54 protein-coding genes (2 of these 54 running past the window's edge) are annotated in these 56,146 nt (G+C 71.8%); 20 read left to right on the plus strand and 34 right to left on the minus strand.

Annotated features, from left to right (window positions below; all coding sequences use genetic code 11):
* Positions 1-372: the start of a hypothetical protein gene (locus tag CLT68_RS04610; RefSeq protein WP_099849078.1), read on the minus strand. 498 nt of this gene lie to the left of the window's left edge; only the first 372 of its 870 coding nucleotides appear in the window; the start codon lies at positions 370-372; the stop codon falls past the left edge of the window.
* A gap of 94 nt (positions 373-466) precedes the next feature.
* Here CLT68_RS04610 and CLT68_RS04615 point away from each other — a divergent pair, with 94 nt between their 5' ends.
* Positions 467-1,633, plus strand: a complete 1,167-nt coding sequence (locus tag CLT68_RS04615; protein ID WP_088950497.1) for a homogentisate 1,2-dioxygenase — start codon at positions 467-469, stop codon at positions 1,631-1,633.
* Positions 1,634-1,769: 136 nt separating this feature from the next.
* On the opposite strand, the gene CLT68_RS04620 is transcribed toward CLT68_RS04615, so the two are convergent.
* From CLT68_RS04620 to CLT68_RS04635, 4 genes are read right to left on the minus strand one after another with little or no spacing between them, the layout of a single operon-like run.
* Positions 1,770-2,798, minus strand: coding sequence for a tetratricopeptide repeat protein (locus tag CLT68_RS04620; RefSeq protein WP_099849079.1), 1,029 nt, complete (start codon positions 2,796-2,798; stop codon positions 1,770-1,772).
* A 10-nt stretch (positions 2,799-2,808) separates the two neighbouring features.
* The gene (gene ispF, locus CLT68_RS04625) at positions 2,809-3,294 is read right to left on the minus strand and encodes a 2-C-methyl-D-erythritol 2,4-cyclodiphosphate synthase (protein WP_099849081.1); all 486 of its coding nucleotides are present in this window, start codon (positions 3,292-3,294) and stop codon (positions 2,809-2,811) included.
* Between the two features lie 13 nt (positions 3,295-3,307).
* Positions 3,308-4,003 carry a 2-C-methyl-D-erythritol 4-phosphate cytidylyltransferase gene (gene ispD, locus CLT68_RS04630; RefSeq protein WP_099849083.1) on the minus strand — a complete coding sequence of 232 codons (696 nt, stop codon included), beginning with the start codon at positions 4,001-4,003 and terminating at the stop codon, positions 3,308-3,310.
* Between the two features lie 56 nt (positions 4,004-4,059).
* Positions 4,060-4,545 (minus strand): CarD family transcriptional regulator, encoded by a 486-nt coding sequence (locus CLT68_RS04635; RefSeq protein ID WP_088950500.1) that lies wholly within the window; start codon positions 4,543-4,545, stop codon positions 4,060-4,062.
* Between the two features lie 328 nt (positions 4,546-4,873).
* Here CLT68_RS04635 and CLT68_RS04640 point away from each other — a divergent pair, with 328 nt between their 5' ends.
* The gene (locus CLT68_RS04640) at positions 4,874-5,560 is read left to right on the plus strand and encodes a hypothetical protein (RefSeq protein WP_099849085.1); all 687 of its coding nucleotides are present in this window, start codon (positions 4,874-4,876) and stop codon (positions 5,558-5,560) included.
* Positions 5,561-5,640: 80 nt separating this feature from the next.
* Here CLT68_RS04640 and CLT68_RS04645 read toward each other — a convergent pair whose 3' ends face one another.
* The 4 genes from CLT68_RS04645 to CLT68_RS04660 form a co-directional block, all read right to left on the minus strand.
* Positions 5,641-6,285, minus strand: a complete 645-nt coding sequence (locus CLT68_RS04645; protein ID WP_099849087.1) for a hypothetical protein — start codon at positions 6,283-6,285, stop codon at positions 5,641-5,643.
* Between the two features lie 32 nt (positions 6,286-6,317).
* The gene (locus CLT68_RS04650) at positions 6,318-7,376 is read right to left on the minus strand and encodes a type III polyketide synthase (RefSeq protein ID WP_486482074.1); all 1,059 of its coding nucleotides are present in this window, start codon (positions 7,374-7,376) and stop codon (positions 6,318-6,320) included.
* Between the two features lie 82 nt (positions 7,377-7,458).
* Positions 7,459-8,625, minus strand: coding sequence for an acyl-CoA dehydrogenase family protein (locus CLT68_RS04655; RefSeq protein ID WP_099849089.1), 1,167 nt, complete (start codon positions 8,623-8,625; stop codon positions 7,459-7,461).
* A gap of 42 nt (positions 8,626-8,667) precedes the next feature.
* Entirely contained in the window at positions 8,668-9,441 is a 774-nt protein-coding gene (locus CLT68_RS04660; protein WP_099849091.1) for a class I SAM-dependent methyltransferase, read from the minus strand.
* 46 nt (positions 9,442-9,487) lie between these two features.
* Here CLT68_RS04660 and CLT68_RS04665 point away from each other — a divergent pair, with 46 nt between their 5' ends.
* The 4 genes from CLT68_RS04665 (at position 9,488) to disA (ending at position 14,105) form a co-directional block, all read left to right on the plus strand.
* Positions 9,488-10,327 carry a UbiA family prenyltransferase gene (locus CLT68_RS04665; protein WP_088950505.1) on the plus strand — a complete coding sequence of 280 codons (840 nt, stop codon included), beginning with the start codon at positions 9,488-9,490 and terminating at the stop codon, positions 10,325-10,327.
* Between the two features lie 140 nt (positions 10,328-10,467).
* Entirely contained in the window at positions 10,468-11,247 is a 780-nt protein-coding gene (locus CLT68_RS04670) for a hypothetical protein (protein WP_099849092.1), read from the plus strand.
* 84 nt (positions 11,248-11,331) lie between these two features.
* On the plus strand, positions 11,332-12,789 hold the full coding sequence (gene radA / locus CLT68_RS04675; protein ID WP_099849094.1) for a DNA repair protein RadA: 1,458 nt from the start codon (positions 11,332-11,334) through the stop codon (positions 12,787-12,789).
* Between the two features lie 131 nt (positions 12,790-12,920).
* A complete protein-coding gene (gene disA / locus CLT68_RS04680; RefSeq protein WP_088952067.1) occupies positions 12,921-14,105 on the plus strand; it encodes a DNA integrity scanning diadenylate cyclase DisA in 1,185 nt (394 codons plus the stop codon).
* Positions 14,106-14,112: 7 nt separating this feature from the next.
* Here disA and CLT68_RS04685 read toward each other — a convergent pair whose 3' ends face one another.
* The 3 genes from CLT68_RS04685 to CLT68_RS04695 form a co-directional block, all read right to left on the minus strand.
* On the minus strand, positions 14,113-14,826 hold the full coding sequence (locus tag CLT68_RS04685) for a hypothetical protein (RefSeq protein ID WP_099849096.1): 714 nt from the start codon (positions 14,824-14,826) through the stop codon (positions 14,113-14,115).
* Between the two features lie 118 nt (positions 14,827-14,944).
* Positions 14,945-15,529 carry a peptide deformylase gene (locus tag CLT68_RS04690; protein WP_099849097.1) on the minus strand — a complete coding sequence of 195 codons (585 nt, stop codon included), beginning with the start codon at positions 15,527-15,529 and terminating at the stop codon, positions 14,945-14,947.
* Positions 15,526-16,038, minus strand: coding sequence for a glycine cleavage system transcriptional repressor (locus tag CLT68_RS04695; protein WP_088950510.1), 513 nt, complete (start codon positions 16,036-16,038; stop codon positions 15,526-15,528). The genes CLT68_RS04690 and CLT68_RS04695 overlap by 4 nt, the downstream gene beginning before the upstream one ends.
* Positions 16,039-16,134: 96 nt before the next feature.
* Between CLT68_RS04695 and CLT68_RS04700 the strand changes: the two genes are divergently transcribed.
* The gene (locus tag CLT68_RS04700) at positions 16,135-17,046 is read left to right on the plus strand and encodes an A/G-specific adenine glycosylase (RefSeq protein ID WP_099849098.1); all 912 of its coding nucleotides are present in this window, start codon (positions 16,135-16,137) and stop codon (positions 17,044-17,046) included.
* Between the two features lie 354 nt (positions 17,047-17,400).
* Here the strand turns inward: CLT68_RS04700 and CLT68_RS04705 are convergent, their stop codons facing one another.
* The 3 genes from CLT68_RS04705 to lysS all read right to left on the minus strand — a co-directional run bounded on the left by CLT68_RS04705 (position 17,401) and on the right by lysS (position 22,434).
* Positions 17,401-19,950, minus strand: a complete 2,550-nt coding sequence (locus CLT68_RS04705) for an ATP-dependent Clp protease ATP-binding subunit (protein WP_088950512.1) — start codon at positions 19,948-19,950, stop codon at positions 17,401-17,403.
* A gap of 518 nt (positions 19,951-20,468) precedes the next feature.
* Entirely contained in the window at positions 20,469-20,813 is a 345-nt protein-coding gene (locus CLT68_RS04710) for a histone-like nucleoid-structuring protein Lsr2 (protein WP_088952068.1), read from the minus strand.
* Between the two features lie 112 nt (positions 20,814-20,925).
* A complete protein-coding gene (lysS, locus tag CLT68_RS04715) occupies positions 20,926-22,434 on the minus strand; it encodes a lysine--tRNA ligase (protein WP_099849100.1) in 1,509 nt (502 codons plus the stop codon).
* Between the two features lie 88 nt (positions 22,435-22,522).
* On the opposite strand from lysS, the gene CLT68_RS04720 reads away from it, so the two are divergent.
* Positions 22,523-23,263, plus strand: a complete 741-nt coding sequence (locus CLT68_RS04720; RefSeq protein WP_099849101.1) for a class I SAM-dependent methyltransferase — start codon at positions 22,523-22,525, stop codon at positions 23,261-23,263.
* Between the two features lie 33 nt (positions 23,264-23,296).
* Here the strand turns inward: CLT68_RS04720 and CLT68_RS04725 are convergent, their stop codons facing one another.
* Positions 23,297-24,055: a type III pantothenate kinase gene (locus tag CLT68_RS04725; protein ID WP_088950515.1), complete on the minus strand. Its 759-nt coding sequence runs from the start codon at positions 24,053-24,055 to the stop codon at positions 23,297-23,299.
* Between the two features lie 118 nt (positions 24,056-24,173).
* On the opposite strand from CLT68_RS04725, the gene CLT68_RS04730 reads away from it, so the two are divergent.
* Positions 24,174-25,265, plus strand: coding sequence for a hypothetical protein (locus CLT68_RS04730; protein WP_141911562.1), 1,092 nt, complete (start codon positions 24,174-24,176; stop codon positions 25,263-25,265).
* 17 nt (positions 25,266-25,282) lie between these two features.
* On the opposite strand, the gene nadC is transcribed toward CLT68_RS04730, so the two are convergent.
* From nadC to CLT68_RS04760, 6 genes are all read right to left on the minus strand, one after another.
* Positions 25,283-26,179, minus strand: a complete 897-nt coding sequence (gene nadC, locus CLT68_RS04735; RefSeq protein WP_099849103.1) for a carboxylating nicotinate-nucleotide diphosphorylase — start codon at positions 26,177-26,179, stop codon at positions 25,283-25,285.
* Positions 26,176-27,870, minus strand: coding sequence for an L-aspartate oxidase (locus tag CLT68_RS04740; protein ID WP_099849105.1), 1,695 nt, complete (start codon positions 27,868-27,870; stop codon positions 26,176-26,178). The genes nadC and CLT68_RS04740 overlap by 4 nt, the downstream gene beginning before the upstream one ends.
* A 108-nt stretch (positions 27,871-27,978) precedes the next feature.
* The gene (locus tag CLT68_RS04745) at positions 27,979-28,872 is read right to left on the minus strand and encodes a septum formation family protein (protein WP_099849106.1); all 894 of its coding nucleotides are present in this window, start codon (positions 28,870-28,872) and stop codon (positions 27,979-27,981) included.
* Positions 28,873-28,970: 98 nt separating this feature from the next.
* Positions 28,971-29,399, minus strand: a complete 429-nt coding sequence (gene panD / locus CLT68_RS04750) for an aspartate 1-decarboxylase (RefSeq protein ID WP_099849108.1) — start codon at positions 29,397-29,399, stop codon at positions 28,971-28,973.
* 42 nt (positions 29,400-29,441) lie between these two features.
* Complete coding sequence (gene panC, locus CLT68_RS04755) at positions 29,442-30,290, minus strand: pantoate--beta-alanine ligase (protein ID WP_099849109.1); 849 nt, start codon at positions 30,288-30,290, stop codon at positions 29,442-29,444.
* Positions 30,291-30,345: 55 nt separating this feature from the next.
* Positions 30,346-31,320: a DUF2520 domain-containing protein gene (locus tag CLT68_RS04760; RefSeq protein ID WP_099849111.1), complete on the minus strand. Its 975-nt coding sequence runs from the start codon at positions 31,318-31,320 to the stop codon at positions 30,346-30,348.
* Between the two features lie 254 nt (positions 31,321-31,574).
* Here CLT68_RS04760 and CLT68_RS04770 point away from each other — a divergent pair, with 254 nt between their 5' ends.
* Entirely contained in the window at positions 31,575-32,879 is a 1,305-nt protein-coding gene (locus tag CLT68_RS04770) for an SAM-dependent methyltransferase (protein WP_486482075.1), read from the plus strand.
* Entirely contained in the window at positions 32,876-34,063 is a 1,188-nt protein-coding gene (locus CLT68_RS04775) for an NADH-quinone oxidoreductase subunit D (RefSeq protein WP_172862124.1), read from the plus strand. The genes CLT68_RS04770 and CLT68_RS04775 overlap by 4 nt, the downstream gene beginning before the upstream one ends.
* An 18-nt stretch (positions 34,064-34,081) precedes the next feature.
* Here CLT68_RS04775 and CLT68_RS04780 read toward each other — a convergent pair whose 3' ends face one another.
* The 4 genes from CLT68_RS04780 to CLT68_RS04795 form a co-directional block, all read right to left on the minus strand.
* On the minus strand, positions 34,082-35,638 hold the full coding sequence (locus CLT68_RS04780; protein ID WP_143743130.1) for a hypothetical protein: 1,557 nt from the start codon (positions 35,636-35,638) through the stop codon (positions 34,082-34,084).
* A 108-nt stretch (positions 35,639-35,746) separates the two neighbouring features.
* Positions 35,747-36,751 carry a glycine betaine ABC transporter substrate-binding protein gene (locus CLT68_RS04785; protein WP_088950525.1) on the minus strand — a complete coding sequence of 335 codons (1,005 nt, stop codon included), beginning with the start codon at positions 36,749-36,751 and terminating at the stop codon, positions 35,747-35,749.
* Between the two features lie 200 nt (positions 36,752-36,951).
* On the minus strand, positions 36,952-37,692 hold the full coding sequence (locus CLT68_RS04790) for an ABC transporter permease (protein WP_088950526.1): 741 nt from the start codon (positions 37,690-37,692) through the stop codon (positions 36,952-36,954).
* Positions 37,689-38,375, minus strand: coding sequence for an ABC transporter permease (locus tag CLT68_RS04795; protein WP_099849114.1), 687 nt, complete (start codon positions 38,373-38,375; stop codon positions 37,689-37,691). Before CLT68_RS04795 ends, CLT68_RS04790 begins: the two co-directional genes overlap by 4 nt.
* 2 nt (positions 38,376-38,377) lie before the next feature.
* On the opposite strand from CLT68_RS04795, the gene CLT68_RS04800 reads away from it, so the two are divergent.
* Complete coding sequence (locus CLT68_RS04800; RefSeq protein ID WP_099849116.1) at positions 38,378-39,382, plus strand: ABC transporter ATP-binding protein; 1,005 nt, start codon at positions 38,378-38,380, stop codon at positions 39,380-39,382.
* A 102-nt stretch (positions 39,383-39,484) separates the two neighbouring features.
* On the opposite strand, the gene CLT68_RS04805 is transcribed toward CLT68_RS04800, so the two are convergent.
* The 7 genes from CLT68_RS04805 to folP all read right to left on the minus strand — a co-directional run bounded on the left by CLT68_RS04805 (position 39,485) and on the right by folP (position 44,087).
* Positions 39,485-39,976, minus strand: coding sequence for a hypothetical protein (locus CLT68_RS04805; protein WP_088950529.1), 492 nt, complete (start codon positions 39,974-39,976; stop codon positions 39,485-39,487).
* Positions 39,977-40,041: 65 nt separating this feature from the next.
* Complete coding sequence (locus CLT68_RS04810; RefSeq protein WP_099856794.1) at positions 40,042-40,350, minus strand: hypothetical protein; 309 nt, start codon at positions 40,348-40,350, stop codon at positions 40,042-40,044.
* A 53-nt stretch (positions 40,351-40,403) separates the two neighbouring features.
* Positions 40,404-41,618 (minus strand): ABC transporter permease, encoded by a 1,215-nt coding sequence (locus tag CLT68_RS04815; RefSeq protein ID WP_099849118.1) that lies wholly within the window; start codon positions 41,616-41,618, stop codon positions 40,404-40,406.
* A 118-nt stretch (positions 41,619-41,736) separates the two neighbouring features.
* Complete coding sequence (locus tag CLT68_RS04820) at positions 41,737-42,276, minus strand: DUF3180 domain-containing protein (protein ID WP_099849119.1); 540 nt, start codon at positions 42,274-42,276, stop codon at positions 41,737-41,739.
* A gap of 19 nt (positions 42,277-42,295) precedes the next feature.
* The gene (gene folK, locus CLT68_RS04825) at positions 42,296-42,823 is read right to left on the minus strand and encodes a 2-amino-4-hydroxy-6-hydroxymethyldihydropteridine diphosphokinase (protein WP_088950532.1); all 528 of its coding nucleotides are present in this window, start codon (positions 42,821-42,823) and stop codon (positions 42,296-42,298) included.
* Positions 42,820-43,188, minus strand: coding sequence for a dihydroneopterin aldolase (gene folB, locus CLT68_RS04830; RefSeq protein ID WP_099849121.1), 369 nt, complete (start codon positions 43,186-43,188; stop codon positions 42,820-42,822). The genes folK and folB overlap by 4 nt, the downstream gene beginning before the upstream one ends.
* The gene (folP, locus tag CLT68_RS04835) at positions 43,185-44,087 is read right to left on the minus strand and encodes a dihydropteroate synthase (RefSeq protein WP_099849122.1); all 903 of its coding nucleotides are present in this window, start codon (positions 44,085-44,087) and stop codon (positions 43,185-43,187) included. The genes folB and folP overlap by 4 nt, the downstream gene beginning before the upstream one ends.
* Before the next feature lie 356 nt (positions 44,088-44,443).
* Here folP and CLT68_RS04840 point away from each other — a divergent pair, with 356 nt between their 5' ends.
* The 7 genes from CLT68_RS04840 (at position 44,444) to CLT68_RS04870 (ending at position 52,899) form a co-directional block, all read left to right on the plus strand.
* Complete coding sequence (locus CLT68_RS04840) at positions 44,444-44,758, plus strand: hypothetical protein (RefSeq protein ID WP_074315118.1); 315 nt, start codon at positions 44,444-44,446, stop codon at positions 44,756-44,758.
* A 13-nt stretch (positions 44,759-44,771) separates the two neighbouring features.
* Positions 44,772-45,134, plus strand: a complete 363-nt coding sequence (locus CLT68_RS04845) for a hypothetical protein (RefSeq protein WP_007466101.1) — start codon at positions 44,772-44,774, stop codon at positions 45,132-45,134.
* A gap of 70 nt (positions 45,135-45,204) precedes the next feature.
* Positions 45,205-48,618 (plus strand): ATP-binding protein, encoded by a 3,414-nt coding sequence (locus CLT68_RS04850; RefSeq protein ID WP_099849124.1) that lies wholly within the window; start codon positions 45,205-45,207, stop codon positions 48,616-48,618.
* Position 48,619: 1 nt separating this feature from the next.
* The gene (locus tag CLT68_RS04855) at positions 48,620-50,575 is read left to right on the plus strand and encodes an MFS transporter (RefSeq protein WP_099849125.1); all 1,956 of its coding nucleotides are present in this window, start codon (positions 48,620-48,622) and stop codon (positions 50,573-50,575) included.
* Positions 50,572-51,129, plus strand: a complete 558-nt coding sequence (locus CLT68_RS04860; RefSeq protein WP_099849127.1) for a hypothetical protein — start codon at positions 50,572-50,574, stop codon at positions 51,127-51,129. Before CLT68_RS04855 ends, CLT68_RS04860 begins: the two co-directional genes overlap by 4 nt.
* On the plus strand, positions 51,126-52,286 hold the full coding sequence (locus CLT68_RS04865; protein ID WP_099849128.1) for a M23 family metallopeptidase: 1,161 nt from the start codon (positions 51,126-51,128) through the stop codon (positions 52,284-52,286). The genes CLT68_RS04860 and CLT68_RS04865 overlap by 4 nt, the downstream gene beginning before the upstream one ends.
* 13 nt (positions 52,287-52,299) lie before the next feature.
* Positions 52,300-52,899, plus strand: coding sequence for a hypothetical protein (locus CLT68_RS04870; RefSeq protein ID WP_099856796.1), 600 nt, complete (start codon positions 52,300-52,302; stop codon positions 52,897-52,899).
* A 3-nt stretch (positions 52,900-52,902) separates the two neighbouring features.
* Here the strand turns inward: CLT68_RS04870 and CLT68_RS04875 are convergent, their stop codons facing one another.
* Positions 52,903-53,466, minus strand: a complete 564-nt coding sequence (locus CLT68_RS04875; RefSeq protein ID WP_099849130.1) for an Rv0361 family membrane protein — start codon at positions 53,464-53,466, stop codon at positions 52,903-52,905.
* A gap of 195 nt (positions 53,467-53,661) precedes the next feature.
* On the opposite strand from CLT68_RS04875, the gene CLT68_RS04880 reads away from it, so the two are divergent.
* Positions 53,662-56,146: the 5' portion of an FtsK/SpoIIIE domain-containing protein gene (locus tag CLT68_RS04880; protein ID WP_099849132.1), read on the plus strand. The gene runs 77 nt beyond the window's last position; the window shows 2,485 of its 2,562 coding nt (coding positions 1-2,485); the start codon lies at positions 53,662-53,664; its stop codon lies off the right edge, out of view.

A 56,146-nucleotide genomic window follows, 5' to 3' on the forward strand; every position in this document is an offset into this window, starting at 1 on the left:
CGCATCGGTCAGCCGCAGCAGCTCGGCGATGCCGGGCAGGGGGTCCTCGCCGCGTTTGGCGACAGCCACCTCGACCTGGCGGGCGGTGACGCCGTCCGGGGCGAGAAACGAGAGCGCGTACGGCAGGTTCCCGATCCCGGTGTCACCGATCAGCCCGATCACCAAGCCCTCACCCGGGTCGACGAGACCAGTCAGCTCGCCTGCCGAGACTGTCGAGGCGGGGATCAGCAGCGGGCCGACCAGGTCGGCGTACCAGGCTGCGCGGTGCCGGCGGTGGGCGGTCAGCGCGTCGGGCAGCGTGGCGCTGCCCGGGGGGAAGACGGCGGCGTCGTCCACCAGGCCGTCGAGGAGTGCGGGCACCTGCGTTGACACGGAACAAGAATGTACGGGACGCTACGAGGAACGGACAACAGCGTCCGATTATCGGACGCTGTTGATCGGTGAACGGAACATATCGGGAGGCGAGATGCCGTATTACCGCAGCGTCGGCGATGTGCCGCGCAAGCGCCACACCCAGTTCCGCCAGCCCGACGGCACCCTCTACGCCGAGGAGCTGATGGGCCAGGAGGGCTTCTCCTCCGACTCGTCCCTGCTCTACCACCGGCACGCGCCCACAGCGATCCTGGCCGCCGACGAGTTCACCCCGCCCGCGTTCACCCGGGCACCGAACCTGCCGCTCAAGCCCCGCCACCTGCGCACCCACAAGCTGGACACCGGCGGCTCCGACCCCGTCCTCGGCCGGCAGTACCTGCTCGCCAACGACGACGTACGGATCGGCTACGTGCTCGCCGACCGGCCCTCACCGCTGTTCCGCGACGCCACCGGCGACCACTGCCTCTATGTCGAGTCGGGCACCCTGCGGGTCGAGTCCCCGTTCGGGGTGCTGGACGCGGTGGCCGGCGACTACGTCATCATCCCCACCTCGACCATCCACCGGCTGGTGCCCACCGGTGACCAGCCCGTCCGCCTGCTCACCGTCGAGGCGTCCGGGCACATCGGCCCACCCAAGCGCTACCTCTCCGTCCGCGGCCAGTTCCTGGAGCACTCGCCGTACTGCGAGCGCGACGTCCGCGGCCCCGACTCGCCGCTGCTCGTCGACGGTGAGGAGGTTGAGGTGCTGGTCCGCCACCGCCGTGGTTGGACCCGCTACGTCTACGCGAACCACCCGTTCGACGTGGTCGGCTGGGATGGGCACCTCTACCCGTGGGCGTTCTCCATCCACGACTTCGAGCCGATCACCGGGCGCATCCACCAGCCCCCGCCGGTGCACCAGACCTTCCAGGGCCCAAACTTCGTCATCTGCTCGTTCGTGCCCCGCAAGGTCGACTACCACCCGGACGCGATCCCGGTGCCGTACAACCACCACAACGTCGACTCTGACGAGATGCTCTTCTACACGGGCGGCAACTACGAGGCCCGGCGCGGTTCCGGCATCGAGCAGGGCTCGATCTCCCTGCACCCGTCCGGGTTCACCCACGGCCCCCAGCCGGGTGCAGCCGAGCGTTCCATCGGTGCGGACTACTTCGACGAGTTGGCCGTCATGGTCGACACGTTCCGCCCCCTGGATCTCTGCGACGCCGCCACCGGATGCGAGGACGAGGGATACGCCTGGACCTGGGCGCGTTCGGTCTAGTCGCGCTGGGGTTTCGCCGGAGCCCACCCGCTCTGGGCGGTCAGGCTTGATCCCGACGCGGGCGGGCTCCGGCGAAACCCTGACGTGCGCGAGCTGGGCGACGCTTGTTGATCTGTCGCGGTGCTGCCGGAGAGGGCTAGCGGATCGCGGTGCGGGTGAATACGGCGAACTCGGCGATCGCCGTGGCGGCGATCGCCAGCACCAGCGGCCATGGCGAGCCGATCACCGCGTACACCAGCAGCAGCACCGGCGCGGCGGCCACGGCGTAGACCGCCAGGGCCATCGCGCGGTCAGAGTGCAGCATGGCGGGCAGGACGGTCCGGGCCAGCCCGGGCAACCGGGCGGCGAGCTGCCAGACGACGATCCCACCGGTGAGCGCGGCGAGCACCGCCAGCATGCGGGAGAACCCGTCGCTCGCCGACGCCGCGACCGCGACCAGCACCGCCGCCACCAGCGACCACCCCGCCCCGTAGAGCACCAGGCGGTGCAGGCCGGACGCGAGGGTTCGCGGCGAGTCGACTCGGCTCGGGCTGATCGACACCGCGTCCGCCACGTGCGCCAACGCCTCCGACCAGCGGCGCTGCTCCAGACGCATGACACCGACCTCGTGCCCGGCCTCGGCGAGGCGCGGATCGAGCCGCAACGCCTCCCGGTAGGCCCGCTCGGCCAGGTCGAACAGGTCCAGCCGGGCGGCGACCAGGCTGAGCACCAGATGGGCCTGCGGCTCCTCCGGGGCAAGCTCGACCCCGCGCCAGGCCGCGTTCAGCGCCGGCTGCCCGTTGCGGGCGCCGGCCAGGATCGCCGCCGCGCTGCGCTGGGCGTACGCGTCGGCCGGGCCGAGGGCGAGGATCCGGTCTGCGGTGGCAGCCGACTCGGCGTAGCGCTCCAGATCGGCCAGGGCCATGCCCCGGGCGACCAGCGGCGGGAGGGCCTCCGGTGCGGCGGCCACGGCCGTGTCCGCGGCGGTGAGCGCCTCGGCCGGACGGTCGGCGGCAAGGTGCACCCGGGCCAGCATGGTGAGGGCATCCACGTCGTCCGGCTGGAGGGCCAGCCCGTAGGTCAGCTCGCCAGCCGCCTCGTCGTGGCGGCCGAGCTCGGCGAGGAGTTGGGCGCGCTGGACGTAGCCGTCGGCGGCGGACTGGTCGGGAGCGGGGTCGCTGGACATCGCGGCGAGCTTAGGCGGCCGGCGCGTCGTACACCAGAGCCACCGCGATGCCGGTGAGCCCTTCCTCGCGGCCGGTGAAACCGAGCCCGTCGGTGGTCGCGGCGGACAGCGTGACCGGGGCGCCGACGGCGGAGGAGAGCACCTCCTGCGCCTCCGCACGACGCTTGCCGATCTTGGGACGGTTGCCGATGACCTGCACGGACACGTTGCCGATCTCCAGGCCGGCGGCCCGCACCCGGCGGGCCGTCTCGGTCAGCAGCGCCACACCGGACGCGCCGGCCCACTCTGGTTGACCCACCCCGAAGACGGCGCCGAGATCACCGAGGCCGGCGGCGGAGAGCAGCGCGTTGCAGGCGGCGTGCGCGACCACGTCGGCGTCCGAGTGCCCGGCAAGGCCGTCCTGGTCGGGCCAGAGCAGCCCGGCCACCCAGCAGGGCCGACCCGGCTCGAACGCGTGTACGTCGGTGCCGATGGCCACCCGGGGAACGATCATGATCAGAGCCTACGCGTCAACCGCCGGCGGCAAGCAGATGCTCCGCCAGAGCCAGGTCGAACGGTCGGGTGATTTTCAATGCGTACTCCGAGCCCGGCACGCAGCTCACCGTCACGCCCTGCTTCTCGACGAGACCGGCGTCGTCGGTCAGGGAGTCACCGGCTGCGGCGTGCGCGGCGCTGAGCACCGCCCGGCGGAAACCCTGCGGGGTCTGCACCGCGCGCAGGGCGGAACGGTCGACGGTGCCGAGCACCACCTCGCCGGCGCCGACCTCCTTGATCGTGTCGACGACCGGCAGGACCGGGATCACCGCGTCACGCCCGTCCCGGACTGCCGCGGCGACGGATTCGACCAGCTCGGGCGGCGTGAGCGCGCGGGCGGCGTCGTGCACCAGGATGATCGTCGGGCCAGCGGGCACCGCGGCCAGCGCGGCGGCCACCGACGCCTGTCGCTCCGCGCCGCCGGCCACCACGATCACCGGTGCGACCGGGGCCAGCAGCTCACGGACGGCCGCCACCTCGGCGACCGGCGCGGCCACCACGATCGTGTGCACCGACGGTGCGGCGGCCAGCCGTCGCACGGCGTGCACGAGGAGCGGCTCGCCGCCGAGCAGGCGCAGCGCCTTGGGCCGGCCGGGGCCGAGACGTACGCCGGCACCCGCCGCAGGCACGAGGACCGCGACGTCACCGCGCGGATTGAGCTGCGCGGTCACGTCACGGTCCTCGGTGGTTTCTTTGCTACGAAGTGGGTACGACGATGCTGTGCGGACTAGGCCTCGGTGAGGACCTTGTCGAGCAGCGTCTCCGCCTCGTCCTTGGTGCTCTTCTCAGCCAGCGCGACCTCACCGACGAGAATGTCGCGGGCCTTGGCCAGCATCCGCTTCTCACCAGCGGAAAGGCCCCGCTCCCGCTCCCGGCGCCACAGGTCGCGAACGACCTCGGCGACCTTCAGCGGGTTGCCGGAGGCCAGCTTTTCCAGGTTGGCCTTGTAACGTCGCGACCAGTTGGTCGGCTCCTCGGTGTGCGGAGCCCGGAGAACGTCGAAGACCTTGCCCAGGCCTTCTTCGCCGACCACCTCGCGCACACCCACGATCTCGGCATTCTCGGCGGGCACCCGGACCGTCAGGTCACCCTGCGCGACCCTCAGGACGAGGTATTTCTTAGGCTCGCCCTTGATGATCCGAGTCTCGATTGCCTCGATGAGTGCGGCCCCGTGGTGGGGGTAAACAACGGTCTCGCCGACACTGAAAACCATAGGTTCGAAACCCCTTTCGCTGTGTCTAGGGTAACACGGTCAGGCACTGATGTCTCTCCGATGTCCTGACCATTGGCGCAGCTCAGGGGCCCTGTGAGAGGTCTTGCTTCAGCTTGACAGGCGGTCAAACCAATGGTTCGAACACGCTCCGTAACGAACGAATGACTGCCCGGTACGGGTGAACGGAACGTCGAGATCAAGGGCTACGCGCTCCTCCCATGGTAGCCCGGCCAGCGGGACTGCGCCCAGGTGTAGCGGGAGGAGCCCCTGGTGCGCGACCCTGGAGACGGAGCCGCACTCCGCTCTCGAGACGCTTCCAGGAGGTCCGATGGGCAAGCCGGACGCAGAGGGCCACGGGCCGACCGACGGCCTGCCCGGCCTGCCGCCCGAGTGGGGCCGTGTCGTGGTTCCCGACGACGCCTCCGCGCTCGCCGCCGAGGCCGCCCAGATCCGCCGTGAACTCCGTAGGGCCATTGGCCTGCCCCGTAGCCGCGCTCTGGGCCTACCGCTGCTGGTCCTGCTGGTGGCGGTCCTCACCACGCTGACCGGCCTGGTCGCGGTCACCTGGCCACGCGCCAGCCGCAGCGACCGTCCGACCCCGGCGCCCTACTCGCCACCCGCGACCCTCGCCGGGCGGGCCCTGCCCGCACTGGACCTGGTCGACGCGGGCCAGGCACCGGTGCCACTGCGCGGCCTGCTGCCCGCCATGATCATCCTGCTGGACGGCTGCCCCTGCCCGGACCGCGTCGCCGACGCCCTGACGGCTGCGCCCGCCGGGGTCTCCGTGGTGACCGTCAGCGGCGGCCGGACGGCGCCAGCCCCACCGACCAACCGACCGCAGGTCCGGGCGCTGGCCGACCCAGCCGGAGGGCTGCGCTCCTTCCTGGGCCAACCGGCCCGCCCCGGCGTCGCCACCGCCCTGCTGGTCGACCGCGCCGGCACGGTGACCCTGGTGCTGCCCGACCTGGGGCCGGTGGACACCTACCGACGTGAGCTGACCGCCCTCGGCGCCTGAGCGCGGCTCACCGCCTGAGCGGCCTGGTCGCGGCTCAGCGCGTGGAGTGCGGCGCGACGCGCCCGAGCGCGGCTGACGGCCTAGCGGGGCAGGAAGACGAGCTGCGCCTGCACGTCGATCTCCCGCTCACCCGTCGCCGACAGCGACACCCGGAACGGCCTGCCGTGCGCCAGCACCTCGGCGCTGGCGACCGTGCCGTCACAGTCGATCTGGGACGGCCCAGCAAGCCCTGCCCCGGAGACGCTCACCAGCATGGCGCCCGGCCTGGTGCACCGGTATTGCAGGAGGTGACGGCCACTGTCGCCCGCTGCCTGCCGGACCACGCTCTGCCCCGGAGCGAGTGTCGCCCGCTCCTGCCAAACGGTGTCGCGGAACGAGGGCAGATCATCCCCGAAGAAGAGGGCAGCGAGATTGCCGTCGATGTCGACGATCTTGCCGGTCTCCGGGTCGATCTCCGTCCGTACGCTCTCCGGGATGCTGACGACCTCGCCGCTCGCGTCCACCCGCATCGTCAGCCGTTCACCGGGCGCCCCGGTGACCAGGGCGCGTTCCAGCGCCGTGCTCACACTCGGCCCGGTGGACGGGACGGTCTCCGAAGGAGCAGCCGACCTGGCCGTCGAGGCGGGCGCGGTGGCCTGCCACCACCAGCCACCAACGGCCAGCACGGCCACCGCGGCACCCACCAGGACGACCGAACGCAGTCGGTCGTCCGTCGTCGTATCCATCCAGCGAGCGTACCGGCCGGAGGAGGAGGTGATCAGTCCTGTCGATCGAGCAGGGCGGCGTACAGGGTGAGGCCGGGACCGAACGCCAACATGACGACACGTCGAGCCGCAGGAGTCGCACGGCCCAGCCGGTCCAGGATCAGCAGTACGGTCGGGGACGAGCAGTTGCCGTGCTCATCGAGCGTCGCCCGGGACGCCGCCAGACCCTGCGGCGGCAACGCCAACTCACGCTCCACCACGTTGAGGATCCGCGGGCCCCCCGGATGCACCGCCCAGCCGTCCACCTCGGAACTGGTGAGACCGTGCCGGGCCAGAAGGTCGTCGACCAGCGCACGGACGTGCCTCGACAGCACCTGCGGCACCTTCGGTGACAGCCCCATCCGGAAACCGGCGTCGGTGACGTCCCACGTCATGTGGTCCGCTGTCGAGGTGTCGGTGACGGACGTGACCTCGCGCAACGCGTACCCCGGGCCGCTCGGCGTGACCACGGCGGCGACCGCCGCATCCGAGAAGAGCGCGTGGGAGACGATCTGCTGGGTGTCCACCCTGGCACTCGACGGTTGGATGTGCAGGCTGGTCAGCTCCGCGCAGAGCAGCAGCGCCGGTCGCCCTCGCGCGGTGACGAAGTCACTCGCCGCGCCGAGGCCCGGCATCGCCGCGTAACAGCCCATGTGGCCGATGAACATCCGCTGGGTGTCCGCGGCCATGCCGAGGTCCCGGGCGAGCAGGATGTCCAGCCCCGGGGTGGCGTAGCCCGTGCAGGAGCAGACGATGAACAGCCCGATGTCGCCGGCGTCCAAGCCGGCTGCGGTCAACGCGCGGCCCACCGCCTCCTTGCCCAACGGCAGCGCCTCGACCTGATAGCGACGCATCCGGCGCTCGGTCGGCCAGTCCGACACGTCCTCCAACAGCGGGTTGACCGCAGCCTGACGCCGGGTCACCCCGGAGTGCGCGAAGATCCGCTGGGCCAACGACCTGGTGGTGCCGGTGAAGTGCCGGGAGAAGTAGCCCTCCCACAACTCGTCCTGCGAAGCGGACGGCGGCTGTGCAATCCCGAGCGCCGCGATCACTGGTACGGACACGATCCCCACCTCTCGTCAAATGCTGTCCTCCCCCTGGCCGTCCCACCAGCCGCCTCGGCTGGCCTATCTTGCGTGCGAGTCCCCGGCCGGCTCACCAACGCGGTGCCGATCCGTCGCGGTCCGGGTCGCCGCCCAGGGCGGCGATGCCCAGCCAGTCGGCGCAGACATCCGAGGTGGCCGGGTGCAGCGAGCCGCAGCGGGCATCGCGGTAGAGCCGCTCCAACGGATGACCACGTCGGGTCGCCGAGGTGCCCGCCGCCTCCAACACCGACGCCGCCACCTCGGCGGCCGTGGTGCCGGCGAGCAGCTTCGCCCGCCACACCCAACGGTTTGTCTCCTCGTCACCCGGAGCCTCGTCCACCCGACGGGCCGCCTCGGCGACCACAAGCTGGGCGGCCGCCGTGGCCGCGTCCGCCCGGCCCAGTCGGGCCCGCACCGCCGGCAGACCGGCCAGGTTACGGGCGTTGAGGTGCTCGGCCGCCGCGTCGATCGCCGCCCGGGCCACCCCCACATACACCGCCGCGTAGCTGGCCACCAGCCAGTGCGGCATCAGTTGGGCGACCACCAGCGCCAGCCCTTCCACACCACCGAGCAGCCGGTCCGCCGGAACCGTCACGTCCAGGTGCAGGTCGTGCGAGGAGGTGGCGCGCATGCCGAGCGCATCCCAGGTCGGCTCCACTGTCAACCCGTCACCGGCCGGCACCAGGAACTGCGAGACCACCGACTGGTCGGCCGCGCTGCGCGCCGCCACCAGGTAACCGTCGGCATGCCCGGCGCCGGAGCAGAAGGTCTTGCTGCCCTTGAGATGCCAACCCTCGTCGGTCGCCTCGTACGCCGTGGTCAGCTGGGACAGCCGGGCACCGGCGCCACGCTCGCTCATCGCGACCGCGTACCAGGAGCCCTGAGCCGCAGCGGTGAGCAGCCGGTCCCGGGCGACCAGCGCCTCGTCCGGCACACCCAACGCCTCGGCCAACTCCTCGGTGACCGCGCCCAGGGCACCGGTCACCGAGGCGTGCATGTTGAACACCAGGGCCGTCGCGCCGTTGCCTCGGGCAAGCTCAGTGGCCACCGCGGCGTACTCGGCGAAGCTGGCCTCCATGCCACCCAGTGCCCGAGGCACCATCAAACCGAAAAGGCCAGCCTCCCGCAGGTCACGGAAGTCCTCGACGGGGAAGGAACCGTCCCGGTCGTGTTCCGCCGCACGCGCGGCGAACCGCGGCGCCAACCGGCGGGCCGCCTCAAGCGCCTGCACCGTCATATCGTCTCCTCCTCGGCGTCCCATACCCCCGCCAGGCCCGGACTATCCTTTGCGGACCCCCCGGCCCTGGTAGAGCACCGCGGTGGACCGGGTCGGCACGATGCGTGGCGCGCGGCCCGTGGACGTCGCACCGGACGTCCGGGTCGCGCGGGCCCGGCGCAGCAACCAGGCAAGCATGCCCCCGACCTGAGGACGGATGCCTCGCAGCCGCAGGTCGACACCGTGCCGGGCACACTCGGCCACCAGTGCCCGGGCGTCCACGAACAACCGTGGATCGTGGATGCCGCGTGGCACGGTCGGCAGCCGCTCGGCGATCCGTACCGCAACGAGCCGGGCCAGCGCCGTGTCGTTCAGGGTGTCCAACACCAGCAGACCGCCCGGACGCAGCAGACGGCACGCCTCGGCCACCGCACGCGGCCAGGCCGGCACATGCTCCAGCAGCTCACCTGCGGAGACCACGTCGGCGCAACCGCTCGGCAGCGGGACGGCGGTGACGTCGCCCTGGACCACGCGCACCCCGTGCTCGGCCGCCTGGACCAACGCCGAGCGGGTCAGATCCACCCCGACGTGGCGGTAACCCTTGCCGGCCAGGTGCGGCGCGAGCAGACCGGCGCCGCAACCCAGATCGACCAGCAGCGCGCCCGGACGGGTGGCCGGTGGCACCAGCGCCGCGCGGGCCTCCGCCAGCCAGTGCAGCATCGCGAACGCGCCATCGGGCCGCCACCACTCACCGGCCAGGTCGTCGTACTGGCGCGGATCGTTACGCGGCAGCACCCGGGGGCCGGTGGACGCCGCGGACGCAGCCACGTCTCGCATGGCACCGAGCGTGGCACGACTGCTCGGTAACGACCAGACTTCCCTTATGTCGTCCAGGGTGTTAGGGCTGGTCAGAGCGAGCCATCCGGAACCGGCCGCAGCGGTGACCGCGGTTTCCGGCCTGTTGGCCTGGGGAGTGGGTCACCGGCCGACCGGAATCGTGTCCGTCGTGCTCGCCGTTCTTGCCAGCCAGCTCGCCGTCGGCTGGACCAACGACGCGCTGGATGCCGAGCGGGACGCCACTGTGGGGCGTACCGACAAACCGGTCGCCGCCGGCGCTGTCGGTCGGCGCACCACGGCCTGGGCCGCGGCGGTGGCCGCGGTGGCCTGTCCGTTGCTGGCGCTGACCACGAACCCCACTGCGGCGTTCTGGTTGACCGTCGCACTGGTCTCGGCGCTGCTCTACGACTGGCCGCTCAAGGCCACCGCGTTCTCGGTGCTGCCGTACGCCGTCTCGTTCGGCGCGCTGCCCGCCTTCGTGGTGCTGGCGCTGCCCGGGCAGCCGACCCCACCCGCCTGGCTGCTGGTCGCGGCGGCATGCCTGGGGGCCGGGGCGCACTTCGCCAACGTGCTGCCCGACCTGGCCGACGACGCGCGGACCGGGGTGCGCGGCCTGCCGCACCGGCTGGGCGCCGCCGGCAGCCGGATCGCGGCGGCCGGCCTGCTCCTCGCGGCGACCGCGGCCCTGGTCCTCGGGCCACCCGGGCCGCCGTCGGCGATCGGGGTCGCAGCGGTCGTCACGGCCGCCGTGGTGCCACCGCTGAGCTGGTACGCCGGGCGCTCGGCGGTCCGGGCCGGCCGGCGGCCGGTGTCGGCCTTCCGGGCGGTGATGCTGGTGGCCCTCATCGACGTGGTCCTGCTGGTCGCGAGCGGTCGGGTGGTGTGAACGGCACCCGGGCAGGTGGCATTGCCGGGTCCGCGTGCGGGCCTCGATCAGTCCCAACTACCCTGGAGCGCGGTCTGCGCGGGTATGGCCACCGTGCCCGGCGTGCGGCCCGGGTGGGGATTGTGACGAGGAGGACCGACGTGACGCGCTCGATCAGGGGATCCCGGCGTGCGGCCCTGTTGCTGTCCGGAATTGCGGCGGCCAGTCTGCTGACGTCCGGCTGCGGCGCCGGCCAGATCGCCGAGACCGCCACCAAGGAGGCGTCGGTCCAGGGCGTCAGCCTCACCACCAACAACGGTTCCTTCTCCGTGCGTGGCCTGCTCGTGGACTACCCGGGCACCGAGGGCTACAAGGCCGGCCAGGACGCTGGGCTCAACGCGGTGATCTACAACGACTCGAAAGAGACGGTGACTGTCACCATCACCACCGAGAGCGCCCGTGAGGTGGTGATCAGCGGCGGCTCGGCGAGCCCGTCGCCGTCCGCCTCGGAGTCCGCCTCCACCAGCCCGTCTGCCTCCGGCTCGGCCAGCCCGTCGACCTCCGGGTCCGGCTCGGCCAGCCCGTCGGCAACCCCGTCCGAGACCGGGTCGTCCTCGGCCACCCCGTCCGCCCCGGAGTCGGCGCGGGCGTCCGGTTCGGCCAGCCCGTCCGCTCCGGGCACGCCGGCCCGGATCGAGCTGGCCCCGCTGAGCTACGTCCAGCTCAACTCCGAGGCCACCACGCAGCTCCGACTGCTTGGCCTGACCGAGGCGCTGCGCTCCGGTCAGAACGTCTTCGTGACCTTCGACTTCGGCAACGGCAACACAGTGACCGGCCCGGCGCCGATCGCGGTGCCGCTCACCCCGGCCGCACCCCCCTCGCCGATCATCGAGCGCGAGGGCGGCTACGGAGACGACGAGGGTGGCACCACCCACGAGTGACCCGAGTCCACATCGACAAACGCCCCGGCGTGGTGACCACCACGCCGGGGTGTTTTCGTCATACGCGAGGGCTAGCGTCCTGATGTGACCACCTCCCGATCGACCCCTTCGCGCGGCGGCACCGCCGGTGCCGCCCGTGGCCGGTCCGCCGCCCGCGAGCCGCGTCCGGCCTACCAGTGCGACGCGTGCGGGCACCAGCCACCCAAGTGGGTGGGGCGCTGCCCGGAGTGCGGCGAGTGGGGCGCGGTGGTCGAGAGCACGGTGACCGGCCCGACCGTCTCCGGTCGCGTGGTCAGCTCCCGGATGCCGACCGAGCCGGCCCGGCCGATCGCCACCATCAGCGCCGCTCCGGCCCGCGCCGTGCCCACCGGGGTGAGCGAGCTCGACCGGGTGCTCGGCGGCGGCCTGGTCCCCGGTGCCGTGGTGCTGCTCGCCGGCGAGCCCGGTGTCGGCAAGTCGACCCTCCTGCTCGATGTGGCGCAGCATTGGGCGGTCGGTGCCGGCAGCCCCTCACTGGTGGTCAGTGGCGAAGAGTCGGTCAGCCAGGTGCGCCTGCGCGCCGAACGGATGGGCACCCTGCACGAGCAGCTCTACCTCGCTGCGGAGAGCGACCTGGCGTCGGTGCTCGGTCACCTCGACGCGGTCAAGCCGGGCCTGTTGGTGCTCGACTCGGTGCAGACCATCTCGACCACCGGCACCGAGGGCGTGCCCGGTGGGGTGACCCAGGTGCGCGCGGTGACCGCCGCGCTGGTCTCGGTCGCCAAGGAGCGGGGCATCGCCACCGTGCTGGTCGGGCACGTCACCAAGGACGGCCAGGTGGCCGGCCCCCGGGTGCTGGAGCACCTGGTCGACGTCGTGCTGCACTTCGAGGGCGACAAGCACTCGTCGCTCCGCCTGGTGCGCGGCGTGAAGAACCGGTTCGGCGCGGCCGACGAAGTCGGCTGCTTCGAGATGCACGAGGGTGGCATCAGCAGCCTGGCCGACCCGTCCGGGCTGTTCTTGACCCGCTACGCGGAGCCGGTCCCGGGCACCTGTGTGACAGTGGCCATGGAGGGGCGGCGGGCCCTGGTCACCGAGGTCCAGGCCCTGATCGGCGCGACGGTTGCCGGCTCACCCCGACGCACCGTCTCCGGCCTCGACTCGGCGCGTCTGGCGATGGTGCTCGCGGTGCTGCAACGACGCACCGAGCGGCTGACCCTGCACGACCGGGAGGTCTTCGCCGCCACTGTGGGCGGGATCCGGGTGGTGGAGCCGGCCGCCGACCTGGCGGTCGCGTTGGCGGTCGCCTCCGGCGGGCTCAACCTCGCCATCGCGCCGCACCTGGTGGCGATCGGTGAGGTGGGGCTGACCGGCGAGGTGCGCCGGGTCGGGGCGGTGTCGCGCCGGCTGGCCGAAGCGGCCCGGCTGGGGTTCAAGGTGGCCCTGGTGCCGACCGGTTGCGGGCCGGCCAGCACCGGCGCCGGCCCCGAGCACATGCGGGTGACCGAGGTCACGGACGTCCGTTCGGCACTGCACCATGCGGCCCGCGCGTCCGCCGAGTGACGCACCGTGCCGACGGAGACGGTGATACCGGACAGCACGTCGCAAGCGGGAATCGGTTGGAAGGGCCGCATCGTGACACATCACAGTAACCACGACAGCACCCACCGCACGGCAGTCCGTAGACTGTGCCCGTGCCGATCGACCGCGAAACCACCAAGCCAGCCGGCGCGCCGCCCCAGGCCCGCACCGGCGCCGTGGGCTCGCCCGCCCGCCCGATCAGCGTGAGCGTGACCGCGGGAGCCGCCGGGAGCGCCGGGGACCCGTTGCGGGCCAACCTCGCCCTGATGGCCCCGGGCACCGCCCTACGCGACGGTCTGGAGCGCATCCTGCGCGGCCGCACCGGCGCGCTCATAGTGCTCGGCTACGACAAGGTCGTCGAGGGCCTGTGCACCGGGGGCTTCCCGCTGGACGTGGAGTTCTCCGCGACGCGCGTCCGGGAGCTGTGCAAGATGGACGGCGCCGTCGTGCTCTCCAGCGACGGCACCCGGATCGTCCGGGCGGCCGTGCACCTGATGCCCGATCCGTCCATCCCGACCGAAGAGTCCGGCACCCGGCACCGCACCGCCGAGCGGGTGGCTCGGCAGACCGGCTACCCGGTCATCTCGGTCAGCCAGTCGATGCGGATCATCAGCCTCTACGTCAACGGCCAGCGGCACGTGCTCGACGACTCGGCCGCCATCCTCTCCCGGGCCAACCAGGCGCTCGCCACCCTGGAGCGCTACAAGCTCCGGCTGGACGAGGTCTCCGGCACGCTCTCCGCACTGGAGATCGAGGACCTGGTCACCGTACGGGACGCGGTGGCCGTGGTGCAGCGACTGGAGATGGTTCGCCGGATCGCCGACGAGATCGCCGGTTATGTGGTCGAGCTGGGCACCGACGGTCGCCTGCTCGCCCTGCAACTCGACGAGCTGATGGCCGGCGTGGACGCCGACCGCACGCTGGTCATCCGGGACTACCTCCCGATCGGCCGCAAGTCGCGCACCCTGGACGAGGCACTCGTCGAGCTGGACCTGCTCGGCGCCACCGAGCTGATCGACCTGGTGGCGGTGGCCAAGGCGATCGGCTACCCGGCCGCGTCCGACGCGCTGGACGCTGCGGTCAGCCCTCGCGGCTTCCGGCTGCTGGCCAAGGTGCCCCGGCTGCCGGTCGCGGTGGTCGACCGCCTGGTCGTGCACTTCGGCAGCCTCCAGCGACTGCTGGGCGCGACAGTGGAGGATCTGCAGGCCGTCGAGGGCGTCGGCGATGCACGGGCCCGAGGCGTCCGTGAGGGGCTGTCCCGGCTCGCCGAGGCATCCATCCTGGAACGGTACGTCTGACCCCGGCTCAGCCGGTGATGGTGAGCTTCACGGGTGAGCTGAGCTTCGTGCCCACCCGGGCGAACACCTGGTACGACCCGAGCGGCGGGAACGGCCCGCCGGCCAGCGCACCGTCGCACCGGCTGGTGTCCCGCCCGTTCCACGGCACCTGGTAGGCGCGCTCGAAGTTCGGCGTGAATGACTGCACGTCCGAGCCCTGGACCTTGCCGCAGGTGTCCGACGACCAGATCTTCTCCGCACCGGACTTGATGAAGATCTCCTGCAGGTCGGCACCGACGTTCCGACTGCACGTGCGGTCCGACGTGTTCTTGATCTTGAGTTGCAGCTCGACCACCGCCCCACGCTGGACCGAGGTCGGGCTCGCCGACGAGACCACGCTGATCTCCGCGTCGGTGCAGGTGCCGTCGTCCTCCGAACCGGCCGCCGCGCCCAGCGGAGGTGTGTTGCTGGTGATCGCGGGGCTCGGACTCGTCACAGCCGGATCGGCGGACGCGGGCGGCGGCGGAGCCCCGGTCTCCGGGGTCAGCACCGGGCCCTCAGGAGCGGGCGTGCCGGCGGAGGTCGGCGTCGAAGTCGCCCCCGCCGTCGGCTTCTCGCCGGAACGACCCGACTGGGTGCACGAGTAGAGCAGGACAATCAGGAAAAGTAGCCCCGCTCCGAGTACGACGACGCGACGCCGCCAGTACACGGCGGGTGGCAGGGGGCCGACCGTCAGACGCATGATGCCTCCCACCGTAGCCGCGCTCCCCCGGCCAGTACGGCGCGACGCGCCGGGGCCGCCCGCGGGCACCCGATCCACTCTCCACTCAGGACAAAACTGCCGACCGTCCGGCGACCGATCAGAGGTAGACCTTGCGCTGGTAGACGGCGTGCGCACCGGCCACCCGATCCAGGAAGAGCAACCCCGCGCAGTGGTCAATCTCGTGCTGCAACGCCCGAGCCTCGAAGCCGTCGGTCACCAACCGGACCGGCTCACCGGTGCCCGGCAGGTCACCCTCCACCACCAGCCGGCTGGCCCGCTTCACATCCCCCGTCAGGTCCGGCACCGACATGCACCCCTCCCGGCCGGGCTTCCACCGCGTCGCCTCGACCACCCGGGCGTTGCAGAGCACAAAGGTGCCATGCACTGTGACCGCCTTCGGGTGCCCGGTCACATCGACGGCGAAGACGCGCGCACCCACCCCGACCTGCGGCGCGGCCAGCCCCACGCAGCCCGGCGACACCCGCATCGTCGCCACCAGGTCGGCCGCGAGCTGGACGGTCTCCTTCGCGGTCGGATCGACCCCCTCGGCGGCCCGACTCAACACCGGATGGGGGGCCGACACCACCGGCCGCACCTCACCGGGCACGACCAGCGACTCGGGTGTCCAGTCGCCCAGACCGACGTACGCCTCGACGTCCGGCCCGTTCTCCTCGCCGCTCACAACAGATCCGGGTCCGCCGGCCGGAGGGTGACCTCCACGCCCAGCTCGGCAGCCGTCCGGTGCAACCGGTCGATCAGTGTGTCGGCCACACCAGCCGGCAACTCGACCTCGGCCAGCACCACGTAGAGCGACCCGGCCAACCGCGTACTCAGGTCGGTGACGTTTCCGCCGGCGTCGACCAGCACCCGGGTCATCGCCGCGACGATGCCCATCCGGTCCGAACCGTGCACCGCCATCACGTACGGCTCACCCGCCGCAGGCACCTCGCCGTCCGGCGTGACCGCGCGTACCGTCGCCAGCAGTTGCCCCTCGGCGGCCAGCGGCGCCAACGCGGCCTCGACCTCGGCGGAGGCCGGCCCGGTGCAGATCAGGGTCATCGCGAAATGCCCCCGCAGCCGCGTCATCGTGCTGTCGGTGAGGTTCGCACCCAGTCGGGCGAGGACCTCGGCGACGTCGGCCACGATGCCCGGCCGGTCCCTACCGATGACGGTGATCGCGAGCTCGTTCATCCGGGCATTCTCTCCGATCCGTCGGGCGCAGCCGTGGCACCCCGCCCGAGCCGCCCATCCAGCGGGATCGCCAGGCGTGACATCATCGACGGCGCCATGACTCAACCCGATTTCGCCACCCTGGTCAGCCGGTGGTTCCAGCAACATGCCCGTGACCTGCCGTGGCGTGCACCCGGGGTCACCCCGTGGGCCATCCTGGTCAGCGAGGTCATGCTCCAGCAGACCCCCGTGGTCCGGGTGGTGCCGGCCTGGCAGGCATGGCTGGCCCGCTGGCCGGACCCGGCGGCGCTGGCCGCGGACACCCCGGCCGAGGCAATCCGGATGTGGGGACGTCTCGGCTACCCCCGTCGGGCAGTTCGGCTGCGAGAATGCTCGGTCGCGATCGTGGACCGGCACGGCGGCCAGGTGCCGGACCGGTTGGAGCAACTGCTGGCACTGCCCGGGGTCGGCACCTACACGGCTCGGGCAGTGGCCACCTTCGCGTACGGGCAGCGGCACCCGGTGGTCGACACCAACGTGCGCCGGGTCGTCTGCCGGGCGGTGGCCGGCGAGCCGGACGCCGGACCGGTCACCCGGCCAGCCGACCTCGTCGCCACCGAAGAGCTGCTCCCGGTGGAACCGGCCGCCGCGGCACTCGCCAGCGCCGCGTTCATGGAACTGGGCGCGGTGATCTGTACAGCCCGGTCACCGCGCTGTACCGCCTGCCCGGTCGAGTCAATCTGCGCCTGGCGGGCCTCCGGCCAGGAGGCGCCAGCAGGGCCAACCCGGCGACCCCAGCGGTACGCGGGCACCGACCGACAGGTACGCGGTCTCCTGCTCGGGGTGCTCCGGGAGACCACCGGGCCGGTCCCACACCAGCGCCTGGACCAGGTCTGGACCGATGACGTCCAACGTGCCCGAGCCCTGGCCGGCCTGGTGCAGGACGGGCTGGTCGAAGCGGCCGGAGCCGACAGCTTCCGCCTCGTCGGCGACGGCCCGTCCCACCCGACAGCCGACCTGACCACCTGACCCACCCCGCGCTGACGCTGTCTTGTCCTGCCCCCGCCCGCCGCGCGGGCCGCGCCCCGCCGCGCGGACGGCCCCGGGCCGGGCCGGGCCGCAAGCCTCCACAGGACGTCAAAGCCACCCCCACGCCCACCACTCCACGCCGCCAGCCGCACTCCGCCCACAACATCAGGGAAGTTGCTGCCTCCCGACGCCGTGAGGCAGCACTTTCCCTGATGTTGCGCGGATCTTGCGTAGCGCGGCGCAGAGAGACACGGCGGGCGAGGGCGGGCGAGCGCGGGTGACCTGTGGGGGTAGCGCAAAAAAGGCGGGGCCCCGGTGGCTCACGCCACCGGGGCCCCGCCCTCTTACTGCTGGTTACGCCACCTCGTCCGTCGCCGCTGCCGCGGTGCCGGCGGCCGTGCCACCGAGGTCGGCCGGAACGGCGTCCGGAACCTCGACCGGCTTCTCGGCACCCCGGAAGACGAGCTTGGACTTGTCGATGTCGTTCGGGTCGCCCTCGCAGTCCACCACGACGATCTGACCCGGGGTCAGCTCGTTGAACAGGATCCGCTCGGAGAGGTTGTCCTCGATGTCGCGCTGGATCGTGCGACGAAGCGGACGTGCACCGAGCACCGGGTCGAAGCCCTTCGCCGCCAGGTACTTCTTGGCGTTGTCGGTCAGCTCCAGACCCATGTCCTTGTTGCGCAGCTGGCCCTCGATCCGCTGGATCATGATGTCCACGATCGAGAGGATCTCGGTCTGACGCAGCTGGTGGAAGACGATGGTGTCGTCGATCCGGTTGAGGAACTCAGGCCGGAAGTGCTGCTTGAGCTCGTCGTTGACCTTCTGCTTCATCCGGTCGTAGTTGGACTCGGAGTCCTCCGACTGCTGGAAGCCCAGCGACACCGCCTTGGCGACGTCACGGGTGCCCAGGTTGGTGGTCAGGATGATGACCGTGTTCTTGAAGTCCACGATCCGACCCTGACCGTCGGTGAGCCGACCGTCCTCCAGGATCTGCAGGAGCGTGTTGAACACGTCCGGGTGGGCCTTCTCGATCTCGTCGAAGAGGACCACCGAGAACGGCCGACGCCGCACCTTCTCGGTCAGCTGCCCGCCCTCGTCGTAACCGACGTAGCCGGGAGGGGCACCCACGAGCCGGGAGACCGTGTAGCGGTCGTGGAACTCGGACATGTCCAGCTGGATGAGGGAATCCTCGCTGCCGAAGAGGAACTCGGCGAGCGCCTTGGACAGCTCGGTCTTACCGACACCGGACGGACCGGCGAAGATGAACGAGCCCGACGGGCGCTTCGGGTCCTTCAGGCCGGCCCGGGTACGCCGGATCGCCTTCGAGACCGCCTTGACCGCGTCCTCCTGGCCGATGACGCGCTTGTGCAGCTCGTCCTCCATGCGCAGCAGGCGTGAGGTCTCCTCCTCGGTCAGCTTGTAGACCGGGATGCCGGTCCAGTTGCCGAGAACCTCGGCGATCTGCTCGTCGTCAACCTCGCTGACGACGTCCAGGTCACCGGCCTTCCACTCCTTCTCCCGCTGAGCCTTCTGACCAAGGAGCTGCTTCTCCTTGTCACGCAGCTGAGCGGCGCGCTCGAAGTCCTGAGCGTCGATCGCGGACTCCTTGTCGCGGCGCACCTGGGCGATGCGCTCGTCGAAGTCACGCAGGTCTGGCGGTGCGGTCATCCGACGGATCCGCATCCGGGCACCGGCCTCGTCGATCAGGTCGATCGCCTTGTCCGGCAGGAAGCGGTCGGAGATGTATCTATCGGCCAGAGTTGCGGCAGCCACCAGGGCTGCGTCCGTGATCGAGACCCGGTGGTGCGCCTCGTAGCGGTCACGCAGGCCCTTGAGGATCTCGATGGTGTGCGCCAGCGACGGCTCACCCACCTGGATCGGCTGGAAGCGGCGCTCGAGAGCGGCGTCCTTCTCCAGGTGCTTGCGGTATTCGTCGAGGGTGGTGGCACCGATGGTCTGCAGCTCGCCACGGGCCAGCATCGGCTTGAGGATGCTCGCGGCGTCGATCGCGCCCTCGGCGGCACCCGCACCCACCAGGGTGTGGATCTCGTCGATGAACAGGATGATGTCGCCGCGGGTGCGGATCTCCTTGAGCACCTTCTTGAGGCGCTCCTCGAAGTCACCGCGGTAGCGGGAACCGGCGACGAGCGCACCCAGGTCGAGCGTGTAGAGCTGCTTGTCCTTCAGAGTCTCGGGCACCTCGCCCTTGATGATCTTCTGGGAAAGCCCCTCCACCACGGCGGTCTTACCGACGCCGGGCTCACCGATCAGGACCGGGTTGTTCTTGGTACGGCGGGAGAGCACCTGCATGACCCGCTCGATTTCCTTCTCGCGCCCGATGACCGGGTCGAGCTTGCCCTCGCGGGCGGCCTGAGTCAGGTTACGGCCGAACTGGTCCAGCACGAGGCTGGTCGACGGCGCGGCCTCACCCGGCGTGGCGCCCGCCGCGGCAGGCTCCTTGCCCTGGTAGCCGGAAAGCAGCTGGATCACCTGCTGGCGGACCCGGTTGAGGTCGGCGCCGAGCTTGACCAGCACCTGGGCGGCAACGCCCTCGCCCTCACGGATCAGCCCGAGCAGGATGTGCTCCGTGCCGATGTAGTTGTGGCCGAGCTGCAGCGCCTCGCGCAGCGACAGCTCCAGCACCTTCTTGGCCCGCGGCGTGAACGGGATGTGCCCGCTCGGCGCCTGCTGGCCCTGGCCGATGATCTCCTCGACCTGCTGGCGGACGCCCTCCAGGGAGATGCCGAGGCTCTCCAGGGCCTTTGCCGCGACGCCTTCACCTTCGTGGATCAGGCCCAGCAGGATGTGTTCCGTACCGATGTAGTTGTGGTTGAGCATCCGGGCCTCTTCTTGGGCCAGGACGACAACCCGTCGCGCTCGGTCGGTGAACCGCTCGAACATGCCCTCGTGCTCCTCACGTGCCGTGCGCCTTGATGGTCAAGATCTTGGCGGGGCCGGTGCACGAACGTCCGGGACGGGCGTCCGTGCCTCCTTACTCTATCGTCGTTCACCGACTCAGCTGAGGTCGTGTGTCTCTGCTCTGGGTCGGTTCCACGTCGTTTTGGACAACCGTCCGCGCTCAGGAGGTGTTCCGGTAGCCCTGTCGCTACGCGCAGAGCGAAATCCGACTGGCGTGACGGAAGCCCGATCCGGGCTCTGGGAGCGCCGTGGAGGCGCTCCGAGGGGCCCGGAGGGGGTGGGCCGGAGGTCGCGACGAACGCCGCGCCGGGCCCTGAGGAAGGTTGTCCACAGGTTGTGGACAGCTGTTCCACTGGTTGTGGACAACGCCGCCGGGTGCCGAATGCTTCCCGGGCCCCGGACGGGCGTCGGCGGAAACGGCGACGCCGGCCCGGAGAGGTGCTCCGGCCCGGCGTCGGTGTCGCCTGCGGTGGCGGAAGAGCCACCCGGTCGCTGACGGATCAGCGCTTCGCGTGGTACTCGTCGACGATCTCCTGCGGGATACGACCCCGGTCCGAGATGTCCTTGCCGGACTTCTTGGCCCACTCCCGGATCGCCTTGTTCTGCTCCCGATCGGCGGTCGCGCCACCCCGACCGCGGGCGGCACGCCCACCGATCACGACGCCGCCGCGACCGACCTTGGTGCCAGCGCCCACGTACGCGGCAAAAGCGTCGCGCAATTTAGCGGCGTTGGCCTTCGACAGGTCGATCTCGTACTGAACGCCGTCGAGGGCGAACTTGACGGTCTCGTCAGCGTCCCCGCCGTCCAGGTCATCGACCAGCTTGTGAATGATCTGCTTGGCCACGTCCCACATTCCTTTCGAGCAGGGCGCTCCTGCTTAACGAGAGCACAATAACCCGCGCGCCGCTCGCCGCGTCAATAGGATGCCACTACGGCCCGGCGTGAGCCGGGCCCGACTACTCGGGGCGGACCAACGGGAAGAGGATCGTTTCCCGAATTCCGAGCCCCGTCAGGGCCATCAACATCCGGTCGATTCCCATTCCCATGCCGCCGGCCGGCGGCATTCCATACTCCATCGCCCGGAGAAAGTCCTCGTCGAGACGCATCGCCTCGTCGTCGCCCCGCGCGGCCAGCTGCGCCTGGGCCACCAGCCGCTCGCGCTGCACCACCGGGTCGACCAGCTCGGAGTACGCGGTGCCCAGCTCGAAGCCGAGCACGTAGAGGTCCCACTTCTCGGCCAGGCCCGGCTCGCTGCGGTGGGCCCGGGTGAGCGGGCTGGTCTCCTCCGGGTAGTCGCGCACGAAGGTGGGCGCCACAAGGCCGGGGACGACCAACTCCTCGAACAGTTCCTCGGCCAGCTTGCCCGGCCCCCACTTGGGGTCCACGGCCAATCCCACCTTGTCCGCGTACTCGACGAGGCGGGAACGGTCGGTGCGGACCGTGACCTCCTCGCCCAGCGCTTCGGAAAGCACACCGAACAGCGTCACGGATCGCCACTCGCCACCCAGGTCGAACTCCCGACCGTCGGCGTGGGTCACCACCATCGAGCCGCTGACCGCGATCGCCGCCTGTTGCACGAGATTGCGGGTCAACTCGGCCATCGTGTTGTAGTCGCCGTAGGCCTGGTACGTCTCCAGCATCGCGAACTCCGGCGAGTGCGAAGAGTCGACACCCTCATTACGGAAGTTGCGGTTGATCTCGAAGACGCGGTCGACGCCACCGACCACAGCGCGCTTGAGAAACAGTTCCGGCGCGATTCGCAGATACAGATCGGTGTTCAACGCATTGCTGTGGGTCACGAACGGTCGGGCCGCCGCGCCACCATGCAGCAGTTGCAACATCGGTGTTTCCACCTCGATGAAGCCCTGCCCGTGCAGTGAATCGCGCAGACTACGTACGGCGGCGGACCGGGTGCGAACCATCTCCCGCGCCTGCGGCCGGACGATCAGGTCGACGTAACGCTGCCGGACGCGCGCCTCCTCGGAGAGCGGCTTGTGCGCCACCGGCAGCGGACGCAGCGCCTTCGCGGTCATCTCCCATTCCTGCGCCAGCACCGACAGCTCACCCCGGCGACTGGTGATCACCTCACCGGTGACGCCGACGTGGTCACCGAGGTCGACCAGGCGCTTCCATGCCTCCAGTCGCTCCGGGCCGACCCGGTCCAGCGAGAGCATCGCCTGCAACTCGGTGCCGTCGCCGTCCCGGAGGGTCGCGAAGCAGAGCTTGCCCGTGTTGCGTACGAAGATCACCCGGCCGGTGACCGCGACCTGGTCACCGGTCGCGGTGTCGGTCGGCAGGTCGGCGTAGCGCGCCCGGACCTGCGCCAGGGTGGTCGTGCGGGAGAAACCGACCGGGTAGGGCTCGACGCCCTCGGCGAGCATCCGGTCCCGCTTCTCCCGGCGGACCTTCATCTGCTCGGGAAGGTCGTCTGCGGGGTCCACTGGCACGGGGTTCTGCTCGCTCACGGCACGCTTCCTCGTCACGGGAGATACAGGGGTCAGGCCCGAGCGTACTCAAGCCCTCAGGGGGTCGTTACCGGATAACCTGCCCGGCATGGCGGATCACACCCAGGCTCTCTCATTCGGTGCGGCGGCAGCAGACTACGACCGGTTTCGTCCCCGTTATCCGGAACCGGCAGTGCGGTGGGCGCTGGACGGGTTGGGGAGTTCCGCCCGCATCGTCGACCTGGGCGCGGGCACCGGCATCCTCACCCGCGGCGTGCTCGCCCTGGGCCACGAGGTGACACCCGTGGAGCCGGACCCCGCCATGCGCGCCCAACTGGCAGCCGCCACCCCCGGACTCACGGCGCTGGCCGGTGGTGCGGAGTCGGTGCCCCTGCCCGACGAGGTCGCGGACGCCGTGGTGGTGGGGCAGGCGTACCACTGGTTCGACCGGGAGCTGGCGCACATCGAGATCGCCCGGGTGCTGCGGCCCGGCGGGACATTCGCCCCGATCTGGAACATGCGCGACGATCGGGTGGACTGGGTCGCCGAGCTGGGCCGGATCGCACACCTGGGGGACAACGCCGGCAACGTGATCGAGAGGTACACCGACTTCGGCCCCGCGTTCGAGCCGATCGAGCTGGGCGAGTTCAACCACCACACCACGCTCACACCGGACGACATCGTCGCGATGCTGCACACCCGCTCATACTGGCTCACCGCCCCGGCCGAGCGGCGGGCGACGATCGACCAGGAGCTGCGGGAGCTCCTGGCCACCCACCCCGAACTGGCCGGTCGGGAGACCGTCGAGCTGCCGTACCGCACGATGGTCCTGCGGGCCCGGCGGCGCTGACACCACCGCGACCACCGACTCCACGTGGGCCGGTCAGAGGTTGCGCTCGTAGACCATCCGCAGGCCGATCAGCGTGATCATCGGCTCGTGGTGGGTGATGGTGTGACACTCGTTGATCACCAGGGAGGCCAGGCCGCCGGTGGCGATCACCGCCCGCACCTCGCCCAGTTCCTCGGTCATCCGCTCGACGATCCGGTCCACCTGACCGGCGAAGCCGAAGTACAGGCCGGCCTGAAGGCACTCCACGGTGTTCTTGCCGATCACCGAGCGAGGCTTGGTGGCCTCGACCTTGCGCAGCTGCGCGGCCCGGGCGGCCAGCGCGTCGAAGGAGATCTCGATGCCCGGGGCGAACGCGCCGCCGAGGAACTCGCCCCGACCGCTGATCACGTCGAAGTTGGTGGTGGTGCCGAAGTCCACCACGATCGACGGCCCGCCGTAGAGGGTGTACGCGGCCAGGGTGTTCACCACCCGGTCGGCGCCCACCTCCTTCGGGTTGTCGATCGCCAACTGCACCCCGGTCCGCACCCCGGGCTCGACGACGACACTCGGCAGGTCTGCGTAGTAACGGCCGAGCATGGTGCGCAGCGACCGCAGCGCGGCCGGCACCGTGGAGCAGGCGGCCACGCCGGTGATCTCGACGTTGTCCCCGGCGAGCAGGCCCCGGAACATCAGGCCCAGCTCGTCCGCCGTCGAGCGGGCATCGGTCTTGATCCGCCAGGAGTGCACCAGCTTGTCGCCGTCGAAGGTCGCCAGCACGGTGTTGGTGTTTCCGATGTCGATGCAGAGCAGCACGCACGCAGCCTAGACAACGACCGTGCGGGCAGGTGCGGACCGGCCGGCGGACCGTATCCTTGGAGCATCGCGACATGAACATGGGTCAATCCACGGCGCGGCCGGACGGGGAGCGGACATGTCGGGGACGTGGTGGGTGCGGGGTCGTAACACCCTGCGCCGACGTCGACGACACGTGCTGGTGCTGGTCGCCTTGGCCGGCGGCGCGATCTGGATGATCGTGCAGGCGTGGCGGGCGTCCATCCGGGAGAGCGGCAGCTTCACCGGCGACCTCTACCTCAACATCGGCGCCGCTCTGATCATGACGCTGCTGACCTACGTGGTGCTCAACCCGCTCTTCCGCGAACTCCAGACGGTCAGCATCATCGAACACCCCCGACTGGACCGGGACGCCCTGATCGAACGGGTCGCCCAGTCCCGGGAGATCGTGGCCATCCTGGAAACCTGGACCAGCATGCTGGAGGGCCCGTACGCTGCCCGTTTCGTGGCCGCGCTGCGCTCCGCGCTCGTCAACGGCGCCGCCGTCAAGGTGCTCCTCCTCGACCCGGACTCACCGGCGGTCCGGCTGCGCGGCGAGGAGGTGCGCCGGCGGGACGCCTCGGTCGCCATCCTCAACAACCTGTGGCACTTCGCGCGGCTCAGCGAGGAACTGCCCGAGTCGGCCCGCGCCCGGCTCCAGGTCCGGGTCTACAGCGCCGCGCCCTCCGTGCAGATGTACCGCTGGGACGGCAAGGCGTTCATCTCGTTCTTCCCCGTGCAGGGCAGCACCTTCGACACCCAGCAGATCGAGGCGTTCGTGTCGACCCCGCTGGGCGAGTTCGTCGACGACCGGTTCGCCGAGCTGTGGGACACCGCCCCACTGGAGGACCTGGCGGCCTGCCTCACGCTGCGGCTCTGCCTGCGCCAAGCCGGTCGTGACCTGGAAACCTGCGACGCGCTCTACGTCCGCTCCGACGGTGAGTGGTACATCGCCGGCACCGACCTGGTGCGCAACGTGGCCCGGCACGGCCTGGCCGGGCTGACCGTCGTGCTGCAGCGGCCCGAGGCGGCCGGCGAGATCTTCGCCATCGGAGAGGCCGACGAGCTGCCGCCCGAGATCTACAACCGGGTGCTGGAGCTGTTCCGGGCCAAGTACGGCCTGGACGGCCGACAGGACACCGAGAACCGGGTGATCTTCAACCTCACCACCAGTTCGTTGACCACCGTCTGAGACGCCGACGCGCGCCGCTACTCGGTCCGCAGGTCCAGCGCGATGTCCAGGATCGGCGAGGAGTGGGTCAACGCGCCCACCGAGAGGAAGTCGACGCCGGTCGCCGCGTAGCGGCCCGCGACCTCCAGGGTCAGCCCGCCGGTCGCCTCCAGCTCGGCCCGGTCACCCACCGCGGCCACCGCCTCGGCCAACAGTTCGGGCGTCATGTTGTCGCAGAGCAGGAAGTCCGCCCCGGCCTCCACCGCTTCCACCGCCTCGTCGACGGTGGTCACCTCGACCTGCACCGGCACCTCCGGGAAAGCCTCCCGGACCCGCCGGTAGGCCGCCGTGATGCCCCCGGCCGCCAGCTTGTGGTTGTCCTTGATCATGGCCACGTCGTAGAGGCCCATCCGCTTGTTGGTGCCCCCGCCGGCGCGCACCGCGTACTTCTCCAGCGCCCGCAGGCCCGGCGTCGTCTTGCGGGTGTCCAGCACCATCGCCTTCGTGCCGGCCAGGGCGTCGGCCCAGGCACGGGTGTGGGTGGCCACCCCGGACATCCGGCAGAGCAGGTTGAGCGCCGTCCGCTCGGCCGTGAGCAGCAGCCGGGTCGGGCCGGTCACCGTGGCCAGCACGTCGCCGCGGGCCACCCGCTCGCCGTCGCGGGCCAGCACCGACACCTCGACGGTACGACCGAAGCCCGTCACCTCGCCCACCAGCTCGAACACGGCGGCGGCCACGGCCATCCCGGCCAACACCCCGTCCGCGCGGGCCACCAGGTCGGCGGTGTCGGTCTGCTCCGCCGGGATGGTGGCCACGCTGGTGACGTCCAGGAAATCCGGGCCCAGGTCCTCGACCAGCGCACCCTCGATCACCTGTCGTACCTGCGCCGGATCCAGGCCAGCCGCCCGCAACGCCGTCTCCGTCGACTCGATCACGAGTTTCCCTCCCACTGTTGCGTCACCCGGCCCTGCGCCCCGACCGACCCGACCAGGTGGCCCAGCCACCGCTCGTCGGCCGTCGGGAAGTCCTCCCGCCAGTGGCAGCCCCGGGTCTCACCACGGGCGTACGCGGCGGCGACCAGCGTCGACGCCACTGTGAGCAGGTTCGTCGCCTCCCAGTCGGCGGTCCGCGGCCGGCCCCGGGCCACGCCCAGCTCGGTCAGCGTCGCGGCCGTCTCCGCCAGCGTCGCCGCGGACCGGAGCACCCCGGCCCCCCGGGTCATCGCCCGTTGCAGGGTCGGCGTCACCTCCGCGGGCAGCACCCAGCCCGCACCACCACGCCAGGCGCCTGTGTCGGCCGGCTGAACCTGCTCGGGCAGGCCGGCCGCGATGTCCTCGGCGATCCGCCGGGAGAAGACCAGACCCTCCAGCAGGGAGTTGCTGGCCAGCCGGTTCGCGCCGTGCACACCCGTGCAGGCCACCTCGCCGCACGCGTACAGGCCCGGGATGGAGGTGCGGCCACGCAGGTCGGTGCGGACACCTCCGGAGGCGTAGTGGGCGGCCGGCGCCACCGGGATCAGGTCGGTCGCCGGGTCCACGCCGATCGCCAGGCAGGACGCCACGATGGTGGGGAACCGCCCGGCCAGGAAGTCCCCGCCCAGGTGCCGCGCGTCGAGGAAGACGTGATCCGCCCCGGAGGCCAGCAGCACCCGGTGGATGCCCTTGGCCACCACGTCCCTGGGGGCCAGCTCGGCCAGCTCGTGCTGACCCACCATGAACCGCTTGCCGTCCGCGTCCACCAGGTATGCGCCCTCGCCGCGCAGCGCCTCGGAGACCAGCGGCTGCTGCGCGTGCCCGGCACCGGGCACCCCCGCGCCGGGCGGGGTGATCAGGGCGGTCGGGTGGAACTGGACGAACTCCACGTCGGTCACCGCCGCCCCGGCCCGCAGCGCCAGCGCCACCCCGTCCCCGGTGGAGACCGCCGGGTTGGTGGTAGCCGAGAAGATCTGCCCCATGCCGCCGGTGGCGAGCACCACCGCGCGGGCCAGCAGCGCGCCGACGCCGTCCTCGCTGCCCTCGCCGAGCACGTGCAGGGTGATCCCGCAGGCCGGGCCGAGCCCCTCCGGGCCGTCGCCCGGGGCTCGCAGCAGGTCCAGCACCAGGGCGTGCTCGACCAGTCGGATCCACGGGTCGCGCTGCACGGCGGCGTGCAGGGCCCGCTGCACCTCGGCGCCGGTGGCGTCCCCGCCCGCGTGCACGATCCGGTCCGCCCGGTGGCCGCCCTCACGGGTCAGCATCAGCGAGCCGTCGGGGTGGCGATCGAACTCGGCGCCGATCCGGATCAGTTCCCGCAGCCGGGTCGGGCCCTCGTCGACCAGCACCCCGACCGCCGCCGGGTCGCAGAGACCGACTCCCGCGATCTCGGTGTCCCGGGCATGGGCCGCCGGAGTGTCCGTCGGGTCGAGCACGGCGGCGATGCCGCCCTGCGCCCACCTGGTCGAGCCGTCATCGATGTTGACCTTGGTGACCACCGTGACGTGCAGACCCGCCTCACGCAGGTGCAACGCCGCGGTCAAGCCGGCCACCCCGGAGCCCACCACGATCACATCGGTGGTCTCGACCCAGCCGGGCGCGGGCGCGGCCAGTAACGCGGGCAGGGCCGGCAGGTCGACGGTCGGAACGTCCATCCTCCCAGTCAACCCGAACGGTCCTCGCTCGGGGCGGCGGGGGCGGGACGAGTGTTTTCGGCTACCCCGTCCGGCGCCGTCCGGGGCGCGCCAGCCGGGGCCCTGCGGTCACTTCGTCCGGACCGGAAGGCCGGCCGGGCCCGCGCCCTTCAGCGAGGCGGTCACCGTGCGGTCGCTGAGCCACAGGTAGCAGCGGACGCCCCGGTCACCGACCCGCCAACGCCCCGCACCCGGCGGACGGACCACCACGCCGCTGCGGAAGCTCAGGTCGGCGTCGTCCGGCACGCCCACGTACCGGCCGAGGACGCTGCGACAGCCGTCGTACAGCGGGGACCAGTCGCTGTCCCTGGTCGGGTACGCCGTGTCCGGCGCGCGCCACACCCCGACGAACTCGGCGTCGTGCTGCTTGCCGCACTCCACCGGCGCCAGCGTCTGCACCCGGCTGGCGGTGCGGCCGGTCTGCTGGCACCCCAGCCGCAGCCCCGAGGCCCCCTTCAACGTGTCCCGCAGGCTGCCCGACCGGACGACCACGGTGGGCGCCGCCTCCACGGTGGTCAGCTCCGTCAGATCGCACCGGAACCAGCGGGAGCCAGCCGCCCAGCCCGGCCCGGAGGGCAACGCCACGGACAGCCGGAGCCGACCAACCCGCCATTCGTCGCCCACGTAACCGGTCGCGCGGGTGTCGCACTCGGCGAACGCGCCCCGCAGCTCGGCCGAGCCACCTGGCGGGGCACTCGCCCGCTCGACGGGGAACGCCCCCACGTGCACGGTCTCGACCCGGTGCGGGCCGGCGCAGTCCACCGGCTCATAGGCGGCGAGGGTGACCACGTCGGTGAAATCGGCGGCCTGACACACACCGGCGGCCGGGGTGAACGCCGACGGTGCCGGCAGGGCCGCCCAGTCGTCGGTCAGATCACCATCCAGGCCGCCGGAGCCGGCACAGCCGACCAGCAACGTTGCCGTCACGGCAGCGGCGAACAGAGTCGTCATGGCACTGCGCATATAGCGGCCTCCCCCAGCCACCCGCCGGCTTACGCCAGCGCGCCCAGGGTAACCGCAAATGACCTTCTGGTGACAGAGCGGAATCGGGCCGCTCGGAGTCAGACGGCGGACACCGCCAACGGGCTGGGCACCGGGTCACCGGCCATGCCGGGTGCCACGCCGGCCGGGTCCGCACCCAACTCGATCACCCGGTTGTCGGTGTCCACGTGCACCACCCGTGGCCGGTACGACCGGGCCTCGGCGTCGTCCATCTGCCCGTACGAGATCAGGATGACCAGGTCACCGGGGTGCACCAGGTGCGCGGCCGCACCGTTGATGCCGATCACGCCGCTACCCCGCTCACCCGGGATCACGTACGTCTCCAGTCGGGCACCGTTGGTGATGTCCACGATCGCCACCTGCTCGCCGGGGAGCAGGTCGGCGGCGTCGAGCAGATCCTCGTCCACCGTCACGGAACCGACGTAGTGCAGATCGGCCTGGGTCACGGTGGCTCGGTGGATCTTCGACTTGAGCATGGTCCGGAACATCGGGGTGGCCTTTCGCGGATTGGTGGAGGGGTGGCGGCCGGGTCAGTGACGCGGGGCGAGGTGGATGGCCGCGTTGTCGATCAACCGGGTGGCGCCCACCCAGGCGGCGATCACCAGCCGGGCCGGCCCGGAAACCGGCCCCGGCTCCAGCTCTGGGTCGGTGAGCACCAGGTAGTCGAGGCGGGCGCCGGGCGTACCAGCTCCGAACGCGGCGTGCGCGGCGGTCAGCACCGCCCCCGCGTCGCGGCCGTCGTCGGCGGCCCGCGCACCGGCCCTCAGCGCGGCGGACAGGCTCAGCGCTGCGGCCCGCTCCGACTCGCTCAGGTAGCGGTTGCGGCTCGACAACGCCAACCCGTCCGACTCGCGGACGGTCGGCACGCCGACCACCTCGACCGGCACGTCCAGGTCCCGGGTCATCCGCCGGACCAGGGTCAGTTGCTGGTAGTCCTTCTCGCCGAAGAACGCCAGGTCCGGCCGGGTGAGCTGGAGCAGCTTCAACACCACGGTGAGTACGCCGTGGAAGAAGCCGGGACGACTCGCACCCTCCAGCTCCGCGCCGAGCGGGCCCGGGTCGAGGCGTACGCGGGGCTGGCCGTCCGGATACATGTCGGCGGCCGACGGGGCGAAGACCAGGTCGGCACCCGCCCAGCGGCACACCTCCAGGTCCGCGTCGAGGGTGCGCGGGTAGCGGTCGAAGTCCTCGTTCGGCCCGAACTGCAACGGGTTCACGAAGATCGTCACCAGCACGTGGTTGGCCTGTTCCCGGGCCGCGCGCAGCAATGTCTCGTGCCCGGAGTGCAGCGCGCCCATGGTCATCACCACCCCGACCGTGCCCTTCAGCGCGGCCCGAGCCTCGGCCAACTCGGCGCGCGTGTGCACGAGCTGCGTCATCGCTGCACCTCGGTTCGCGACTGCGGGGCTCGCAAGATCGGCTCACTCCTCGCGCTCACGCGGCCACCTCCCTACCGTTGTCGGCCAGCACGCCGAGCAGCGACTGCGCGTCCACCGGCCGGAGCCGGCCTGCGGCGATTGCCCGGTCGGCGGTACGTCGGGCCAACGCCAGGTACGCGGGGACGGATTCCGGCGCGGTGGCGGCCAACCGGGCCAGGTGCCGCGCAACGGTGCCCGCGTCGCCCCGGGAGACCGGGCCGGTCAGGGCGTCGTCGCCGAGCCGCAGGGCGTTCTCCAGGGCGGCGCGCAGCAGCGGGGCCAGCACCTTCTCCGGCCGGTCCACCCCGGCGTCGCGCAGCCGGTCGGCCGCCTCGTTCACCAGGGTCACCAGGTGGTTCGCGCCGTGGGCCAGCGCGGCGTGGTACAGCGGGCGGTCCGACTCGGCCACCCACTCGGGCACGCCACCCAGGTCGGCGACCAGCCGGGCGGCCAGTGGACGCAGCTCGGCCGGGGCGGTCACCCCGTACGAAATGCCGGGCAGGCGGGTCAGGTCGTCCGGCGTACCGGTGAAGGTCATCGCGGGGTGCAGGGCCAGCGGCCGGGCACCGACCTCAGCGGCCGGCGCCAGCACGGCGAGGCCGTGCGCGCCGGAGGTGTGCGCGACCACCTGGCCGGGGCGCAGCGCGCCCCGGTCGGCGAGGTCGGCCACCACACCGGCCAGGGCATCGTCGGGCACCGCGATCAGCAGCAGGTCGGCGGCGGCGTGGGCCACGGCGGCGACCGGGCGGCGTGGCACCTCGGGCAGCAGCAGCGCCAACCGGGCGCGGCTGGCGCTGGAGCCGCCGGCGACGGCGACCACCCGATGCCCGGCGGCGGTGAGTGCGGCGCCCAGTACGGCTCCGACGCGGCCGGCACCGATGACACCGACGGTCAGCAGACGGGGGGCGACAGGGGCGCCGGGAACGGCGCGATCCCGCGATGCGGCGGGCCCGTGAGGGGCTGCCGGACGCGGGCGCAGCGGTGCGCTCATCACGATGATCCAGTCCTCGAGAAGGGGTACCGGTCGATCGCAAGTATGCGCCCGCCCCGCCGAACCAGGACAAGCATGTGTGAAAACCTTCACCACCGAAACAAGGGTCCCCTGCCGACCCATCCGATTGCACAGGAGACCCCTACTAACAGGCGGAATGTCACCATTCGGGGGCCTCCGGGGTGTTCCGTTCACGTCGTAACCGCTGACCGTAGGGTCGGCACCGTGACCCACGCTCAACCAGAGGTGATCTGATGTCGATCCGGTGGCGGGACGCGATGAGCCGAGCCCTCTACGGACCGAACGGCTTCTTCGTCGCCGGCAGCGGGCCGGCCGACCACTTTCGGACCAGCGTGCACGCCTCCCCCGCCTTCGCCGCCGCGTTCCTCCGCCTCGTCGCGGAGGTGGACTCGGCCCTCGGCCATCCGCCACGGCTCGACGTGGTGGATGTCGGGGCTGGGCGTGGGGAGCTGCTGCACAGCCTGCTCAGGCTCGTCGCAGCGGCACCCGCCGCCGGGGTTGCGGTCGGGGTTTCCGGGGAGCCCACCCGCTCCGGGCGGTCAGGCTTGATCCCTACGCGGGCGGGCTCCCCGGAAACCCTGACTCCCGCGCCCTCCGCCCGATCCTTACGGGACGAGCCGTCGTCCGGCACGGCTCGACCGTCGCTTGCGGAACGCGTGCGCTTCACAGCGGTCGAGTACGCAAGCCGCCCCGAGAACCTGCCTGAAGAGATCACCTGGGTGTCTGAGATCCCCGCCGAGATCAACGGGGTGTTGCTGGCAACCGAGTGGTTGGACAACGTCCCACTCGACGTGGCGGTGCACACCGCCGACGGCTGGCGGTACGTGCTGGTCGACCCCGAGAGCGGCGCAGAGACGCTCGGGGAGTCGGTCAGCCCCGCCGATCTCGACTGGCTCACCACCTGGTGGCCCAGCCCCACAAGCCCGCAGAGTGCTGCCAGTGAGCCGGATCTGGGGTTGACCTGGACGGACGAGACAACCGGAAGCGAGTCGGGTTTCGGGGCAGCCCGGCCGGCGCAGGGATCAAGCCTGACCGCCCGGAGCCGGCCGGGCTGCCCCGAAACCCCCCACAGTGACCACCGTGCAGAAATCGGAAGGAGCCGCGACGAAGCGTGGGCCAACGCGGTACGACAGATCAGCCGAGGGCTCGCGGTGGCCGTGGACTACGGGCACCTGAGCGGCGCCCGGCCTGTCGACGGGACGTTGACCGGGTATCGGGGTGGGCGGCAGGTGCCTCCGGTGCCGGACGGGTCGAGTGATGTGACAGCGCACGTGGCCATGGACTCGGTCGCCTCCGCTGGTTCGGCTGTCGCCCGGTGCGCGTACTCCCTGGTCCTTCAGCGGGAGGCGCTGCGGGCGCTCGGGGCCGACGGCGGCCGACCGCCGCTCAGCCTGGCCGGCACCGACCCGGCGGGGTACGTGCGGGAGTTGGCCGCGGCGTCGGCGGTGGCCGAGCTGACCGATCCGGCCGGGCTCGGCGGGCACTGGTGGCTGCGCCAACCGGTCGGCATCCCGCACGAGCCGGCCGTGGCACGATGACGGGCATGACCACCGACGCCGGGGACCTTCGTGAACTGACCGTCGGCACCGGGGCCGGGCTGGTCGCCGGCACCGGCGACCAGCAGCTCGGCACCGACATGGTGTTGAACATCGGCCCGCAGCACCCGTCCACGCACGGTGTGCTGCGGCTGAAGCTGGTGCTCGACGGCGAGCGGGTGGTCGCCTGCGAACCGATCATCGGTTACATGCACCGGGGCGCTGAGAAGCTGTTCGAGGTGCGTGACTACCGGCAGATCATCGTGCTGGCCAACCGGCACGACTGGCTCTCGGCGTTCTCCAACGAGCTGGGTGTGGTGCTCGCTGTGGAACGCCTGATGGGCATGGAGGTGCCGGAGCGGGCCACCTGGCTGCGGATGGCCCTCGCGGAGCTGAACCGGGTGCTCAACCACCTGATGTTCCTCGGTTCGTACCCGTTGGAGATCGGGGCGATCACGCCGATCTTCTACGCCTTCCGGGAGCGGGAGACGATCCAGGCGGTGATGGAGGAGGTCTCCGGCGGCCGGATCCACTACATGTTCAACCGGGTGGGTGGCCTCAAGGAAGAGGTGCCGTACGGCTGGACCGGTCGGGCCCGCGCGGCGATCGGTGAGGTACGTCGGCGGCTGCCCGACCTGGACCACCTGATCCGGCGCAACGAGATCTTCCTGGCCCGGACGGTGGGCGTTGGCGTGCTGTCCGCCGCGGACGCCGCCGCGTTCGGGGCGTCCGGGCCGGTGGCCCGCGCCTCCGGGCTCGACCTGGACCTGCGCCGCGACGACCCCTACCTGGCGTACGACGAGTTGGACGTGCCGGTGGTCACCCGCACCGCCGGCGACTGCCACGCTCGCTTCGAGGTGCTGCTGGACCAGGTGTACGCGTCGCTCGACCTCGCCGAGCAGTGCCTGAACCGGGTGGACCAGCTGACCGGGCCGATCAACACCCGGCTACCGAAGGTGCTCAAGGCGCCGGAGGGGCACACGTACGCCTGGACGGAGAACCCGCTCGGCATCAACGGCTACTACCTGGTGTCCCGGGGTGAGAAGACGCCGTGGCGGTTGAAGTTGCGCACCGCCTCGTACGCGAACGTGCAGGCGCTGGCGACCCTGCTCCCCGGCTGCCTGGTGCCGGATCTGATCGCGATCCTCGGCTCGATGTTCTTCGTGGTCGGCGACATCGACAAGTGAGCCGGACGGCCTGACCGGTCAGCGCCAGCGGTCGCCGGGCGGGGTGCCACCGGCACGCGGTACGTCGTCCTGCGGCGGGTAGCCGTAGCGCTCGTCGACCCGGCGCCGGCCGGCCCGTTCCGGGGCGGGTTCGGCCTGGTGGCCGCGCTGGCGCGGTGGACGCCACTCGTCCGGCACCGGGACGCCACCCGTCGGCAGCGCCGGCCGGTCCGTCGGCTCGGCCCGGTGGTACGACTCGCGCTCCTCGTGCCGGCGCGGCTCGTCATAGCGGTGCGCATCCTCGTGCCGGCGCGGCTCGTCGTAGCGGAGCGGCTCCTCGTGTTGACGCGGCTCGTCGTAACGGCGTGGCCCGTCGTGGCGGCGCGGCTCCTCGTGGCGGCGCGGCTCCTCGTGGCGGACCTCGGCCCAGCGGTCGGCCACCCGGTATTCGGTGCCGGTGGCGTCGGCCTGCACCTCGGCCCGGCGCTCGCCGACCCGCAGCTCACGGCCGTTCTCGTCGTCGCGGACGGCGGCCCACCGGTCGCCGGCCCGCAACTGCGACCAGTACTCGCCGGTGTCGTCGGCTCGCAGAGGTGGCCCGGGCTGCGGTGCGGCACCCGCCCGGTCGCGCTGCTCGGACCAGCCACGATCGTCCGGGCTGTCCCAGGAGGGCGCGTCGGGCCTCTCCGGTGTGCGGTGCGACCGCGCCGCCGGGCTGGGCTCGTCGGGCTGGGCGTACGCGTCGCGCGGATCGGTCCACTCCTGCGCTGGCGGGGTCCACTGGCCCGCGTATCCAGCGCCGTAACGCCCAGCCGGCTCGGCCGGCCCGCCATCCACCACCGTGTGCCTTGTGGTGACGTGCACGGTTTCGGTGTGCCGGACCACGCCCGGCCGGTGCCCCGGTTCGGGGCGGTCGTGCTCCCGGGGGCGGGCTGAGCCGTACGCGGCGGCGGCCGGCCGTTCCGCGCCGTACATCCCGGAGGCGGCCGGCGGCGTCGCAGCCTCCCGTGGGTACGCCGGCTCGTCGTCCTCCCTGTGCTCGGAGCGAGCCCGCCGGGGTGCGTCGGCCGGGCCCGTGACCCGGGCGCGGCCCGCGGACGCCTCACCCGGTGCCTGGACCCGGCTGCGAGCCACCGGCACGTCGTCCACGGGTGGCTCGACGGCTGGCACCCGCGCCCGCCCGGCGCCGGCCGGCTCGGCGGCGGGGGCGGCGCCGGCGAGGGCGGCACCGCTGGCGTCGAGACGGCGACGGACCGCGACGATCCCCTCCTGGGCCCGTTGCGCCTGGTCGAGTGCCTGGTTGCCGCGTTGCGCGGCGGCCACGATCTCGGCGCGCAACTCCCGCCGGAGTTCCTCGATCTCGTCCAGCAGCTCGTCGGCTCGTGCCGAGGCGCCCTCCGCGTCGGGACGCAACGCGATGGAGAGACCGATCAGCACCACCGCGAGGATCGCGAGCACCGCGGCGAAGCGCAGCGGCCCGTTGCCGTCGGCGACCAGCAGGATCAGCGCCGCCACCGGCGCCAGAGCGACGCCCGCCCAGAAGAGCATGGTCAACAGCGGCGGTTGTCGGGCTTCAGAGGTGGCCGGGGCTGGCATGGATGTGCAGCCTACCGAGGAGATTCGCCGGAGGGAACGGGGTCCCGGACGCACGGACGCCCCCGCCCGGGTCGGGGCGGGGGCGTCCTCAGCGCCTGGGGGGAGAGGTCAGCTCGTGGCGAAGGCGCCGTCCGAGGAGAAGATCAGGCCCACGCTGATCGAACCGTCGCGCAGGCCGCTCTTGGTCAGCGGTCCGCCCTGGTCCAGCGAGGAGAACTTGCCCACCGACAGCCCGTAGGTCTTTTCCAGACCCGGCTTGCAGAACGGACGCTGCTCGCACTCCGGCGGGCCGCCCAGCACGGTCGCGCTGCCGGAGCACTTCGCGGCCAACTCGGACAGGGTCCGAACGCCGTACTTGTCGGCGAAGGCCTGGGTCACCGCGAAGGCGTTCTGGTCCTGAGCAGCGGCCGGGGTGCCGAAGGTGAGGCCGGCCTTGTCGCCCTCGGTCTTCAGCGCGGTCACCGTCGTGTTGATGTCGGGCGAGGAGATCGGCTGGGCGTTGGCGCCGTTGGCCTTGGTGTTGAGGAACTCGGCCATGGTCGCCGCGTACTCCGGGACGACCTGGATCTCGCCCTTCTCCAGCGCCGGCGCGTACAGCTCACGGTTGCCGATCTGCTGCACCTTGACCTGGTAGCCCGCGGCGGTGAGCGCGATCCGGTACAGCTCGCCCAGGATCTGACTCTCGGCGAAGTTGCCGGCACCCACCGTGATGTCGCCGCCCGGGCCCTTGGCGATGCCCGCGGTGAGGTTGTTCGCGCTGGCGAACTCCTCGGCCGCCACCTTGGGGGTCTTGCGGTCCTCGTTGACGGCCTTGTTGAGCTGGATCAACTTCGGGGTGTCGAGCGCGGTGGAGACCTTGTCCAGTGCGGCGATCAGCTGCGGGTTGGCCGCCTTGCTGTTGACCGCGGGAATGACGTTGTCGGAGTTCTGGAGCTTCTTGTCGTCCTGCAGAGCGATGAGCTGCTGACCGGCGACCGGGGCGCACCCGGCGCCGGAGGCGCTCGTCTGGGGTGCGTCGGTGCCGGACGAGCCGGCGCCACCGCATCCGGTGAGGAGTGCTGCCCCGGCGACGACGCCGACAGCGCCGATCGCCAGACGTGAACCTGCGCGCATGTGCCCGCCTTCCGTGTCCCGGCGCGGCCCGTTCGGGCCGGCCGCGTGTCCGACGGGCGATCCTGACTGTCGGCCGCCCGCGAATGTCCACCCAACATCCTCCGGAACCGACCGACAACCTGAGGTGGACTTCGTCACCGCATCGTCACCGATCGGATGGATGCGGGTCGTCGGCTCGACGCAGGGCTCACCCGGACGGGTCAGGCGTTCCCGGTGGCGTCGGCGGGCCGGGGCCGTCCGAGGCGCTGCCGGCCGCGCCGCAGTGGCCGGGGGGTGACCAGTCGTTCGACGCCGCCGAGGACCACCTCGGCCAGCAGCGCGAGCCCGGCCACCAGCACACCGCCGGCGACGATCTGACCCCCGCCGACCGCGACACCCAGGCCGAACCCGGTGCGGATGATCTGGCCGAGGCCACCGCCGTTGACGAACGAGGCCAGCGCCGCGGTCGCGATCACCTGGACCGCCGCGGTCCGGAAACCGGCCGCCAGGTAGGGCACCGCGAGCGGCAACTCGACCCGGCGCAGCAGCTGCCCGCCGGACAGGCCCATCCCCCGGGCCGCGTCGCGGGCCTCCGGGTCCACCTGCCGCACCCCGGTGTACGCGTTGGCCAGCAGCGGTGGCACGGCGAAGACGGCCAACGCCACCACGACCGGCGTGCGCCCGAAGCCGCTGGCGAAGACCACCGGCAGGATGGTCAACAGCGCCAGGGTGGGGATGGCCAGGGTGGCGTTGGACACCAGCACCACAAGGCCACCGCCCCGGCCGAGGTGCCCCAGCCAGAGCCCGACCGGCCAGGCCACCAGGCAGCCGAGCGCCACCGCCATCGCCGAGATCGTCAGGTGCTCACCGAGGCGGTCCAGCATGCCGCCGGGGTTGGTCCAGTTGAGTGGGTCGTTGATCCAGACGATCGCCTGGCCGATCGGGTTGTCCGCGACGCTCACCGTGCCCTCCGGGCGGACCAGGGGGTCACCAGCCGGGCGACCAGGACGAGCAGCAGGTCGAGCACGACCGCGAGCGCCACGCAGAGCAGCGCGGCGGTCATGATCTCAGCCTTGTAGAGGTTGTTCTGGAAACCCGCGAAGATCAACTGCCCGAGACCGCCGTGCCCGACCAGCACCCCGACTGTGACCAACGCCACGGTCGAGACGGTCGCCAACCGTACGCCGGTGACGATGCCCGGCAGCGCCAACGGCAGATCGATTCGGAACAGCCGCCCCCACCGGCCGTAGCCCATGCCCTCGGCGGCCTCGCCGACCTCCGGAGGCACCTGGTTGAGCCCGGCCACCACATTGCGCACGATCAGCAGCAACGCGTAGAGGACCAGCCCGACCAGCACCGTGGTCGTCCCGGTGCCCAGGTAGGGGGCGATGAACGCGAAGAGCGCCAGCGACGGGATGGTGTAGACGACCCCGCTGACGGCGAGGATCGGGCCGGCGAGCGGGCGGAACCAGTACGCCAGAACGGACAACGGCAGGGCGATCAACACCGCGAACAGCACCGCTCGCCCGGTGAGGGAGGCGTGTTCGCGCACCGCGGCGAGGATCGTGTCAGAGTTGTCCCGCACGTACTGCCAGGAGAACCAGGGGTTACCCGGGTCGGCCCGGTAGCTCAGGCGGAAGGACATACGTGGACGTTACCCCGGAGGCCGGCGACGTGGCCGAATCCCCTCGCGCGGCGCCGATCCGCCTACAGGGCATCCAGAAGCGCTACCCGAACGGCACCGAGGCCGTCCGGGACCTCAGCCTGGACGTCCGGGCCGGCGAGCTGGTGGTGCTGATCGGCCCGTCCGGCTGCGGCAAGTCGACAGTGCTGCGCATGATCAATCGCCTGATCGAGCCGACCGCCGGCCGGATCCTGCTGGGCGACGAGGACGTCACCGACGTCGACCCGGTCCGACTGCGCCGCCGAATCGGTTACGTGATCCAGAACGTCGGCCTCTTTCCACACCAGACGGTCCGGGCCAACGTGGCCACAGTGCCGGGCCTGCTGCGATGGCCAAAGGGCCAGACCCGGGCACGGGTCGACGAGTTGCTCGACCTCGTCGGGCTGGACCCGGCCGAGTTCGGCGGTCGCTACCCGCACGAGCTGTCCGGCGGCCAGCGGCAGCGGGTGGGGGTGGCGCGGGCACTCGCCGCCGACCCGGTGGTGCTGCTGATGGACGAGCCGTTCTCGGCCGTCGACCCGATCGTGCGGGCGCGCCTCCAGGAGGAGTTCCTCCGCCTCCAGGCCGAGGTCCGCAAGACGATCGTGCTGGTCACCCACGACCTCGACGAGGCCGTCCGGCTCGGCGACCGGATCGCGGTCCTCTCCGAGGGCGGGCACCTGGAGCAGTACGACACGCCTGCCGCGTTGCTCGGCGCACCCGCCACCGCGTTCGTCCGCGAGTTCGTCGGCGCCGACCGGGGCATCCGCCGGCTGGCGGTCACTCCACTGGACCGGGAGTCGCTCGAACCCGTACCGGGGGACGCCGCGGTTGACCTGCCGACCGTCGCGCTGGACGGCTCCGCCTACGACGCGCTGGCCGTCCTGCTCACCTCCGGACGGGACCAGCTCGTGGTGACCGACGGCGGCCGACCGGTGGGCACGCTCAGCCGACAGCGGCTGCTCGACCTCGGCCGCCCAGCAAACTGAACTGACGACGACCGGGCTGCCGCAGTCGGCGGCCCGGTCCCGCTGCCGGAGGCGGTCACGTCCAGGTGGCCGCCGGCCGTCCGGACGACCGGGCCGACCGGCTCAGGCGCGACCGCCGAGGCTGGCGGTGCCGATGATCCACCCGGTCAGGAAGCCGTAGCCGGCGCCCGTGCTGGCATCCTGCAGGGCACCCAGCATCGACGGGTTCGGCCCGAGCAGCGCCGCGAGCACGGCGGCGAGCCCGCCAGCCAGCACGTACGCGGCCCAGCCGGAGAAGAACTGGCTGACCGAGCCGGGCACCCGGGCGACCTGGGCGGCGGGCAACAGGTAGAGCAGGCCCACCGCGAGAATCACCAGCAGCACAGCCCGTACGTCGGCGGCGAACAACCCGCCGGCCTGCCCGTCCGCGTCGAGCCGCCAGGCCGGCCACGCGAGCAGGCGCACGTAGAAGGCGGCGGCCGAGTCCGGGTCGGTCTGCGTACCGGCCCAGCTGGTGAAGGCCGGGCTGCCACAGATGCCGACCAGCAGCAACACGGCGAGAGCACCGGTGCCGGCCGCCGTGCCGTAGCGCCCGACCGGGCCGGACCGGTGCATGAGCGACGTGATCCGCCCAGGCCCCGAACCGGTCGTCCGGGCGGACCTGGGCTGCCCCGAGCGGCTCAGTGCTTCATCAGGTAGTCGATGAAGGCGGCCCGCAGCAGTGGCGCGGACTCCTCATAACCGTGACCGGTCAGCTCCCGCCACAGCGCGTTGGCCTCGTCGATCGTCGGGCCGATCGAGTTCGGTGCGCCGTCCAGCACGGTGGCCTCGTCCGCGTTCGGCAGGTGCCGCAGCACCGACCAGTAGAACTTGACGTCGCGACGCTCCCGGGCCAGGGCGAACGCCCGCTCCCGCAGCTCCTCGGTGGACAACGCGTCGAGTTCCTCGAACGAGGTTCCGCCGGGGGCGGCGGCAGGTATGTCGGTCATGTCGCCGAGCCTAACGGTCGAGATCAGCCCCGGCCCGGCGGACGCGACGCGGCTCACCGCTCGTCGGTGTCCCACCGGCGTGGGCTGTCCTCCCAGCGCGGATCCCGCCACGGGTCGGCTGGTTGGGGCGCGGCGGGAGTCGGCAGGGTCGGGGGCCAGTTGTCGACCGGCCGCGACTGGGGCATGGTCCAACCCGTGCTGATCGTGCCGTCGCCGACCGGCTCGGGCCGGTCGGCGCTGCCCGGTCGGGGCCGCCCGAACGTCTCGACCAGCCGGGTGACCAGCAGGCCGACGCCGAGCGCCACCCCGCCGACCGCCCAGTTGCTCAACGTCCAGCCACGCTCCGGTGCGTACGTCTGGAAGAGGGTGACCACGCCGACCGCCAGCACCGTGCCGAACACCCCACCCCGACGGCCGTACGCGCTGGTGCCCGCGAGCATGGCCACCCCCACCGCCAGCACCGTCCAGTCCAGGCCCGAGGTGGGCGCGACCGCTTCGAGGCCGTTGGCGGCGAACAGCACGCCGGCGAGGGCGGCCAGCACGCTGGAACCGACCAACGCGACAGCGGTGACCACTGCGGCCAACGTGCCCCGCCGACGGGCCGGATCGGCGATCGGCCGGTACCGGCCGGCCAGCCGGCGAACAGCCCGGGTGGCGCCGAACAACCCGCCGAGGATGGCCACCGCGGCGAAGCCGGCGATGAGATACCCGGCGTTGCGCCCCGGGTCGTAGTCGCCCTGCACCAGCACGGGCGCCGACCGACGTTCGATGTACACCACCACACCGGCCGCGCCGGCCAGGCTGGCAGCCCAACCGGGCACGTGCAGCACCACCACGACCAGCGCCAGCGCCAGCCCACCCAGCGCCGCGACGCCCACGGCCGGGCCGACCGACGCCGGCAGGCCCCGATCGCCCTGCTCGGCGTAGTGCAGGGCGGCGGCGAGCCCGATCGGCCCGACGGCCAGGTTCGGTGCTGCCGTTCGCAGGCTCAACCCGGCAGCCAGGGTGAGCAGCCCCAGCCCGACCGCGGCGACCAGCAGCGTCCGCAGGTTGTCGCCCCGCAGGGCGGCCGAGTCTTCCTGCCAGAGCAGCCAGCCCAGGGCCGCCAGCCCGGCCAGCAGCAGGAACTCCCAGCCCAGGTGCACGCCGATCCGATCCCGGCCGGGCTCTCCGTGGGTGGGGTCGTCGAAGACGTTCTCCAGAACGGCGGCGGGCACCCCCGACGAGGGTTCCGCCGACCGGTCCCGGCCCGCTTCTTCGTACCCCATACGCCGCCTCCCCAGTGGCCGGCCGTCCCCGGTCCGGCGCGCGGACGAACAGGGGGCGGCCCTTGCTCCCCGATCGCAGGCACCGTACCCGCGCCCGCAGCCGGGCGTAACCCCCTGCTCAGCGCTGGCCGGGGCGGCTCTCCCGTGGGTCCTGCTCACGCTCGTCGTCGGGGCGTTCCGGCACCCGGCAGGAGCGCTCCAGCCACAACGCGGCACCGACCAGAGCCAGCGAGGCGAGCAGGCCCCCGGCCGCCGCCGGACGGTCGTCGAGGGCGGCGCGGGTGGTCTCCACGAAGAGCCAGCCGGTGAGCCCCGCGTAGAACCCCGCGAAGATGGCCGCGGCCAGTGCCGACGCCTTGGCCAGCACCACGAAACGCGCGACCATCAGCGGGTCGACCGGCTCCCGGCCGGGCTTGCGCTCGATCCGCCCCCGGGTGTTGATCGCGGCGTACGCCTCGAGCACGGCGAGCCCGGCCAGCGTCACCACCGGCAGCCAGGGCAGCCGGGGGATGCCGCTGTAGTAGAGAGTGCTGATCAGCAGCCAGGCCACCGCCGCGGCGGCCAGGGCGGCCACGACCAGGGTCGAGATCCGGGTGGGACCCATCCTGGACCGGTCCGGGCCCGACCCGCCCGGTGGTGGGGACTTCGCCTGCGTCATGCCGGCCGGCTCCGCTCGGTCATGCCGTCGACTCTAACGCCAACTCCGGCCGAGGACGCAGTTCCAGCGCCTCGTCCGCAGCGGGGCCGGTGGTCAGCAGGTCGGTCAGCCAGCCGTGACCGGGCAGCCGACCGTACGGCTGGATGTCGATCCACGGTCGCAGCACGAAAGCGCGCAGGTGCGCCCGTGGGTGCGGCAGGGTCAGCTCCGGGTCGTCGCTGAGCACCGGCTCGTCGTCGTCGCCCCAGACGGCGATCACGTCCACGTCCAGGGTGCGCGGCCCGAACCGCCGCTGTGGGTCACGCACGCGACCGGCCGCACGCTCCGCGTCGCGGGCCCGCTCCAGCCAGTCGCGCGGTGTCGCGCTCTCGTCCTGGACCAGCAGCACCGCATTGAGGTACGCGGGCTGGTCGGCGTCGCCCCACGGTGGAGTCTCGTACACCCCGGAGAGCACGAGCACGGCGTCGCCGAGCGTGGCGACAGCCGTGCGCAGGTGCTCCAGACGGTCGCCCAGGTTGCTGCCGAGCGACAGCACGGCCCGGGTCACCGGGCACGCGCCCGGGTCATGGTGACGGCCACATCACTGAAGGTGTGCGGCACCGGGGCCTCCGGTTTGTGCACGGTGATCGTGGCGACGCCGACCCGCTCGTCGGCCAGGCAGACCGCGAGGAGCCGGTCCGCGAGGGTCTCGATCAGGTTGACCGGCTCGCCGGTCACCACGGCGACCAGGCGTTCGGCCAACTCGCCGTAGTGGACGGTGTCGGTGACGTCGTCGCTGGCAGCGGCCGGGGCGAGGTCCAGTTCGAGGACGGCGTCGACCACGAAGTCCTGCCCCTGCGCCCGCTCGAAGTCGTACACCCCGTGCCGGCCGTGGGCCCGCAGGCCGGTCAGCTGGATCCGGTCCGTCGTCATCGTTGCACCTCTTGCCGGTGGTGGTGGCTACGCACGCCCTGCTGGCGGTCGTGGTGCGCGCCGGCCAGGCGCGGGCTGCCGGTCGCGACCCAGACGGCGAGCGCGTCGGCGGTGGCCCGCACGTCGTGCACGCGTACGCCCCAGGCGCCCGCGGCCACCGCCAGCACGCTGGTCGCCACTGTGGCCGCCTCCCGCTCGGCGGTCGGCCGTGGGGTGCCGTCGGGGGCGGCCAGCAGCCCACCTAGATAGGACTTGCGGCTGGCCCCGAAGAGCAACGGGTAGCCGAGGTCCAGCAGCTCCGGAAGTCGGGCGCTGAGCTCCCAGTTGTGCGCGGCCGTCTTGGCGAAGCCGAGGCCGGGGTCGACGACGAGACGGTCGGCGGCCACCCCGGCGGCGAGCGCCGCGTCGATGCGTTGGGCCAGCTCGGCTCGGACGTCGGCCACCACGTCGGTGTAGGTGGCCAGCTCACGCATCGTGCGGGAGTGCCCCCGCCAGTGCATCAGCACCCAGGGGCAGTGCGCGTCGCGGACCACGCGGGCCATGTCCGGGTCGGCGAGCCCGCCGGAGACGTCGTTGACCACCGCCGCACCGGCGGCCAGGGCGGCTTCCGCCACCCGCGCTCGGCTGGTGTCGATGCTGACCGCGACGCCCGCCGCGGTCAGCTCGCGGATGACCGGCAGGACCCTGTCGACCTCGGTCGCGGCGTCGATCCGCTCGGCGCCCGGACGGGTCGACTCGCCGCCGATGTCGACCAGGTGCGCGCCAGCGTCGCGCAGACGGACGCCGTGTCCGACGGCCGCTTCGAGGTCGGCGTACCGTCCGCCGTCGGAGAAGGAGTCCGGTGTGACGTTGAGGACGCCCATCACCACCGGGCCCGGAGCCCGCACCAGATCGGTCACGACTAGACGGTACCGGTCGCGGCAGCGGCGTTCGCCGGCCCGGGTCGGGCTCCCATCACCACCCCTGACGTGCTCGTTAGAACAGGTGTACGATCGGTCATTCGGGCAGCATCGGGCAGGCCCTTCGCGGCTTGTCGCAATCCGGGGCGGCCCGTACGCTTTGGAATTGGCCAGCATCGAGATGGCGAAGCTTGGAGGGAGGGCCGAAGCGGGGGAAAACCGCCCAAACCTCGCCACCCTCCGTGGTGAGTAACGAACGCAGGGTCAAGAACGCTGCGCCCTGTGGAGCACATTTCCCGCCAGGTTCGTCCATTGCACCGCCGCGGCACCGCCGGCCGCGCTATGGGGAGGTTCCAGTGATCGCCTTCGAGCTCATGGAGACGGCGTCTTCGGGCGTCGCCCACGCGCTCTCCACTCTGGCGTCGACTCCACTCGCGGAGCCGGCACCGAAGGGGATCGACACCAACAGTGTCGTCACCTTCTTCGCCAGCAAGATCGCGCCGATCCTGCTCGCCGTCCTGGGCGTCATCTTCATCGGTCGCGCCAGCCGGGGCGAGATCTCCAAGGTGCTGACCAGCTCCGCGATCGCCATCGTCGGGCTCGCGTTCATCGCTGGCGCGGCAACACTCTTCTTCGTCGGCGATTACCTGATCGACCTGATCTTCGAATAGGCGCGTTCACCAGATGCGGCTGCGCACCGACGACGACATCTACCGGGCCCGCCTGGTCTACCTCGGGCCGCCCGGTTACACCCTTCCGGTCCACCTGCCCTACGCCCAGTACGGGCTCTTCATGCTGCTGGTCCCCCTCTACATGTTCATCCACTGGCTGTTCACGTTGACGGTCGAGCTCTTCCCGGCCTGGGAGATCGCGCTCGCCATCGTGACCACGTCGTTCATCTTCCGGCACGTCGACCCCGATCGGCCGGCGCGGGTGGTCATCCGCACCGCGCTGACCGACTGGCGACGCACCCGGGAGCCGGCGATCGAGCAGCGCGATCCGCGTCTGGTCGGCAGCCGGATCAGGATTCGGGAGGAGCTGGCATGACCGGGCGTACGCCGATCGGTCCGTCGCACGACGCGGGCGACACCGTGCCCACAGTCGCTGAGGCGGTCGCATGAGCCGCTCTTCCACGCCGGGTTCTCCGGCCGGCCGCCCGGCCGGGCCGGCAGGTCACCGTGCGCACTCGTTCGACTACACCGAGGACGAGGACGAGGTGGCGCTCGACCCCGCGCTGGTGACGTCACCCGGCCACGGCGCGGTCGGCGTGTTCCAGGCGCCCCGGCCGATTCCGCGCCGGACGCCCCCGGCCGAGCCCAGCGCGGTCTCGGCCGGCGAGAACGCCGACATCGACTCCCCTTTCCTGGACCTCTTCGGCGGGGCCCGGCCCGGCGGGGCGCGAGCCGTCAAGGCCGGCCCGAGCACCCGGGAGCAGCCGGCGATCCCGCAGCAGCAGCTCCCCGCACCAGCTCGACCGGCTCCCGAGCTGGAGCCACCGTGGACGCCCGACGACCAGGCCGGCGGCCGCAGTGTCGAGCCCCGACACGGCGGCGCTCACCTGGGCGGTGAGTCACGGGTGCCGCATCAGGCCGGCGATCGGCTGCCGATGGTCCGTCCGCCGCGCGAGCCCGACGTCACCCCCGACGGCACATCCGGGTCTCGGACCAACGGCCCGACGACCCGACAACCTGACACCGCACCCGCCGCACGGCCGACGGCAACGCCGTCGAGTCGACCAACGGCACCGGTGGACCAGCCAGTGTCACCGGTTGGCGGGCCAACCGCCCCGGTGGATCGCCCGGCAGTCCGCGCGAGAGCGGCCCGGCCAGCTCTGGAGGGGCCCCAGCGCCGCGCCGCCGACTCGGAGCGACCCAAGGGTGCCGGGAAAGAGGTCGCCCCACCCCGCGAACGTGGTGCCAGCCGCCAGGACCGACCGACCAAGCCGACCCGGATCCGCGCCCCGAAGATCAAGTTCGGTGACCGGGACCCGTCGGTCGAGCTGGCAATCACCGAGATCGCCGGTCACCTGACCTTCACTCCCAACACGGTCACCGCCTGGTACTGGCTGCCCGAGGTTCGCTGGGCGTTCCGCCCGGACGCCGAACGCGAAGCGTTGTTGTCGGCGATCTCCGAGCAGTACGCCGGCCTGGCCGGCTTCCGGCTGCACCTGCGCCGCACCACCCGGCCGTTCCCCGCCGACGAGTGGGCGCGCACCATCGACGCCCACACCGCCGCACCGCTCGCCGACGTTCCTGGCACCACCGGCTGGGCCGACCACCTGGTCGCCGCCCAGCGGCACCTGATGGCCGTCAACCACGCCGAAGGCCAGACCTACCTCGGTGTCACCTTCGCCCGCCGATCCCTCGGCGACTCGCTCACCGAACGCCTGCTGCGCACCTTCGGTCGGGGCACCGCCGACGGCGAACGCCGCAAGCTGGGCCGCACCGTGGAGCAGTTCGACGAGGTGCTCGGCGCATTCGGCATGCGCGGTCGCCGGGTCACCGCACAGGAGCTCGAATGGCTGCTCTACCGCTCGGTGGCGCTGTGCATGGCACCCCCCGGGCGGCTCTCCCCGGTGACCAACGGCCAGTGGGAGCGCGGTGACCTGCTCGCCCTGACCGAGCAGGTCGAGCGCTACCGCACCCCGTACGGCTCCACAGTCAAGCTGGTCAACCGGATGACCGGCGAGGAACGGCACGTGGCCGTGCTCGCGGTCGGCCGGATGGAGCCGCTGGAGATCCCGGAACGGCACGAGCCCTGGCTGCACTTCCACGAGCGGCTGCCCTGGCCGATGGAGATCTCCACCCGCGTCGACATCCTCGGCTCCGGCGACTCCTTCCGTAACCTGGAACACCGGCTACGGATGATCCGCTCCCAGCAGCTCGACTACGCCGAGCACGGCATCGACGCACCGCCGGAGCTGGAGCGACTGGCCAAGCGGGCGCTGGTGATCGGCGACGAGATGACCACCGGCCTGCCGGTCGACTCGGCCCGCGCGCACGGCTGGCACCGGATCGCCGTCGGCGGCCGGACCAGGGAGGAGTGCATGGAGCGGGCCCGCCGGCTCATCCAGCTCTACTCCCGGGAGCTGCGCATCTCGCTGCAACACCCGAAGAACCAGGACTGGCTGGCCCGCGAGTTCATCCCCGGCGAGCCGATCGCCAACACCGGCTACGTTCGCCGCATGCCGGTGCCGCTGCTGGCCGCCGCACTCCCCCAGGCCGCATCGAACGTGGGCGACCGGCGGGGCGACCTCATCGGCCGGACCGCTGGCACCTGCCGCCGCCCGGTCTTTCTCGACCTGCACTTCCCCATGGAGGTCCGGGAACGCTCCGGGCTCGCTGTCTTCGTCGCCGAACCGGGCGGTGGAAAGTCCACCCTGCTCGGCGCGCTGGGCTACCTGGCCGCCCGCAGAGGTGTCCAGGTGACCCTGCTCGACCCGTCCGGGCCGCTGGCCCGACTCTGCGCCATGCCCGAGCTGCGGCCGTACTCCCGGGTGTTGAACCTGACCGGCTCGGAGCACGGCACCCTGGCGCCCTACTCGCTCATCCCGACGCCACTGCGCAGCGAGTTCGGCGCCGGGGCCGCCGGTGACCGGGAGTTTGAGATCGCGGTCTCCAACGCGCGGGCCGAACGGCGAATGCTGGTCCAGGACATCTGCATGATGCTCGTTCCGCCGCAGGTCGCCCGGGAGGCGTCGACCGCCACCCTGTTCCGGCACGCGGTCCGTCAGGTCCCCGCCGAGGAGACGTCCACCCTGGACGACGTCGTGAGCTGCCTCGGGCGCCTCGACGACGACGCCGGCAAGGAGCTGGCCAACCTCCTGCTGGACACCGCCGAGATGCCCCTGGCCATGCTCTTCTTCGGCCGGCCACCGGAGGGGCTGCTCGGCGCCGACGCCGCACTCACCGTGATCACCATGGCCGGGCTGCGGTTGCCCGACCTCAAGATCGAACGCGAGTACTGGTCAGCCGAGGAGGCACTGGCCCTGCCGATGCTGCACACCGCGCACCGGCTCGCCGTACGCCGCTGCTACGGCGGCTCGATGTCGTCGCGCAAGCTCGTCGGCCTGGACGAGGCGCACTTCATGGAGGGCTGGCGATCCGGGCGTTCATTCCTGGTCCGGCTCGCCCGCGACTCCCGCAAGTGGAACCTCGCCGCGCTGGTCGCCTCGCAGAACCCCAAGGACATCCTCGGCCTCGACGTGCAGAACCTCGTCTCCACCGTCTTCGTCGGCCGGATCGCCGAGGACGCCGAGATCGCCTCCGAAGCACTACGACTGCTGCGGGTGCCCGTCAACGACGGGTACGAAGCCACCCTCGCCTCACTCTCCGCCGCCGACACCAGCTCGTCCAACCGGCTCGGCTTCCGCGAGTTCGTGATGCGCGACGTCGACGGGCGGGTGCAGAAGGTCCGCGTCGATGTCTCGTACGTCGAAGGGCTCCTGGACCACCTCGACACGACGCCCGCCGCGATCGCCGCGGCGGCCGGAGTGCTGCCGAGCATCCCCCTGCCGGACCTGGAGGCGTGACATGGCGAGGGCCCGAGCGAGGATCGTGTCGTTCCTGCTCGCCCTCGGCGTACTGGCCGGGGCCTCCCTCAGCTGGCCGCTGATCGGAGCGGAAGCCGCAGCCGCCGCACCGCCCGTGGCCCAGGCCCGCGCCGACCTCTGCACCACGGCCGAGTGGCAGGCTGACTTCCGGGCCTGCGTCGGGAAGCTCCAAGCGGTCAGTGAGGACGAGGTCAAGTGTCGTAACGCGCCGACCCCCGGCACGCCGGACTCTGGACTCGCCGGCTGGTTCGCCGGCCGGCCAGACTCCGCCAAGGAACTCGGGCCGAAGGGGCTTTACAGCGACTACGGCTACGCCGGCTACAGCTACCCGACCTACGACATCCCGGGCGGTTGCGCGTCGTCGGTCCTGCATCCGGACTACAAGTTCACCACCACCGTGGCGAACGGGGAATTCATGATCGCCACCGCGATCGTCGGCGCTTCGAACGCGCTGCGGGAGCGGGCCTGGGATCCGCGGTCGATGTGGGGTTGGGCCGATCCGCTGGTCGAGCAGGCAACCAAGGCCGTTTACCAGAAGGTCTTCAGCGTCTTCGGCATCGTCACCCTCTGCGTGGTGGGGCTCTATCTGCTCTGGCGGTCCCGCCAATCGGACATGAGCAACGCGATGACCACCGCGGGCTGGGCGCTGCTCGTGATGGTCGCGGTCACGGCCCTGGCAGCCTGGCCGGTCAAGTCGGCGAACATCGCGGACGGCACGCTGGTCACCACGTTGGGTGTGGTGCATGACGCCGTGGGTCCTGCGGCCCGAGACACCCCACCGGATCAGTGCGACGATTCGACTCCCGGAGCTTGTAAGGACAATCGGCCACCCGCTGTGCGAGCCAGTGACACCGCCACCGAGGCGATGCTCTACCGGAACTGGCTGCGTGGAGTACTCGGCTCCGCCGACAGCGAGACCGCTCGCAAGTACGGCCCAGCCTTGTACGACGCGAAGGCGCTTTCCTGGGACGAGGCAGAGAAGCTGCGCGCCAACCCGGCTACCCGGGAGGCGACGATCAAGGCGAAGCAGCAGCAGTGGGCGCGGGTGGCCCAGCAGATCCAGACCGAGGACCCGGAGGCGTACGAGTATCTCCAGGGTGTGCGGGACATGGATCGGGTGGGCGCGGGATTCATCGCGGTGCTGGCCGCGTTTCTGTTCGCGATGTTCGACCTGACTGCGTCGTTGCTGGTTCTGCTGGGCTTCCTCATCTTCCGGTGGGCGGTGATCGCGGCACCCATTCTCGGCACGGTCGGTCTGCTCCGGCCGGCCAGCGCTGGGCTGCGCCGGCTGGCGAATGCGGTCGTCGCCGCAGTCTTCAACATCGCCATCTTCGGCACCGGGGCTGCCATCTATCTGTTCGCTGTCGACCTGATCATGAGCACGCCCACCCTGCCGGGCTGGCTCCAGGTGGTGCTGGTCTGGCTCTGCGGCGTGGTCGGCTGGCTGCTGCTGCGGCCGTACCGGCGAATCACCCAACTCGGCGGCAAGGACAGCAGCGAAGCGGTCAGCTCCGCCGGGTCCTGGCACCGCCGGTTCTTCCGGGACATGCGGACAGCCGCGAGACTGGACGTGGCCGAGCCGGGTGGCACGGCCGAACCGGTGGGTGGGCTTCGACGGTCGCCGAACGCGGAGCAGACCCGGCTGCGCCCGGAGGCCCGCCGGGAGGACCCGGTCTCCACGCCAACGGTTGTTGCCGAGGGCCAGCGTGCTGGCGCCGGGCGACCCGACGGTCGGGAACGGCCCGACGAGGCACCGGCGAAGGAGACCAGAGACCGAGGTCGCCCGGTCGCCCCCCAACCTCGCCGCCGGCAGCCGGCGACGTGGACCGAGCCGGACGTGCCAGCCGAAAACCCGTCGTTTGTGGTCTACCGTCCGGGCTCCTCTGAGCGCACGCCGGACCGGACCGGACCCCGGGTGCGTTCAGAGGCACGGTGACGGCGATGCGACGGGCCCTGGAGTTTCTCTTCACCCGAGCGCTGCGGTCCCGGCTGGGCGTGGCACTGGTCATCGCGGTGATCGTCCTCGGTGTGCTCGGGGCGGCACGGCTGATCTCCGACCCGGCAGATCCGGCGGACGGGTTGAGTAACCGGCCGAACCGGCCGATCACCACCGTGGACCCGACGGCTGGCGACGATGGCGTGCTCACCAGCCCGGCGCCACCGTCACCCGTGACGTCGCCCGGCGCCGGCACGCCGGAGCAGACCTCCGACCGTTTTGCCGCAGCCTGGCTCGGCCGACCTGGAATCACCGCTGAGCAGTGGCAGGACGGCCTCAAGCCGTTGTCCACACCGGCGCTGACCGAGAAGCTCGCCGGTGTTGATCCCGAGGGCGTCCCGGCTGAAAAGGTCAGCGGCGCACCGTCGGTGCGGGCGCGCACCGAGACGTTCGTCGAGGTACTACTGCCGCTCGACAACGGCCAACTGCGGCTGGAACTGGTGGCTGCGGATGGCGGCTGGCTGGTCGACGTGGTGGATTGGGAACGGCCATGACCGGCGCCAGCCGGCAGTCGGTGCGGATCGGCGTGATCGCCAGCATCCTCACCGGTGTGCTTCTCCTCCTCTGCTGCACCGGGGGTACTGCGGCGTTCTTCCTCAGTGGGCTCGGTGGCGACGGTGAGGACGGGGACTCCTTGGCAGGCTTCGGCTGCGGCCCGATCCGCCCGGTGGACATCGTGGGCGAGCTGCCGCGGTTCACCGAGTACGGCGACGCACAGGTCCGCAACGCCGCCATCATCATCAAGGTCGGCCAGGACCTGGGGGTGCCCTCCCGGGGCTGGGTGATCGCGCTGGCGACCGCGATGCAGGAGTCCGCGCTGCGCAACCTGGCGAACAGTGACGTGCCCGAGTCCCTGGCTCTGCCACACGAGGGCGTCGGCGCGGACCACGACTCGCTGGGCCTGTTCCAGCAGCGGCCGGGGTGGGGCTCGGTCGCCGAGCGGATGACCCCCTCGTACACGGCTGGCAAGTTCTACGAAAAGCTCGTCAAGGTCCGGAGCTGGCAACGCCGACCGCTGACGGTGGTGGCGCAGCAGGTTCAGATCAGCGCCTATCCGGACGCGTACGCCAAGCACGAGGAGCTGGCCAGCAAGATCGTGGATGCGCTGGCCGGTGGGGCGGCCCGCACCGTCGAGATCAACGGCAAGGCGGTGTGCGACGCGGCCGAGCGTGGCGAGATTGCTGCCTCCGGCTGGACCGCGCCGATCCCTGGCGACGTCGGTTCCGGCTTCCGCACCGCCAGCCGGCCCAGCCACAACGGGGTGGACATCGGCGCGGCCAAGGGCACCGAGATTCGCGCAGCCGCAGCCGGTCGTGTGCTGGTCGCCCGCTGCGACCCGGACAACAGGGGCCGGCGGGACTGCGACGTGGACGGGTACCCCGACAAGGGCGGCTGCGGTTGGTACGTCGATCTGCTGCACGCTGGCGGCTACATCACCCGGTACTGCCACATGGTGGTTCAGCCGCGCGTCAGACTGCATCAGATCGTCCCGGCCGGTGAGGTCATCGGGCAGGTTGGCAGCAGCGGCAACTCGTCCGGGCCGCACCTGCACTTCGAGGTGCACCTGCGCAATGACCGGTCCAGCCGGGGCGCGGTCGATCCGGTCCCGTTCATGCGCGCACGGGGTGCCCCGCTGCGCGCCGCCGAGTGAGACCGCCACGGGGATGACCGGACCGCTGCCGGACCCGTTCGCCGACCAGCCCGACTGGGCACCACGGCCACCCCGTCCGCTGACCATCGTCCCCGCCACCGAGCGGGTGGAGCTCCGCGGGCGCCGGGTTCTCGTCGGGCTGCCGGGGCTGGGCTGGCGCGGCGACCTGCGCGCGGACGACCGGGTGGTGCAGAGCGCCAGGACCTACGTGCCGGTGATCCCCGAGCACGAGTGGTACCGCGCCGAGGCCGACCAGGTCGAGGTGTTCGCGCCGCTGGTGCCGGTGGAGCGGGTCTGGGTGGAGACGGTTGGCGCCCAGGTTGGTTCGGAAGGTGCCCGGGACACCGGAATCCGGCTGGTCTCGCTGGACGGTCCGGCACACCGGACCCCCACACCGGTCTTCGAGGCGGACGCCGTCACCGGGCGCCGGGTCGTGCATGTCGAGGGCGGTCTGGAGCACCGCGACCTGCGAGCGGTCACCGAGACCTACTCCGGTGCCGAAGGGGACATCTGCGTCCGGATCACGCCCGAGGTGGAGTGGTACCGCTGGGCCTGGCGCGGTCAGTCACCCACCACGCTGGAGGTCCCGGTCCATCTGTTGTGGATCGAATAAGAGTCAGCTGGCCCGTTCGCCGCCACAGACTCGCCAACCATCGTCATCCTCAACGACGCTGAAGGTCCAGTCCTCTCGCCGGCTGCTCCGGGGAACACCCTCCGCAGAACCAGCAATCGTCAACGTCGTCTCAACGGATTCTCCGTCACGAGATGGCGTGCGAACCAGCGGGCCCCAACTGACTCGCACGGTGACATTGAATTTCGACTCACGTTGCTCAGCCTCTGTTCGTAGGTCCCGAACGGGTTGAAGGTCGGCCCCGCGTTCGCAGGTGTAGAGAGCGGCCCTTGCGTCGTTGCGATCCACGAGGAATGCGCGCAGGTAGTTGTCCACCGCCACGTCGGGTGCGCTGCGATCCGGGGCCGCCGCGCGGTTGTACAGCACATATCCCGCAATGATCCCGCCCAGGCAGAGCAGCGCCAGCACCCCAGCCACGACCGTGAGCACCGTCCGCATTCGGCGGCGAGGCGGCTGCGGCGCCGGCGTTGGCGCGGCCGGCGGCAGTTGCTCGGACGGTGTCCGTTGGGCCGGTACGCGGGAGACCTGGGAACCGGCGGGGGGCTGCACTGATTCCACCTCCTGAAGTTATCGGCTGGACGCCCCGGAGCCAATAGCCTCAGATCCAGCGGATCGTGACGGACCCCTCCCCACCGGTGAGATCCACGACATCCCTGGCGCATCGCCGGGGCACCTCCCGGAGGAGCGGACCCGGCTGGGATACCGTCTCTGCTCGGGAGGGGTTGCCAACCTCGGGCAGAGGGGGTGGACGCGGTGGCCGGTCCGAAGGCACGTACGAACCGCGCCGCAGCTCTGCACCGCCGGGCGGCGGCCGTCGCGACCGCCGCTGCCGGGATCCTGGACGAGACCCGACCCGCTCCGGCCGATCAGCGCCGCCAGTACGAGGTGGCCGACCGCCTGCGGGAGGTTGCGGCACGACTGGCGCCGGGTTGGTCGGGCGCGGCTCTGGACTCGCTCACCGTGGACACTCCGGCGGGTGACTGTCCGCCGCCGTTCGTCCGGGTCGGCACGGCGGCGCCGTTGGACGACGCCCGTTTTCCCGCGTTGGTGCCACTGGTCGGCACCGGGCATCTGAGCGTGGACGCTGACGCCCGGGAGCCGCGGGTGGCGGGGTTGCTCCGGGCCGTACTCCTGCGGTTGTTGGGTGCGGCACCGGCGGGTGCCCTGTTGATTCGCGCGGTGGATGCCACGGGTGTCGTGCTGACGCCGTTCGGCGCGCTCGCTGATGCTGGCCTGCTGCCGCCGCCGGCGGTGGACGTGGCGAGTCTGCGTGCGGTGCTGACCGAGGCGGAGCAGTGGGTCACGCCGGGTGCGAGCGGGCGACGTCGCCACGACCGGACGTTGTTGTTGGTGGTCGCGGCGCTGCCGGATTCGACCGGTCCGAGTGATCTGGCGCGGATCGAGGCGCTAGCCGAGCAGGGGCCTGCTGCGGGGCTGCACCTGGTCGTGGCGGGCTGGCCGCCGGCGGGCCCGTATTCGGCCCGGGCGCCGCTGCCGCACACCACCTCGTTGGTGCTGCGCAACGCGTACGCGTTGCTCGGTGATCCGCCGGGGTCGTCCTTCGCCGGGCCGGGCGCCGATCCGCCGGGTGGGTTGAACTCACCGGTCTTCGTCGAGTCGGACCCGCCGGCTGAGCTGGTCAATGCGGTCTGTCGGCGGCTCGCCGAGCAGGCGGAGGCGGGTTCCCGGTTGGGGTTGGCGGCCCTGTTGCCGGTGACGGGTGAGCGGCTGTGGGAGTCGAGTTCCGCAGACGGGTTGACGACCACGGTCGGTGACGCCGGGGGCCGGTCGGTGCCGTTGGGCTTCACCGAGCTGACTCCGCACTGGCTGGTGAGCGGCCGGTCCGCCGGGGGTCGCGCGGCGTTCCTGACCACCGCGTTGCTCGGTCTGGCCGCCAGGTACGGCCCGGACGATCTGGCGCTCTACCTGGTGGATCTCGGTGACGGTGAGTCCTTCGTGGAGTTCCTGCAGACCGAGCGCGACCGGTCGTGGATTCCGCAGGTGCGCGCTGCCGCGATGGCCGCCGACCGGGAGTACGTCCGGGATCTGCTCGACGAGCTGACGGCCGAGGTGCAGCGGCGGACGGAGGCCGGTGCGCGGGCTGGCGGGCAGCGCTTCGCGGAGTTGCGTCAGCATCGGCAGCTGCCGCGGATCGTCTGTGTGTTGGACAATGTGCCGCTGCTCTTCGCCGAACGGGACCGGTTGGCGGCCGAGGTGGCGGCGCAGTTGGACGGGCTGGCCCGGGCCGGTCGGGCGTACGGCGTGCATCTGGTGCTGGCCGGTGCGGGTGAGCTGGGGTTGAGTGCCCGCGCGGATGCCGGTCACCGGGATTCGGTGCTCGGGCAGTTCCCGGTGCGGGTGGCGTTGCCGGGTGGCAGCCCGGTGTTGGAGCCGACGAATGATTCGGCGGCTGGTCTGCCGGTGGGCAGCGCGGTGGTCAACACCGCTGGTGGGCTCGGTGGTCCCCGGGGCGCGACCCGAGGTCACGAACGGTTGATCCGTCACCCCGACCCGCAGGACCACCCGGATGTGGTGGAGGCGCTGCGGCACGAGCTGTGGGCGGCCCGGCCGGCCGGTTCGGTGCCACCTGTGGTCTTCGCCGGTTACGCCCGACCCCTGTTGAGCAACGATCCGCGACACCGGGCGGCCCTGGCGGGGCAGGCCCACGGTCCGGCCGCTCTGCTGGGTCGTGCGGTGGACGTGACCCGCTCGACGGTCGCCGTGCCGTTGGGGCCTGCGGCCGGGCGCAACCTGGCGGTGCTGGGGTCGGGTGTCGCAGCGGGCGGGCTGCTGGTCACGGCAGCCCGGAGCACCGCGGACCATCACCCGCCGGGCACCGCCCGTTTCCTGGTGGCGGCACCGGACCCGGGCTCCCGAGCGCTGGCGGAGGCGTTGACGGCCGAGTTGGCGGCCCGGCATTCGGCCGAGATGGTGGATCTGCCGACGCTGCTCGCGGACCCGCCCGACGAGTTGCCGACGTACCTGGTGGTCTTCGGCTTGGACCGGCCGGGTCCCCGGGAGCTGCCGGTGGACCGGCTGCGGGCGCTCCTGCGGGACGGTCCACCGGCCGGCAGACACCTGCTGGGCTGGTGGCGGGCGGTGCCGCCGTTCGCCGCGCTGTTCGAGCCGGCGGGCGAGGTCGACAAGCTGGCCGCCGTGGTCGTGTTGGACGTGCCGGTCGCGCAGCTCACTCCGGTCTTCGGGCGGCCGGTGGAGTGGCGGGCCCGCC

Source organism: Micromonospora sp. CNZ299 (assembly GCF_002754415.1).

What these genes read in the sequence shown, in the direction of transcription:
- CLT68_RS04720 (WP_099849101.1), top strand. Translation starts at nt 22,523, where the DNA reads ATGGCGGATCACACCCAGGCTCTCTCATTCGGTGCGGCGGCAGCAGAC.
- CLT68_RS04660 (WP_099849091.1), bottom strand. Translation starts at nt 9,441, where the DNA reads ATGCGAGACGTGGCTGCGTCCGCGGCGTCCACCGGCCCCCGGGTGCTG.
- CLT68_RS04785 (WP_088950525.1), bottom strand. Translation starts at nt 36,751, where the DNA reads ATGCGCGCAGGTTCACGTCTGGCGATCGGCGCTGTCGGCGTCGTCGCC.
- CLT68_RS04775 (WP_172862124.1), top strand. Translation starts at nt 32,876, where the DNA reads ATGACGGGCATGACCACCGACGCCGGGGACCTTCGTGAACTGACCGTC.
- CLT68_RS04810 (WP_099856794.1), bottom strand. Translation starts at nt 40,350, where the DNA reads ATGACCGACATACCTGCCGCCGCCCCCGGCGGAACCTCGTTCGAGGAA.
- panC (WP_099849109.1), bottom strand. Translation starts at nt 30,290, where the DNA reads ATGACGCAGCTCGTGCACACGCGCGCCGAGTTGGCCGAGGCTCGGGCC.
- CLT68_RS04805 (WP_088950529.1), bottom strand. Translation starts at nt 39,976, where the DNA reads ATGCACCGGTCCGGCCCGGTCGGGCGCTACGGCACGGCGGCCGGCACC.
- CLT68_RS04740 (WP_099849105.1), bottom strand. Translation starts at nt 27,870, where the DNA reads ATGGACGTTCCGACCGTCGACCTGCCGGCCCTGCCCGCGTTACTGGCC.
- CLT68_RS04635 (WP_088950500.1), bottom strand. Translation starts at nt 4,545, where the DNA reads ATGGTTTTCAGTGTCGGCGAGACCGTTGTTTACCCCCACCACGGGGCC.
- panD (WP_099849108.1), bottom strand. Translation starts at nt 29,399, where the DNA reads ATGTTCCGGACCATGCTCAAGTCGAAGATCCACCGAGCCACCGTGACC.
- CLT68_RS04865 (WP_099849128.1), top strand. Translation starts at nt 51,126, where the DNA reads ATGACCGGCGCCAGCCGGCAGTCGGTGCGGATCGGCGTGATCGCCAGC.
- CLT68_RS04730 (WP_141911562.1), top strand. Translation starts at nt 24,174, where the DNA reads ATGTCGGGGACGTGGTGGGTGCGGGGTCGTAACACCCTGCGCCGACGT.
- CLT68_RS04870 (WP_099856796.1), top strand. Translation starts at nt 52,300, where the DNA reads ATGACCGGACCGCTGCCGGACCCGTTCGCCGACCAGCCCGACTGGGCA.
- CLT68_RS04845 (WP_007466101.1), top strand. Translation starts at nt 44,772, where the DNA reads ATGCGGCTGCGCACCGACGACGACATCTACCGGGCCCGCCTGGTCTAC.
- CLT68_RS04770 (WP_486482075.1), top strand. Translation starts at nt 31,575, where the DNA reads ATGTCGATCCGGTGGCGGGACGCGATGAGCCGAGCCCTCTACGGACCG.
- CLT68_RS04640 (WP_099849085.1), top strand. Translation starts at nt 4,874, where the DNA reads ATGGGCAAGCCGGACGCAGAGGGCCACGGGCCGACCGACGGCCTGCCC.
- CLT68_RS04760 (WP_099849111.1), bottom strand. Translation starts at nt 31,320, where the DNA reads ATGAGCGCACCGCTGCGCCCGCGTCCGGCAGCCCCTCACGGGCCCGCC.
- CLT68_RS04655 (WP_099849089.1), bottom strand. Translation starts at nt 8,625, where the DNA reads ATGACGGTGCAGGCGCTTGAGGCGGCCCGCCGGTTGGCGCCGCGGTTC.
- CLT68_RS04820 (WP_099849119.1), bottom strand. Translation starts at nt 42,276, where the DNA reads ATGACGCAGGCGAAGTCCCCACCACCGGGCGGGTCGGGCCCGGACCGG.
- CLT68_RS04705 (WP_088950512.1), bottom strand. Translation starts at nt 19,950, where the DNA reads ATGTTCGAGCGGTTCACCGACCGAGCGCGACGGGTTGTCGTCCTGGCC.
- CLT68_RS04620 (WP_099849079.1), bottom strand. Translation starts at nt 2,798, where the DNA reads ATGTCCAGCGACCCCGCTCCCGACCAGTCCGCCGCCGACGGCTACGTC.
- CLT68_RS04815 (WP_099849118.1), bottom strand. Translation starts at nt 41,618, where the DNA reads ATGGGGTACGAAGAAGCGGGCCGGGACCGGTCGGCGGAACCCTCGTCG.
- CLT68_RS04850 (WP_099849124.1), top strand. Translation starts at nt 45,205, where the DNA reads ATGAGCCGCTCTTCCACGCCGGGTTCTCCGGCCGGCCGCCCGGCCGGG.
- CLT68_RS04615 (WP_088950497.1), top strand. Translation starts at nt 467, where the DNA reads ATGCCGTATTACCGCAGCGTCGGCGATGTGCCGCGCAAGCGCCACACC.
- CLT68_RS04795 (WP_099849114.1), bottom strand. Translation starts at nt 38,375, where the DNA reads ATGTCCTTCCGCCTGAGCTACCGGGCCGACCCGGGTAACCCCTGGTTC.
- CLT68_RS04665 (WP_088950505.1), top strand. Translation starts at nt 9,488, where the DNA reads ATGTCGTCCAGGGTGTTAGGGCTGGTCAGAGCGAGCCATCCGGAACCG.
- folB (WP_099849121.1), bottom strand. Translation starts at nt 43,188, where the DNA reads ATGACGACGGACCGGATCCAGCTGACCGGCCTGCGGGCCCACGGCCGG.
- CLT68_RS04685 (WP_099849096.1), bottom strand. Translation starts at nt 14,826, where the DNA reads ATGCGTCTGACGGTCGGCCCCCTGCCACCCGCCGTGTACTGGCGGCGT.
- CLT68_RS04700 (WP_099849098.1), top strand. Translation starts at nt 16,135, where the DNA reads ATGACTCAACCCGATTTCGCCACCCTGGTCAGCCGGTGGTTCCAGCAA.
- CLT68_RS04780 (WP_143743130.1), bottom strand. Translation starts at nt 35,638, where the DNA reads ATGCCAGCCCCGGCCACCTCTGAAGCCCGACAACCGCCGCTGTTGACC.
- CLT68_RS04645 (WP_099849087.1), bottom strand. Translation starts at nt 6,285, where the DNA reads ATGGATACGACGACGGACGACCGACTGCGTTCGGTCGTCCTGGTGGGT.
- CLT68_RS04855 (WP_099849125.1), top strand. Translation starts at nt 48,620, where the DNA reads ATGGCGAGGGCCCGAGCGAGGATCGTGTCGTTCCTGCTCGCCCTCGGC.
- CLT68_RS04695 (WP_088950510.1), bottom strand. Translation starts at nt 16,038, where the DNA reads ATGAACGAGCTCGCGATCACCGTCATCGGTAGGGACCGGCCGGGCATC.
- CLT68_RS04745 (WP_099849106.1), bottom strand. Translation starts at nt 28,872, where the DNA reads ATGCGCAGTGCCATGACGACTCTGTTCGCCGCTGCCGTGACGGCAACG.